The sequence below is a fragment of the Streptomyces sp. NPDC047108 genome, assembly GCF_040643575.1.
GTDB lineage: Bacteria > Actinomycetota > Actinomycetes > Streptomycetales > Streptomycetaceae > Streptomyces.
Genome location: NZ_JBEYUP010000003.1, coordinates 573420 through 629710 on the forward strand (window position 1 = coordinate 573420; position 56291 = coordinate 629710).

Below are 56291 nucleotides of genomic sequence, written 5' to 3' on the forward strand. Positions count from 1 at the left end.
GTGCGGATGAAGCGGTCGGCGTGCGCGGCCCGCGCCGCCTCCTCGATCTCCTCGCGGGTCACCTCGCGCGAGGCGCCGTACGCGATGTTCTCCGCGATCGTGCCGCCGAACAGCCAGGTGTCCTGGAGCACCATGCCGATCCCGGACCTCAGGTGCTCCCGCGGCAGCGTCGCCGTGTCCACCCCGTCGATGGTGATCCGGCCGCCGCTCACCTCGTAGAACCGCATCAGCAGATTGACGAGCGTGGTCTTGCCGGCGCCGGTCGGGCCCACGATCGCGACCGTCTGGCCCGGCTCGACCGCGAGCGACAGGTCGTCGATGAGCGGCTTGTCCACCTCGTAGCGGAAGGACACGCCCTCCAGCGCGACCCGGCCGCGGCGCACCGGGAGCGCGGGCGCGGAGACGGGGTCGGGCGACTGCTCCTCCGCGTCGAGCAGTTCGAAGATCCGCTCGGCGGAGGCGACACCGGACTGCACGAGGTTCGCCATCGAGGCGACCTGTGTCAGCGGCATCGAGAACTGCCGCGAGTACTGGACGAACGCCTGCACGTCACCGATCGACAGCGCGCCCGAGGCGACCCGCAGCCCGCCGACCACGGCCACCAGCACGTAGTTGATGTTGCTCACGAACATCATCAGCGGCTGCATGCTGCCGCTGATGAACTGCGCCTTGAAACCGGCCTTGAAGAGCGCCTGGTTCTGTTCGGCGAAGTCCGCGGCCGACTCCTTCTGCCGACCGAAGACCTTCACCAGCGCATGCCCGGTGTACATCTCCTCGATATGGGCGTTGAGCGTGCCCGTCGTCTTCCACTGCTGGACGAACTCCGGCTGCGCGCGCTTGCCGATCCGCCGTGCGACGGTCAACGACAGCGGAACGGTCACCAGCGCGACCAGGGCCAGCAGCGGCGAGATCCAGACCATCATCACCAGCACGCCGACGATGGTCAGCAGGGAGTTGACGAGCTGCCCCAGCGTCTGCTGCAGCGTCTGCGCGATGTTGTCGATGTCGTTGGTGGCCCGGCTGAGGACCTCGCCGCGCTTCTGCCGGTCGAAGTACGACAGCGGCAACCGCGACAGCTTCGCCTGCACCTGCTCGCGCATCCGGAACACGGTGCCGTTGACGGCCCGGTTGGAGAGCCGTGTGGCGACCAGCATCAGCACCCCGGCCGTGGCGAAGATCGCCAGCGCGAACAGCAGGACGCCGCCCACCGCGCCGAAGTCGATGCCCTGGCCCGGGTGGAAGTCCGTGCCCGAGAGCATGTCGGCGACGCCGTCGTCGCCCCGGTCCCTCAGGCCCTCGATCGCCTGGTCCTTGCTGAGCCCGTCCGGCATCTGCCGTCCGACGATCCCCGCGAAGACCAGGTTGGTGGCGTCACCGAGGATCTTCGGCCCCGCCACCGAGAACCCGACGCTGCACACCAGCGCCGACACCATCGCGATCAGCGTGGTCCGTTCGGGACGGAACTGCCGCAGCAGCCGTTTGCCCGAACCCTTGAAGTCCATCGAGCGCTGGACGGGACCCCCGCCCATCATGCGCGCCATCGGTCCCCCGCCGCTCATGCCGCCTCGGCCTCCGTGAGCTGGGAGAGCACGATCTCCCGGTAGGTCTCGTTGTCCTGCATCAGATCGTGGTGCCGGCCGGTTCCGACGATCTGGCCCTCGTCGAGCACCACGATCCGGTCGGCGTCGCGGATGGTCGACACCCGCTGGGCGACGATCACCACGGTCGCCCGGGCCGTCTCCTCGGCCAGCGCCAGGCGCAGCGCGGCGTCCGTCGCGTAGTCCAGGGCCGAGAAGGAGTCGTCGAAGAGGTAGATCTCCGGGCGCTGCACGAGGGTGCGGGCGATCGCGAGCCGCTGCCGCTGCCCGCCGGAGACGTTCGTACCGCCCTGCGCGACCGGCGCGTCGAGCCCGCCCTCCAGCCGCTCGACGAAGTCCTTCGCCTGCGCCACCTCCAGGGCGCGCCACAGCTCGTCGTCGGTCGCCCCGGGCCGCCCGTAGCGCAGGTTCGAGGCGACGGTGCCGGCGAAGAGGTACGGCCGCTGCGGCACCATCCCCACCGTCCGGGCCAGGAGCGCGGGCTCCAGGCGCCGTACGTCCTCTCCGTCGACGAGCACCGCACCGCCCGTCGCGTCGAACAGCCGCGGTACGAGCCCGAGCAGCGTCGACTTGCCGCTGCCCGTGGAGCCGATGACGGCCGTCGTCTCGCCGGGCCGGGCGACCAGCGAGATGCCGTGCAGCACGGGGGCCTCCGCGCCCGGGTAGCGGAAGTCGGCGTCGCGGATCTCCAGGTGGCCGTGGCGGGCCAGTTCGGTGACGGGCTCGGCCGGCGGCACCACGCTCGACCGGGTGTCCAGCACCTCCTGGATGCGCTCGGCGCACACCTCGGCCCGCGGCACCATCATGAACATGAAGGCGGCCATCATCACCGCCATCACGATCTGCATCAGATAGGCGAGGAACGCGGTCAGCGCGCCGATCTCCATCCCGCCGCTCGCGATCCGGTGCGCGCCGAACCAGACCACCGCGACGCTGGAGAGGTTCACCACCGTGGTCACGGTCGGGAACATCAGCGCCATCAGCCGTCCGGTCGCCAGCGACACGTCCGTCAGCTCGTGGTTGGCCGTGCCGAAGCGCTGCTGCTCGTAGGTGTCGCGGACGAAGGCCCGGATGACGCGGTTGCCGGTGATCTGCTCCCGCAGCACGCGGTTGACCGTGTCGATACGGGTCTGCATGGTCCGGAACAGCGGGCGCATCCTGCGGATGATCAGGCTCACCGCGATGCCCAGGACCGGCACCACCGCCAGCAGCACCCCGGACAGCGGCACGTCCTGACCGAGCGCCAGCACGATCCCGCCCACACACATGATGGGTGCGGTGACCATGAGCGTGAAGGCCATGACCACCAGCATCTGGACCTGCTGGACGTCGTTGGTGGTGCGCGTGATCAGCGAGGGTGCCCCGAACGTCGCGACCTCACGCGCCGAGAAGCTCTGCACCCGGTCGAAGACGGCGGCCCGTACGTCACGGCCCAGGGCGGCGGCGGTGCGTGCACCGAAGTAGACGGCCCCGATGTTGCCGACGACCTGGACCACGCTGATCGCGAGCATGAGCCCGCCGAAGCGCAGGATGTAGCCGGTGTCGCCCGCCACCACGCCCTGGTCGATGATGTCGGCGTTGAGCGTCGGCAGGTAGAGCGTGGCCGTCGTCTGGACGAGTTGCAGGAGCACCAGCACGGCGATGGTGCGTCGGTACGGACCCAGGTGGGCCCGCAGGAGTCGGATCAGCATGCATCCCTCTTCGGTTCGGCGCAGGCGCACTGCGCTGCCGGGACCACCCTGCCGCCTCAACTTCGGTTGAGGTCAAACGAGTTTTCCCACCTTCAGCCGCGCGTGAAAGCGCCCGGGTGGGTCTCCTCGCGCACCGCGGCGAACTGCTGCCGCACGGCGTGACCCACCGCCAGGTCCGCGCCCGGCTCGCCCGCCGTCTCTCCCGTACCCGGGTCGAACACCTGCGCCGACGGCCCCTGCCACAGCGGTGGCTGCTGCGGCGACAGCGTGCCCTGTGCCACGCCGAGCGCCCAGGCCGCCTGGCGGGCCGCCCCGATGGCCGCGTAGTCGGCGGCCTGCGGAACGATCACCTGGCCGCCGAGGATGGCCGGTGCCAGAGCCTGCACGGCCGGCAGTTCGGCCGCCCCGCCCAGGAGGAACACCCGTCCCGTGGCCTCCCCGCCCGCCTGGACGCCGCGCCCCCGCAGCACGTCGAGCGCGTCGGCCAGGCCGCACAGCATGCCTTCGAACGCCGCCCGCGCCAGATGCTCCGGCTTCATGCTCTCCCGCCGCAGTCCCGCCAGCGTCCCGGCGGTGTGCGGGAGGTACGGGGTCCGCTCGCCCTCCAGGTAGGGGAGCAGCACCAGCCCGTGCGAGCCGGGCGTGGACTTCAGCGCGAGCGCGGACAGCCCGTCGAGGTCGGTGCCGAGCAGCTCGGCGGTGCCCCGCAGGACGCGTACGGCGTTGAGCGTGTGCACGACCGGCAGATGCATGCCGGTCGCGTCGGCGAACGAGGTGATGGTGCCGGTGGAGTCCGCCAGTGGCTCGTGGTGCACGGCGAAGATCGAGCCCGAGGCACCGAGCGACACCACCACGTCGCCGAGGCCCACGCCGAGCGCGAAGGACGCGGCCATGGTCTCGCCCGTACCGGCGGAGATCAGCAGCCCCTCGGGTGTGGTCCCGGCGGGCTCGGAGGGGCCGAGGACGTCCGGCAGGGCCACCGGACGGCCCAGCGCCAGCTCCACGAGGTCCGGGCGGTAGGCGCCGGTGGCCGCCGACCAGTAGCCGGTGCCCGAGGCCCCGCCGCGGTCGGTGGTCTGACGGGGCGGGCGGCCCAGCAGCTGCCAGACCAGCCAGTCGTGCGGCTGCAGCACGGCGGCCGTGCGCTGGGCCGCCTCGGGTTCGTTCCGCGCCATCCAGCGCAGTTTCGCGACGGGCTGCGCGGCCGTCGGCACGGACCCCACGGCCTCGGCCCACGCCGGCCGCCCGCCGAGCGCGTCGATGAGATCGGCGGCGGCGGACTGGGCGCGCTTGTCGTTGCCGAGCAGGGCGGGCCGTACGAGAGAACCCTCGGCGTCGAGCGGTACGAGTCCGTGCTGCTGGGCCGAGACGCCGATGGCCTGCACGCCTTCGAGGACCCCGCCGGCCGCCGCCTCGCCGAGCGACATCAGCCACATCTGCGGATCGATCTCGGTCCGCTTCGCGCCGCCGGCCTCGTCCTCGGCCTGTCCGGGTTCGGGGGGATGCGGGGCACAGCCCTGCCTGAGCACGGCACCCGTGTCGGTGTCGCAGACGACGATGCGTGTGTACCCGTAAGAGCTGTCCAGACCGGCGACTATCCCCATGCCGACAGATGATGCCGCATACACGGGGTGATGCGGCCGGGTCGGAACGAGGTCGCGGGAGCCGGGTGGCCGCCCGTGCGACCAGGGAGCACGCCCGGTGAGGGCGGCAGGATGCCGTCCGGCCTCGTGAGAGGGGGTGGCGGGGGCCCGCGTTGAGAGGATGCGGCGGCGTTCGGACGCCGCGCTCGGGAACCGCTGAGCGCGGGGACGGAGGGGCGGACGTGATCGTGATCACACGACGGAAGGGCGGAGGCGGGGGAGCCGTGGCCCGGCCCGGGCGCTCGGCCCGGGCCGGTGAGGTGCTCTAGGTGTTCGTGGTGCCCCAGTCGTCGGCCTCCTGGGACCGCTGGTCGCGCAGAGAGCGCACACGCTCCGTCACGGCGTCCGGCAGGCGGTCACCCACCTTGGAGCCGACCGACTCCATGGCCCGCGACGCGGCGCGCCGGCCGTTCGTCGCCGCGGCCTCCGCCGCGTTGCGGACCGCCGGGTTCTGGGAGACCTGCCGCGCGGACTTCATGAGCTGCTCGTACCGCTCCCGCCCGGCCCGCGCTCCCAGCACGTAACCGACGGCGAGACCGGAGATGAACGTGAGCCGGTACCGCATGGCTTCCACCCTTCACTCGATGCCTACTGAGCGCATGCCCAGCCTGGTGGGTGCCGATGCGGATACCGATTTCGGCGCACCCCCTGGCATGCGCTAATGTATTGCTCGCAGCGAGGGAACGCCCCCGGAGAGCAATCCGGGCGGGTCCGAGCGGAGCAGTCCCCTGTAGCTCAATTGGCAGAGCAGCCGGCTGTTAACCGGCAGGTTACTGGTTCGAGTCCAGTCGGGGGAGCACACGATGAAGGCCCCGGTCGCGGGGCCTTTTTTCATGACATCGCGAGGGCGGGAACCGCGGACACCGTGATCGATGTCATCCAAGCGAGGTGACTGCAGCCCACACGGGCGGCAGATCTTATGAGCAGCTATGCTGCGGCAGACGGCGCGCACAGGTGTGCGCGGCGCGCCGATACGGGGCGGTAGCTCAGCCGGTTAGAGCAGCGGACTCATAATCCGTCGGTCGTGGGTTCGAGTCCCACCCGCCCCACTGTGCAGGCTTCTGACCTAAGGAAACGTCTCAACGCGGGCGTGGATCCAGGACTTTGCCCCAACGGACCGAATCCGCTGCTCAAGAGTCCGGCGACGGCTCGCCCGCCGCAGCCGCAGCAGACGGCCAGGCAGCGGTGCTCCAGGCGTCCTTCCGGACGAGCGCGAGCAGCGGCGCGGCCCACCTCGCCGCTGCTCGCGATGAGGAGTCAGATCCGCTGGTGCCTATCCCCGGCAGGGAAAGGCTGTGAGGCGCGGGCCGACCCATGCTCGGAGTCATGAACGGGAAACACAGCTCGGGGACTTCCTATGGATTCGGCACTCCCGGCTGCGGCCCGACGAGGTCGGGGCTCCCACGTACGGGGAGCACGGCCGCGTGCCGGGCCTTCGCCCCGAGGAGCTCGCGCTGCTCGCCGGGGTGAGCGCCTCGTAGTACGCCTGGCTGGAACTGGGGCATTCGCTCAACGTCTCGTCAGGGGTGCTGGACGCATCGCCCGGGCCCTACGTCCGGACGAGGCCGAGCGTCAGCACCTGCACGACCTGGCCCGATCGGCCAAGCCCTGCAGCCGCCGGCGCCCCGCGCCGGAGCCGAACGCCCAACTGCCGGATGCGCTGGGGGACGTCCCCGCGATCGTGATCGGCCGGCGCAGTGCCTCGGCGGCCACGGCCGGGTACGCCGCCGCGACAGACACCGGCACCCAGCAACGGCGCCCAGCGCCCGCGTCGGTGGCGAAGGCCCGTGATCGCCTCCGGCGGAAGCGGGAGGAGCGGTCGGAGAGGACCGTGGCGCAGGCGCCGTCCCGACGAGCAGCCACAGTAGGGACGACAGCACTCAGTTGCCTACGGGCGGGAGCGGAACAGGTTCTCCGTCGTCCACGATCATGGCGGTGATGCCGCGTGCCTCCGCGGCCCGGCGGAAGCGCCGCTCGATGTCGGGCTGCTCGGTGTAGGCGGGCGGGTTGTGGAAGAGCCCGTAGTGCATCGCGCAGACCGCGGAGGCGCCGAGGACTTTGGCGGCCTCGACTGCCTGCTCGGGTGTCATGGTGACGGGTACGTCGGCTTCGTAGCCCTCGAAGCGGCATATGACGCCGTTGACGGGCACGAACGCGATATCGAAGGGGCCGTGGTCGCGGGCGATCTGCCACCAGTTGCCGTGCCACATGGTGTCACCGCAGTGGATGATCCGCCGGCCTCCGCCCGCCACGATCCAGGCGACCTGGTCGCAGTCGCCGCCCCTCCAGTCCAGGGAGGTGACCGGCGTCACGGTCAAGGAGCCGACACGGCGCGGCTGTTCGAGCTCCTGCGGGATCACGTCGATGCCGGCCTCCCTGAGCTCCGGCGCGATCGGGGTGTGACAGCCGACGGTGCCGGAGAGAGCGAGCCGGGCGATCAGTTCCCGGTCGTAGTGGTCAGGGTGCAGGTGGGTGACCAGGGCGTGTGTCCCGGAGGGGCTGTCGACGGCAGGCACGGGCCGCCGCGGTGACCCCATGACGGGAGCGAGCGGCTCGACGTGTTCGAGTGGGTCGATGAGAACGCTGGTGTCGCCGAGACTGATCTCGACGCCGGCCCAGGCCAGGCGACGCACGCGGAACGTTTCTGTGGGGATCTGGCTGGTCATGGTGAGCCTCCTGATGTGGCTGGTCGCCACTGTTCGGACACGGGTCTGCGGATGTGCGACGGTCGTCGCCGTCACCGCGGAAGGTGATGGGCGGGCTTGGGCGGTTCGTGCAGGGCGGGGGCGCCTGCGCCGGATCGGCGGCGGCGGTGCGCGGCCGGGGGACGTGCGAGTACGGCGAGGGTGACGGCCGCCGCGGCGGTGAGTGCGGCCATGACCGCGGCCATGGGTGTCACATCGCCGGGCCCGTGCACGCCTGCCAGGGGCGCGGCCAGGCCACCGAACAGGAACTGGCCGCAGCCGAGCAGCGCCGCTGCGGCGCCGGCGTGAGCGCCGTGGTTCTCCAGGGCCAGCGCGGGCGTGTTGGGCAGCACGAGCCCCACGCTCGTGATCACGACGAAGAGGGCGGCGAGCACCGGCCACAGCCCCGCGCCGGTGAGCGCGAGGACGAGGAGGGCGACACTGCCGGAGGCCGAGCCGATCACACCGCAGCCCAGCAGCGGCCGGGCGCCGACGCGGCGGACGGCCCGTCCGTTCGCCTGGGCAGCGGCGACGAGTCCCAAGGCGTTCATGGCGAAAACGACGCTGTACTGCTGCGGCGACAGACCGTAGATCTGCTGGAGCACGAAGGGGGAACCCGAGATGTAGACGAACATGGCCGCGAACACCAGCGCGTTGGCGAGCGCGTACCCCATCAGAATCCGGTCCCTCAGCAGCCGGCCGTACACCGATCCGGCCGCTCGCAGACCGCCGGGCCGACGGCGGTGCGCGGGGTGGCTCTCCGGCAGCGCAATGAGGCATACGACGAAGACCACGACACTCAGCGCGGCGAGCGCGACGAAGATCTCGCGCCAGCCCGACTGTCTCAGGATCTGGGCGCCCGCGAGCGGGGCGACTATCGGCGCGAGGCCCGTCACCAGCAGCAGCAGCGAGAAGTACCGTGCCGCCGCCCGCCCGGTGTGGAGGTCACGCACGTACGCATAGGCGATGACGAGAGCGAAGGCACCGCTTGCCCCCTGCAGGCCCCGGAGGAGGACGAGGATCTCCGCGTTCGGGGCGAGGGCGCACGAGAAGCCTGCCGCCGCGTACCCGGCGAGTCCGAACAGCAGCGGTCTTCGCCTGCCGAGCGCATCGCTCATCGGGCCGGCCACGAGCTGGCCGACGGCCAGACCGACGAGGCAGGCCGTCACCGTCAGCTGGACCCTCGACGCGGAGCTGTCCAGATCCTCTGCGAGCCGGGGCAGGCCCGGTACATACGCGTCGGTGGACAGCGGTCCGAGCGCGACGAGAAGGGCAAGGATCACCAGGACCGAAGCACTCCGCGCGGGGTCCTCCACCGCAGGATCGGCACCGTTTCTCTTCTTGTTCTTGGCCAATTCCGAATTCCTCTGTTCAAGCAGGGAGGGGTAACGGGGCGATCGGACAGCGCGTGGCGTCCGGAGCCGGAGCCGATGCCGCCGGCCCGGCTCCGGACCTCACCGCCTCCGCCGAGCCGCCGTCGCCCCGCCCGTCCCGCGGTCAGGACGTCAGTGCCGCTCGGACGACATCGGCCAGAGCCATCGGTTGACGTCCAGTCAGGTCGGCGACCGCCGAGCTGACGTTTGCCAGATAGCCCTCGCGCGCCGCCGCGCCGAAAGAGGTCACGAGGTCCGCGGTCTCCTCCGGGAGTCCGGCGGCCCGCAGCCCGTCCGTGGACGTGTTGTCGTCGATGCTCACGAGTTCGACGTCACGGCCGCCGATCTCGCGTGCGAGGGCGGCGAGGGCGGCGCCGCTCAGCGCCTCGGGCCCGGTGACGTCGTATGCCAGATTCTCGTGCCCGCCCCCGGTCAGGACCGCGGCCGCCGCCGCGGCGCAGTCTTCCCGGGTCACATACGCGGTGGCCCCGGCGCCGCTGTTGGTCACGAGTCGGCCCGAGGCGACTGCTCGTTCGATGACCGGCACCTGCAGGTGCGCGTAGAGGTTGTTGCGCAGCACCGTCCACCGCAGGCCGCTGTCGCGCAGCGCCTGCTCCGTGCCGGCATGGTCGGCGACCACCCGCGCGGGGTTCCCCGGCACCGGTTCCGGCACGGAGGTGTACACGATGTGCCGGACGCCCGCGTCAGCCGCGGCCCGCACAGCCGCGCGCTGCTGTTCGAGACGCGCACCGACCGCATCGGTCGATATGAGCAGGAGCCGGTCCACGCCCTTGAACGCGGTGGCGAGGGTGAGCGGATCACCGAAGTCGACCCGCCGGACGTCGGCGCCGCGGTCGGCAAGGTCGGCAAGCGTCTCCGGACGCCGAGTCGCGAGCACGATCTCCCGCGGATCGACGGCCTGCAGTGCGAAGCGAGTGGCGGCGCGTCCCAGGGGCCCGGAGGCTCCGGTGATGGCGATCGTCATCGTCGATCCAATCTGTAGCTATCGTGATTACGAATTTGACTGTAGCCATGACGGTTACGAAATGGCAAGATGGAGCCATGGCCCGGTCGACCAACACCCAGTTCGCCGTCGCCGTGCACGTGCTGACCTATCTCGCGGGCGCCGCAGGCCGCCCCGTGAGCTCGGGAGAACTTTCCGAAAGCACCAAGGTCAACGCGGTCCATGTGCGCCGGGTGCTCGGCCCGCTGCGCAACGCCGGACTCGTACGGTCACGCCCCGGCGTCCACGGAGGCTGGGAACTTGCCACCGACGCACGGGACATCACGCTCGCCGAGATATGGCGCCTCCTCCAGGGCGCCGACCCCGTACTGGGACTGCACGGACCCGACCCCGCGTGTGCCACCGGCCGCACCGTCCAGAACGCGCTCACCGCACTCGATCGAACAATCGCCGACGCCATCACCGCCCAACTCGAAGACGTGACCGTCCGCGACGTCCTCACCGGACGCGCCGACGCCACGCCCCAACCGCCCCGGACCGGCTGATACCGAGAGCGCATGTTTGGCGGGAGCAGTGGTGAATGAGCCACGCCGGACGGGGACTGGGCGCGCGGGTGCGTTCGTGGCCGGACCGTGCGTGATGCGGGGGGAGTTGGGGCCGGGCGGCGTCGCGGAGCGGCTGAAAGGGCCTCCGGTGCTGTCCAAAAGCGTCATGTCGGAGATGTGTTTGAGCAACACGTACTCAGGTTCACTACCTCATACCGCCGGTAACTTACTCCCGTTCTTGTTCACGGTCCCTCCACCGCAGGGCACTTCACGCTGGTCGCGTCGAGCAGCCGCGCTGGGTGCCGTGACACCCCCATCGTTCTTCTAGGAGTGAAACAGCCATGGGCCTCGACGAATTCGGTGGCGGCCAGCCCTCGAGCGACGTCCTCGTCGTCACGACCAACGACCTTCCGGGCCACCGCGTCGACGCCGTGGTGGGCGAGGTGTTCGGCCTGACGGTGCGTTCGCGGCATGCCGGTGCCCAGCTCGGTGCCAGTCTGAAGTCGTTCGTCGGCGGTGAGTTGCGCGGTCTGACCAAGACACTGGTGCAGTCCCGCAACGAGGCGATGGACCGCCTCATCGAGCAGGCACGTGCTCGCGGCGCCAATGCCGTGCTCGGTTTCCGCTTCGACGTCGAGGAAGCCCTCGGCGTCGGCACCGAGGTGTGCGCCTACGGGACCGCCGCCGTCGTGTCGCGGATCTGAGCCCCCGGTCCCGCGGAGTCCGGGCGGCCACGCCGATGGGCGGCCCGGACTCCGCGACGTGCCGCCCCGCGCCCGGACGGTCATGATGGAAGGGTCCGGGACGCAGGAGGGACGGGCAGGAAGGGGAACGCCATGGAGCTGTTCCCGGAGATCCCGTACGACCAGTGGCGGGACACCAAGGAGACGCTGCACCGCTACGCGCAGGTCATCGGCAAGATCCGCCTCGCCGCGAGCGTGCGGCGCAACCACTGGTGGAACGTTCCGTTCCATCTGACCGGACGGGGCATCACCACCCGCCCGATGGGCCAGGCCGACGGCAATCCGCTCTTCACGATCGACTTCGACTTCGTCGACCACCAGCTGATCGTCAGCACCCTGGACGGCAGGGCCGTCTCCTTCCCGCTGTACGGCCGGTCCGTGGCCTCCTTCCACGAGAGCACCCTGGCCGCGCTGTCCGATCTGGACGTGCGGGTGACCCTTGAGCACCCGCGGCCCTTCGATCTGCCCGACACCGGGCGGCCGTTCGCCGAGGACACCGAGCACGCGGCGTACGACCCCGCCTGGGCCATCCGCTACTGGCAGGTGCTCAGTCAGGTGGCCGCGGTCCTGGAGGAGTTCGCGGCGCGCTTCTCGGGGAAGGTCAGCCCGGTCCACCACTTCTGGCACACCTTCGACCTCGCCCACACCCGCTTCTCCGACGCCCACGTCGATCAGCCGACGGACGCCGACCCGGTGACGCGCGAGGCGTACTCACGGGAAGTGATCAGCTTCGGCTTCTGGTTCGGGGAGGACACCTTTCCCGAGCCCGCCTTCTACTCCTACACCGCCCCCGAGCCCCCGGGCCTGGCCGAGGAGCCGCTCACGCCCCCGGCCGCGCAGTGGGCGGCCCGCAAGGACAGCCATCTGGCGGTACTGCGGTACGACGCGGCCCGCGCGGAGAGCGATCCCCGCGCCGCCGTGCTCGGCTTCTACGAGAGCGCCTACCAGGCCGGGGCCGGGCGCGCGGGCTGGGACGTCGCCCGGTTCGCCTGCCCCGGCGGGGTCACGGACCAGCACCTCTCGGATTCGCGCCTCTGATCGTCTCCGGGGCGGGCCCCGCCCGCTGCCCGCCTCGGGCGTTCAGTCGGTGCGGGCGTAGATGCCTTCGAGCATGCCCGTCGCCTGGCCCACCTCGATCAGGTAGCCGTCCGGGTCGCGCATGTAGCAGCGCAGCTCGGCACGGCGGTCGAGGGGCGGGGTCAGGAACTCGGCGCCCTTCGCGCGCGCGGCGTCGTAGAAGCCCTGGATGTCCGCCACCCGCACGTTGAGGAAGCTGGAGACGGTGGCGGGGTCCTCCGGGGGGCGCAGTACGACGTCGGGCTTGTCGTCGGTGGGCCCGCCGCCGGGGTTCATGATGATCCAGCCGTTGGCGACCTTGACGATGCAGGGGTTCTCCTCCAGAACCACCGTGCCGCCCAGCACCTCGGCGTAGAAGGCCCGTGAGCGCGGCACGTCGCGGACGGTGATGAAGTGCGTGAGCACCAGGCCCTCGGCCGGCGCAGGAAGATCTGCGTGGTTCATACGCTGCTCCCGCTCGTGGTGTGGCCGGACATGCACCGAGCGTAGGCCGGGGACAGGCGGGCGGCATGTCGGCTCCCGCGGCCCGCAGCAGGCGCACGGCCGCGCCTGGGCGCCGGCGGTACCCGAGAGCGGCCGCGCCTGAGCGCCGGATGGGCAGCGCGTCAGCCCTCGTCGAGTTCGCCCGCGAGCAGATCCATCAGCAGGCCGTCGTGCCAGGTCCCGTCCGGCCCTCGCTCGTACCGGCGCATCACGCCGACCGGACGGAAGCCCGCCTTGCCGTAGCTGCGGATCGCGGCGGTGTTGTCGGCCGCCGGGTCGATGACGATGCGGTGGTGGCCGCGGTCGGCGAACAGGTGGCGGGCGAGCGTACGGACCGCGTCCGTGCCCAGACCGCGTCCGTGCACGGCCGGGTCGAGGTAGAGGTCGATGCTCGCGTGGCGGTAGTCCGGGTCGGTCTCCTCGCCCCACTGGATGGCGCCGATCACGCGGCCCGCGGACAGGACCGCGTACGTCGTGGTGTCCGGGTCGCGCAGGTCCTCGGCGACGGCGGCCTCCAGATCCTCCCCGCCGCCCCAGCGCCGGTGGACCTCGGGTGTGCTGCGGATGCGGGCGAGGACGGAGACGTCGGCGCGGCTCGCCGGCCGCAAGGTCACCCGTGCTCCCCGGAGCGTCTCCTGCATGCCCTGAACGCTACGGCAGCCGGGGCCGGGCGCGATGGCGTACGGCGGTTTCAGGAAGCCCCGCCCGTAGCCTCCGCGTCCGCCCGCTCACGTCAGGGTGATCGCGTAGATCCCGATCCGGGGGTCGTCGGGCAGGGCGACCGAGCGGACCGTCCTGGAACGGTCCAGTGCGGCGGTGTCCGCGAACAGCCGGACCGCCTTTGCGTCGGTGCCCTGGCCGGCCTTGATCCGGTGCGGCATCTCCAGCGCGACGGAACTGCCGTCGGGTGCCTTGCCCGCCCAGTCGCCGACGGTGACCGGCACCTCGGCGCGGCCGCCGTCCTCGTAGCGCACCGTCAGACGGGTCGTCACCGGGCCGTTGTGCGCGGCGGCGACGAGGCGGAGCGAGCCGGGGCGGCGTGCGGGCAGCAGCAACGTCTGGCCTCGTGCCTCGACGAAGTCCGGTGCGCTGCCGGTGGATTCGGGGGCGTCGTACAGACTTCCGTCCCAGACGACCGGTCCGGCCTCCGGCAGCAGCTCTCCGTCGTAGGCGAAGCCCCGGCCGTCGAAGTCGCCCTCGTCCGGGCGCCCCGAGGTCGCCGAGCCGTCGTGGTTGCGGTCGGGGCCGAGGGCGACCGCGCAACTCGCGCCCGCGGTCCCCGCGCAGGCCGCGGGCGGACGCACGTCGACCGCGGCGTTCCGGGTCACGGTGCCGGCGCCTTCCGCCGTCACGTCGATGCGGACGGGGTACGAGCCGACGGGGGTGGAGGCCGGGACGGTGACCGCCAGCTCCACCGTCTTCTGCACCGGCTCGTGCCCGGACCGGATCTCCATCGGCGAGGACGGAGCGGCCGTCACCTTCCAGCCCGGCGGCGCCTTCGGCGACACCGAGACGCGCAGCCGGTCCGGCGCCTGGGCCGCAACGTCCAGCGTCAGACGGGCCGTTCGGGCCGTGTTCCCCTGCGGGACGGCGTCGGCGGACGTGCGCAGCGAGGCGTCCACATGGCGGCGGGGGTCGGCCGGGGCCCGGCCCACGGACGGGGGTTCGGCGCCCGGTGCGGTGCCCCACGAGGACGGCTTCTCGCCGAGCGTGTGGTCCAGGGAGCCGCCGTGCGCGAGTGAACGCCAGCCCAGCCAGGAGGTGGTGACGTTCCTTCCGTCCAGCGTCGCCTTCCGGATGTACCGCTGGGAGTCGCTCGCCCCGGGTGCCTTGATCCTCAGAGTCCCGCCCTGGTCGTCGCCGTAGCGCCCGATGCGCACCGTCGCCGACGGGAACTGCGGGCTGGACAGGGCGAGGAAGTCACCGCCGTTCATCGTCGGATAGAGGCCGAGTGAGGAGAAGACGTACCAGGCCGACATGGTGCCCAGGTCGTCGTTGCCGGTCATGCCGTCCGGGCCGTCGGTGAACAGCGTCATCGCCGCCCGCACCACGTCCGCCGTCTTCGCCGGCGCACCGGCCCAGTGGTAGACGTACGGGGCGAGCAGATCCGGCTCGTTGTTCGGGTTGTACGTCGGCTTGCTGTAGTAGTCGTACGGCTTGGAGATCCACTCCTCGCGCGCCGTGCCCGCCGGGTCCTCGAGCAGCTTGTCGTGGGCGAAGAACGCGTCGAGCCGCTTCTCGGCCGCCTTCCTGCCGCCCATCAGCGACACGAGCCCGGCCGGGTCCTGCGGCACGAGCCACTGGTACTGGTACGCGCCGCCCTCGTGGAACTGGTGCCCCGCGGCGACCGGGTCGTACGGCGTCACCCAGGTCCCGTCGGCGGTGCGCGGTCGGAAGTGGCCGGTCGAGGAGTCCCACAGGTTCCGGTACCACTGGCCGCGGCCCGCGAACATCCGCGCGTCCGCCTCGTGCCCGAGTCCGCGCGCCATGAGGGCGAGCGAGGCGTCGGCGGCCGCGTACTCCAGGGTGGCCGATGCCGGGTGGTCGCAGTCGTTGTCGCCGCCCTTGTCGGCGCACTCCTTGCCGATCTCCAGACCGGAGGGGAGGTAGCCGCGCTGCTCGTAATGGTCCACGCCCGAGCGGCCGTTGAAGGGCGAGTCCGCGGGCGGCGTACTGGTCGCGTTCTTCCGCAGCATCGCGTACGCCTCGTCCTCGTGACCCTTCAGGAGCCCCTTCGACCACGCCTCGACGAGGAAGGGGGTCACCGGGTCGCCGGTCATGATGTTGGTCTCGCTGTTGGCGAGCGCCCAGCGCGGCAGCCAGCCGCCGTCCCGGCCGATGGCGAGGACGGACAGCGCGACGTCGCGGGCGACCTTGGGCGTGAGGAGTTGCAGGAGCTGGTTCTGCGGGCGATAGGTGTCCCACAGGGAGAGGTTCTGGTACGGCGTGAAGCCGGACGCGGTGTGGACGTCGTCGTCGAAGCCGCGGTAGCGGCCGTCCACGTCACCGGCGAGGTTCGGGTGCAACTGGGCGTGGTAGAGCGCGGTGTAGAACGCCTTCCGCCGCTCCTGCGGACCCCCGCCGATCCGCACCGAGTCGAGCTGCTTCGCCCAGGTGTCGCGGAGCGCCTCGCGCGTGGCGTCGAAGTCGTAGGAGTCCTTCGTCTCGGCCCGGAGGTTCTTCCGGGCGCCCTCGATGCCGGTGTACGACAGGCCGGTCTTCACCACGACGTCCCGGTCGGATATCGCGTCGAACGACACCCAGGCGCCGTTGCTCCCCTCGCCCTCCGCGTGCCGGCTCCCGGGCTCGGGCTTGGTGCCGCGCCAGGTGCCGTGGGCCTTGAAGGGACGGTCGAAGGTGGCCGTGAAGTACACGGTGTGCCGGTCGTCGCCGGAGCAGAACTTGCCCGCGCGGACGCGGCCTTCGACGGTGCGGTCGCCGACGACGCGCACCTCGGAGTCGAACACGTCCTGGTTGGCCTTGCCGGTGTTGAACATGACGTTGGCCGACCCGACGGCCGGGAACGCGTAGCGCTGCCAGCCGGTGCGCGGGGTGGCGGTCAGCTCGGCGTCGATGCCGTAGGTCTTGAGCCCCACGCGGTAGTAGCCGGGCTCGGCCTCCTCGTCGGCGTGGGAGTACGCCGAGCGGTAGTCGTCGGGATCCACGCTGCGGACGGGGCCGGTGGTGGGCATGATCGGCAGCTCGCCCGAGACACCGCAGCCGACCCCCGACAGATGGGTCTGGCTGAAGCCGTGGATCTTGTCCTGCTGGTAGTCGTAGCCGCCCTGGCCGCCGGTGTCCGGACTGACCTGGACCATGCCGAAGGGCGCGCTCGCGCCCGGGAAGGTGTTGCCGAAGTTCTGGGTGCCGACGAAGGGGTTCACCAGGTCGACGGGGCTGTCGGCGTGGGCGGCCGCGTTCCGCATCGGGCCGATGACGTCACCGATGAGGAGCCCGGTGACGAGCAGGACGGCCGCCACCGCTGCCGACACCGCGCGGATCCAGACTGACCGGAGTCGCATCGGTCCACCCCTTGTGCTCGCGTGCTGCCGCGGCAGCTGACAACGTTGTCCGGCCGAGTTCGCGAAACGGTTTCACGCACCCCTGGAGCTGTCAATGGGCCTGAGGGGAACGGCCGGTGGCGATACGGGGGCATGTGTGACGAGTCGGTGTAATTAGGGTGGAGTCGGGGCAACTGGTGCGTCTGGTGCTGCCGGTCGTTTCGTGTGCTCAGGGCCGCGCCACGGGCCGTCGCCGTGCTACCGGACGTCGCCGTGCTACCGGACGTCGCCGTGCTACCGGTCGTCGTCCGTCAGCTCGCTGCGCGCGTCGTGCAGCCCGGCGAGCGCCTCGGCGAGGAAGCCCTCCGCGGCGTCGAGGCTGTGCCGCACCTCGCGGTCGTCGCCCATGCTGAGGTAGGCGCTGATCAGATTCGCTGCGGCCACGACGGCGTTGCCGGCCGCCTCCATCGCGGACGGCTCCGGCTCGTCCGCGCTCTCCGCCTGCAGGGTGTCCAGGGCGGAGCGCTGCAGACGGTTGGCGAGCACGGCCAGGCCCAGCCCGTCGTCGCCCACCATCGCGTTCCATCCGGCGATCAGTTCGGGCAGGCCGGTGGGTGGGTCCTCGGCCGGGTGGATCCGCGCCGCGATCTCCGTCTCGACCGTGGCCAGGAGCGCGCCCAGCAGCTCGGGCAGGTCCTCGGGCCTCGGGCCCGCGGGGCGCAGCTCGGGGTCGACGACGGGCTCGGCGCCGAGACCCACCAGAGCCTGCAGCACCTGGTCGGCGGACAGCGGGTGATCACTCTCGGAACTGGTCACCCCGGGTCAACGAGCCTCCGCGCCGACAGGTCATGGCGGACGCACCCGGTTGCGCGATCGCGTGCGCCGACAGGTCATGGCGGACGCACCCGGTTGCGCGATCGCGCTCCGTCGTTCCGTCCGGTCCCGCCCGGGCGTCGGGGGTCGGACCCGGTCGTCCCGCGCTCCTGTGCGTGTCACCCGCGGGCCTCCCCGGCCTCGCGGGCCTCCTGCGCCATAAGCGGCCTGTGTCCCGTCGCGGCCGCCCCGCCCGAGCCCTCTCACACGACGTCCGCCTCAGGGGTCGAGGCGCTGGAGCAGTCCCCACGTGAACTCGGCGACGTGGCGCACCCGTTCCTCCGATCCTTCCTCCTCGGGAGCCGTGAAGACGAGCTGCCAGCGCGTGGGCGCCGTGCCCTCCTTCGGCGTCGCCGGGGCGAAGGCGCGTGCCACCTCGTCGATCGTGCAGCACCAGGGCCGCAGGTCCGCCGCCGAGCGCAGCTCCGGGCCCGGGGCGCCCGGAGCGCGTACGAGCCACTCGTTCCACACCTGGCCCCCGGGCCCGGTGACCACCTCGAAACGCAGATCCGGCCACAGCGGCAGCCGCCAGCGGAGCGCCTCGCAGACGAGGTCACCGATCCGCCGGGGCAGGACCTCCTCGGGCCGGCCGAGCGCCGAGCGGTAGCGGCTGACGGCGGTGCGCGCTCCGCGGCCGTGCGCACGGGCCTGCCAGACGCGGTTCGCCTCGCGCATCTCGGCCCTGCCGACGCCGAGTTCGCGCACGGCGTCCCCGGCGAGCCCCGGCTGGTGGTCGGCCATGCGCCGCAACAGGACGAGGGTGAACTCCAGCGGGCCGAAGGGGCCGGAACCGGGACGGGATGCGGAGGTCATGCCTCCAGTCTCCACCGTCACCACGGCGCCGGGAGGACACGGCGGCACCGCGCCAGGTGCGGTGCCGCGCGGGGACGGTGCCCGGACGGGAGGAACAGTACGGAGTTGACGTAACGGCGGTGCGGGGCGAGCGTGCGGCGCAGCAGTCCGTGCTCGGCGACATGGCCCCGCCGGTACTGGTGGCCGGTCAGGTCGAAGGAGGACAGCGGCACCCATGTCCTCCGCGGCAGTACCCAGCCCGTGTAGCCGTGGTCGTTCAGCAGGGACAGGACGGGGCCGAGCGGCTGGATGCGTGCCTCCAGCTCGACGAACAGCGCGGGCCGGTCGCGCCGCAGGACGCGCTCGGCGCCACGGAGCACGGCCAGTTCGCCGCCGTCCACATCGACCTTGATCAAGCCGACGTCCGTCACCCGCAGCTCTTCCAGGAGGTCGTCCAGGGCCGCGCACCGCACCTCCAGAGCAGTGCCGTGGACCTCACGGCGTACGAGTGAGGACACCCCGCGGTCGCCGCGCCCGCCGGGCGGCAGCCACAGCGTCGCCTCGCCCGTACGGTCCGCGGCTGCGGCCTGGACGACCGTGACGTTCCCGGGTGCCGCGGCGGCGAGTTGGCGGGCCAGGTGCGGTACGGGTTCGACGGTCACGACGCGGTCGGAGCGGCGCGCCAACCGCCGGGACCACGGCCCGTACCAGCCGCCGACGTCCACCGCCGTGCCGCCTCGGGGGCAGAAGTCGGCGAGCCGGCGCAACTCCGGTTCGAACCAGGGGTAGAGCAGCGCGGCGCCCGCACCCACCAGTCGTGGCGGCAGGCGGGGTGCGAGGCGCGCCGCGAGGGTCACGGGCCGCTCCGCCCGGAGTCGGCGGGCGGGTCGCCGAGCAGACGCGTGTGTTCGGTGTCCGTGACCGTCTCGCCCGAGGAGGGGAGCAGCTGGGGGATGCCGTCGACGATCGGATAGCGGCGTCGCAGGCGGGGGTTGTAGAGCGCGTCGCCCGGCGCCGGCAGGATCAGCGGGCCCTTGTCGAGGGGGCAGGCGAGGATCTTCAGCAGCGGGTCGTCGGGCGTCATGGGCGCGCTCCTCGGGGGACGGCGGGGCCGGTCGCGGGGGCCTGTGCGTTCGTCGGCTCGGTCGCGGTGTCGCTCCTGTGCCCGGTGGCCCGCCCGGTCGGGGACGACGAGGCGGCGGCGCTGCCGGGCGGCTCCGCCTCGTGGCGCGGCAGCATCAGCAGCACGGTCACGGCCAGGGCCGTGCCGCCCAGCCGCAGGGCCAGCCGCACCGGGTCGTGCGGCAGCGGCTCGCCGAACGCGAAACTGCCGCTCGTTGCCGTGAACACACAGGTGACGGTCGTGCACACCGGCACGATCAGCGAGGCCCTGCAGCGCTGCAGCGCGGTCTGCGACAGCACGAGCCCGGTGGCCCCGGTGACGAGCAGGAGGTACGGGTACGGGGAGGTGATCAGGGCGCGTGCCGCCCCGCCGATGTCCTGGCGGTCCAGCAGCCCGGACACACCTTTGACGGCCAGTGAACTCACCCCGTACAGCAGGCCGACGGCCACCCCGTACTCCACGCCCGTCGTCGGCAGCCGGTGCCGGCGGCGGGTGCGGCGCTCGGCCGATCCGTAGAGCCACAGCCCCGCGGCGAGAGACGGCACGCAGAGCGCGAGCAGGGTGCCGGTGGGCGCGCTGCGGCTCACCGCCTCGGCGCTGCCGTGGAGCGAGGCGACGACCATGGCGAGCGCGACGGTGATGACGGCGACGCCCCGGCGCTCGCGTCCGGTGGGCCGTTCGCCGAGGACGAGCGAGGACAGCAGGAGCAGCAGCACCAGCCCGGAGACGAACAGGCCCTGGGCGGCGACGATCGGCAGCGTGCGGTAGACGGCCAGTTGGGCGGCGAAGCCCAGGGCGAGGGCGAGGGAGCCGCCGATCCACAGCGGGCTGCCGATCAGCAGCCGGACGGCCCGGGCCGGCCGCCCGGCGCTCAGCGGCGGCAGCCCGGCGAGCGCCCGTTTCTCCAGGACGAAGCCGGTGGAGTAGAGGACGTTGGCCATCAGCGCCGCGGCCACCCCCCACCACATCACGGCGCCGCACCCGCAGTCCGCCGCGCGTGGAGCAGCAGGATCGACGCGACCGACGGCCAGCGGCAGGCCGCCCGGTCCAGCGGGCGCAGCGGCCGCGGCACCCCGTGGAACGGGGCACCGGCGAGCGCCACGACCTCGAAGCCGGACGCGGCGACCAGTTCCCGCAGCGCGCGGGCCGTGTACAGCCGCAGATGGCCGACCACCTGGCTCCCGGGGCGCCCGTGGATCCGGCGCAGGCTCACCTCGGAGAAGACGGGCTGCACCCCGGCGAGCAGGAGTCCGCGGTTGTACCAAGCGGCGAGGTTGGGCGTGGAGAGCAACAGATGGCCGCCCGGACGCAGGACACGGCGCAGCTCGTCGAGCGCCGCGTCCGGGTCGACGAGGTGCTCGATCACCTCGCTGAAGAGGACGGCGTCCGCCGACGCCGTGGCGAACGGCAGCCCGCCGTCGGTCAGTTCGCCGCGCACCACGAACGGAATGCGGGACGCGGCCCGGCGCAGCGCGTCCTGCGACCAGTCGACGCCCACGACCCGGTGCCCGGACAGTACGCGGGCGGCCGTGCCCGCGGCCGATCCGTCGCCGCAGCCGACGTCGAGCACGGTCGCGGGCGGCGGTCCGCCTTGCCGTACGGGTCCGAGCGCGCGGGCGAGGATCCGGGCCTGGCGCAGGCTCCGCTCCGTGCCCGAGGCGACGGGGACGGCGGGGTCCTCGTAGAAGTCCCGCAGTCCGGGGGCGGCTTGCGAGGGCCGGGCTGCGGAGTGCGGGGGCGTCATCCGGGACTCCCCGGGGGCCAGGTGTCCGTTGCTGCCGCCGTCGCCGTGAGCGCCTGCTCGAAGAGGTCCGCCAGCGTTGCCGCCGCCGCGTCGTCCAGGAGGCGCCGCGTCCAGCGCAGCCCGACGTGGAGTCGGCCCGCGGTTCCGGCGGTCGTCAGCGTCAGACCGCGGGGCAGCCGCGCGGGCGCCGCGAACCAGACGGCCTGGGCCCGCCCCGCGTCCCCGAAGTCCAGGGGATAGGGGATGCGGCCGAGGTTGCTCAGCAGCGTCGTCGACGTCCAGGGCGCGGCTGCCCGCCGCAGCGCCCGCGTCACCGACGCCCGTACGCCCACCGGCAGGACGGGCGCGGTGAGCAGCGCCCCGCCCCGGCCGAGCGGCGGCCGTGCGGCGGACTTCAGGGCGCGCGTGGTGCGGGCCGTCCTGCGCAGCAGATGGGCGACGGCCTCCGGGTCGGGCCGCTCGTCGCCCAGCAGGTCCAGCTCGGCCCGGTCGCCCGTGGTGACGGGGACCTCGACGAGCCGCGTGCCGTTGCCGATCGGCATCTCGGCGCCGCGCGGACGGTCGTCCACCGGCATGGTGATGCGGACGGGACCGCCGGGACGGTCGTGCAGTCGGTTCCAGCGGGTCACCATCAGCGCGGTGGCGACGAGGAGTTGGTCGTTGACGGTGTACGGCGCCGGGCCCTCCGCACGCGGAGGGCGGCGCGGCACGGGGAGGTCGGCGAGGAGGACGCCGTTCCCGACGGCTCGTGCGGGGGCGTCGCGGGCGATCCGCGCGGGCCGGGCCCATGCGCCCCGCCCCGCGCCGTCCGGAGCCCTGACCCGGCCGGGCTCGGCACCCGGCCGCCGTACGGGCGGGGGCGCGGGCGTGGGGCCTCCGCCCCCGTAGATCTCGGCGGCCGTCGCCAGGACGCTCAGGAAGGCCGGTCCGTCGAGGGCGGTGTGGTTGACGGTGACGATCAGAACGCTGCCGTGCCCGTCGCTCTCCGGCCCGGGGGTGATCACCTCCAGCCTCAAGGGCGGTGAACTCGTCAGCGGCGGGCAGACGGAGAGGGCCCGGGCGCGCGCCTGGGCGAGGGCGCCGGGCCCCGGGGTCGGGAACGACACGGGGTCGCCGTCCGGCGTCCCGGTCAGCTCCCACTCGTAGCGCCGCCGGTACCAGCGGCCGGGGGCCTCCCGCATCAGGATCCGCGGATGCCGCAGCAGCGCTTCGGTGAACGCGGCGCGCAGCCGCCCGGGTTCGGGCTGTCCGGAGAGGTGGACCTCGAGGTAGACGGTCTCGGGCTCCTCGTCCTCGGCGCAGTGGCGCGAGATCTCGTCGACCGTGCCGAACGGAATCCGCGGCCCGGTCCGCGTACCGGGCCGGTCGCGCTTGGAGGACCGGGGGACGGTGGTCATGCGGCGTCCTCCCGCTGCCCGGCCGGGCCCTTCGCCTGGCTCCGACGGAGGGGCGGGACAACGGGGTCGGCGGTACCGGTCCCGGCCCGGGTCACGGTCATGCGGGCCCTCCTCCGTCGTTCCCGCGGTCCTCGCCGTCCTGGCGGTGGTCCCCGGATCCCGGCGCGCCCGGGGCCGAGGCGCCCGGCCGACGCCGCGGCAGGGGGGCGTGATCCGGGCGGCTGCCCGGCGGAAGGGCGCGCTCCGGCGCAGGCGGTGCCTCATCGGGCGGGCGGAGCCGGAACCTGAGTCCGCTCGCCCCCGGTTCCCTGCCGGACCCCGGCCCGTCCGGGGAGCTGCCCGGCCCGCGCGCCAGGAGAACCGGCCCCGCCGGATGCTTCGGCGGTGCCGACCGGCTCCGCGAACGCCCGGACCGGACCGGCGAGTCGGCCCCGTCCCCGTCCGTTCGCGGCAGCCGCTTCGTGGGCGGCCCGTCGTCCCCCGGCCCCTCGTTCCCCGGCCCGTCGTCCGTGCCCTCGCCGGGCCCGTCGTCCCCAGGCCCGTCACCGGACCCGCCACGTGCCCGTGCCAAGCTCGGGCGGTCCGCCGTCACCAGCGCCGCGGCGAGCGCCACGACCGCCAGCACCTGCGCGGGGGCGCCGAACGCGCCCTCACCCGCAGCGACCGGTTCGCCCGCTCCCGTCGCCGCCGCGACACCCGCGCCCGCCATCGCCACCAGCGCCGTCGGCACCAGCAGACCGGGCCGCAGCCGGGCAACCACCGCAAGGGCGGGGACGACCAGTGCCAACGGGCCCGCGACGACCGCGACGACGGCGGTCAGGACGACCGTGCCGAGGAACAGGCCCGGTCCCGGCGGCGACAGAGCGGAAGCGCTCCCGCGCTGCGCCCCGACACCGGGCGCGGTCCTCGTCGCGCTGTCCACCGCCCCGTCCCCAGCGCGCCGACCGCGGACGAACGCCAGCCCCGCCAGCAGCACGACGCCCGCCGCCCCGCCGACGAGCCCCGCCCGGTACAGCTCCGCGGGCTCGTACTGCAGGCGCACCGTGCCGCCCTTGCCTTCCGGGATCAGCCACGCCTGCTGCCAGCCGTCGAGCCGCAGCGGCGTCAGTTCCTTCCCGTCGAGGGTGGCCTTCCAGCCGGCGTTGGCGTTCTCGTACGTCTGGAGGTACGAGGCCGCGCCCGCGCCGACCGTCACCGTGCGCCGGTCGCCGCCCCAGTCCCGTACGGTCACCGACCGAGCCGTCCCGGACGCGGCCGGGATCTCGCCCGTCGACAGTGTGACGTCCGTGAGGGCGAGGGGGCCGGCGTCACCGGCCTCCACCACATGGCGTCCCGCGCGCAGACGGAGTCCGCCGTCCTTCGCGGGACCCGCGCACAACTCGACCTCGACCGGACGGCGTTCCGTCAGATCCCGTACGGAACCCGACGCCCTGGTCGCGTGCAGCGTGCCGTCCACGGCCAGCGGCGGGCCGTCCCCGCAGGGCAGGGAGAAGGTCTCGTCCGGATCGGGGGCGGGCACGCGCAGGTCGTCGAGCGCCGGGACGTACACCTCGCTCAGTCCCACGGGAAGCTGCAACTGGCCGTCGGCGAGCGGGTTGTGGAGGGTCAGCGGCGCGGTGCGGCTGATGGTGATGTCCAGGCGGTCGGTCCTGATGGGGTCGAAACGGGCCCGGCCGTATCTGTCGACGCCCGCCATGGCGGCGCCGTGGGGCGAGCTGATCAGCACCTCCTGCGGCTGCGCGGACACACCGCCCGCCGCGGCGAACACGATCTCGGAGATCTTCTTCTTGCCCGGCCACCGCAGATGGACGACCGGACGGTCCCCGGCGATCCACGCCGTCGTCAGATCGCGGTCCACCAGGTTCCGCGGGCTCAGCGACAGCCCGGCCCGGCTCGTCGAGTCCGCTGTGGCGGTGAGCCGGTCGCGGGAGCCGGGCGCGACACGGTCCAGCAGCCGGTCCAGCGCGTCACCCGGGACGGGCAGCGCCCGCGCGTGGATCCGGTACTCCCCGCCGGAGCCCGTACGGAACTGGCGGTGCAGACCCGCTTCGGCCGACGCCGGGGACAGCCCGCCGGGATCGCCGCCCCGGTGCAGCGAGTACACCGTCGCCCCCGCCGCTCCGCCGCCCCCGCCCGCGCCCTCCGCGTCGCGCGGCAGCGCCAGCAGCCGGGTCACCTGGACCCGCGGGACCGACACCTCGGAGAAGCCCGCCCCGGACAGACCGGGCCTGGCCTCCTGCGCCTCCAGGATCCGGATCCTCAGCCATGTCGCCTTCCCCGCAGGCGCCTTGACGCTCTGCCGTGCGCCGCTGGGCTGCAGCGGGCTGTCCGCACGGCCCCGGTCGGTCTCCACGCGGACGAGCGTGGGCGCGGCCCGCAGGCCGTTCCCCGGCAGCGGTGTCACCTCGATGGAGGCGGGGACCTCCACGGGGGAGGAGAAACCGATACGGAGCCACTGGCCCACAGGTTCGCCCGGACTGCCCTCCGCCCACGCCGTGCCGGGGTCGCCGTCGAACGCGTTCACCGGGTCGTACTGCGGGAGATGGAACAGCCAGTTGCCGCTGCTGGACGCGGTCACCGACGCGGCACCGCGCAGCACGGCCGTCGTCTGGTGCACGGTGCCGCGCGTGGGCAGGATCTGCCGCGGCTCACGGCCCGGGTCCTGCAGGCTGCCGGAATGGTTCCGCTCGGACTCCGTATAGGTGTAGGAGGTGCCCGAGTTCACCAGCCCGAACCGGGTGTCCGCGCGGCGCAGCCCGTCACCCACGGCTCGCAGGGGCGGGGTGCCGAGGCCCGGGTGGCTGTCACCGGCCAGCACGGCCGGCCGGCCCCGCATCGCCGGATCCGCGGAGAGCCGCAGCAGCGCTTCGGGGCCGCCACTGACGACGGCCGTCGTGGCGGCCGGTGCCAGCGAGACCCGTCCCGGCCGGTCCGCACCCCGCTCGGGGCGGTAGATCTCGACGGCCCGGAGCCGCGGGAAGAGCCCCTGGACCTGCACCGGGGTGTCGTCGGGGATCCGGCCCGCAGTGATCAGCGGACCGAACCCCGCGACCTTGCGGTAGCCGGACGACTCCAGGGTCCGCCTCACCGTCTGCGGCGGCACGTAGCCGATCTGGTCCGGGTCGAGGTCGTTGCGCACCACCACTTCATGGAGCCCGGCGCGGCCCAGGAAGGCGCTCAGGCCCGGGACTTCACCACCGCTCGTCAGCGCCTGCTCGACCGCGTCCAGGGCGCGCCGCGAACCCGCCGTACCGAAGGGGACGTAGTCGCGCTGCGCCCACCGGGACCGGGCGAGCACGTCGAGCGGCTGGTCGATCGGCGAGCCCCATGTGTAGATGCCGTGCGCGGTCGCGGGGACCACCAGCGCCCGGCTCCCGGATGCATGCGTCTTCAGCCAGCCGGCGGCGCTGCTCCAGTACGAGGGCAGCCCGGCGAAGGGGCCGGGCTGGAGGATGCTGCCGTTCGCGTACGGCCAGGCCAGGCCCGGCAGGACGAGCAGCGTGGCGATCACCGGGACGAGACGGCGGCCGCGCACCGGACGGGCGCCGCGCCGCACGGCCGCGACCCCGCTCAGGTGCGCGAGTCCGAGGGCGAGCGCGAGGGCGAGCCCCGGCTGGAACTTGTAGATGTTGCGGAACGGCCTGAGCGGTCCGTTCAGCCAGTCCCGGACGGTCTCGTGCAAGGGCGCGCCGAGCGAACCCCCGTACCCGGCAAGCGCGATGAGGACCACGGCCAGCACGGTCAGCACCAGCCAGCGCCGCTCCGGCAGGTCGCGTCGGGCCAGTCCGGCCAGCCCGAGCGCGGCCGCGCAGGCCGAGCCGATGACGACGACGAGCGAGGTGGCCACGGACCACCCGGCGGGCAGCCACGCCTCCCCGAAGTGGAGGTACGCGACCCAGTTGCCCGCACCGCGCAGCAGTTCGGTCGCGGACATCGTCGCGGTGGTGGTGTCCGCCTGCTCGATGTACGGCATGAAGTCCTCGCCGTACGCGCCGAGCAGCAGCAGCGGCACCACCCACCAGAGTGTCGCGAGCACCGTGCCGGGAACCCACCAGGCCAGCAGTGCCCGCCGGCGCGGCCCGCGCGGACGGGAGAGCAGATAGAGGCCGACGGGCAGCAGGGAGGCGAGCGTCGAGGCCGCGTTGACCCCGCCCATGAACGGGATCAGCAGGGCGGAGCGGGCCGCCGCGATCCGCGGCGCGAGATCCGCCCGGGTCAGCGGCAGCAGCACCCACGGCAGCATCGCGCCGGGCAGGGCGGCGGCGGAGGTCGAGCCGACGACGATCGTGAACGTGGGCCACAGCGCGTAGGCGGCGGCCCCGAGCAGGCGTGTGCCGGGCGCTCCGACGCGGAGCCGCTCGGCCAGGCGCAGGGCGCCCCAGAAGGCGGCGGTCACGACGAGGGACAGCCACAGCCGTTCGGCGATCCACACCGGGACGCGGGCGAGGTCCGTCAGCGCGTAGTACGGCAGGGACGGGAAGGCGTAGCCGATGTACTGGTCGGCGATCACGCCGAAGCCCGCCCGGTCGTGCCAGAGCGTCCCGAGGTCGCCGAGGAACCTCAGCGGGTCCAGGGCGACGCCGAGCTTGGTCTCGAAGGTCATCCTCCCCGGGGAGACCGAGCCGAAGGCGACCAGGACCAGCACCCAGAACCCGGCCAACCAGCCGCGGCCACAGGGGCGTGCGGGCGCGGGAGGCGGTGCGGGGGAGGGCGCGGGCGCCTGCGGAGGAGCCTGCACGGTGCTGCTCACGGAGACCTCCGGAGGATGAGGAGGAGATTCCAGGTGGCGACCTCGCGCAGCCCCGGGATCCGGGGGACGAGGCCCGTCAGGAACGGCCAGTAGCGTGAGCGCGCCGCCAGCACGCTCACGTCCTCACGGCCGCGCACATGCCGCAGGACCGGGCCGATGTGGACCGGGAAGAGGTTCTCGCCGACGGTGTGCTTGGCGGGGCGGCCGGTACGCCGGCGGTAGCGCTCGCGGGCGCGCTCGGCGCCCAGGTAGTGCCACGGGGCGGTCTCGTGACCGCCCCAGGGGGAGAGCCAGTTGGTGAAGGAGACGTAGACGATCCCGCCCGGGCGGGTCACCCGCACCATCTCGCTGAGGAAGGTCTGCGGGTCCGCCACGTGCTCCAGGACGTTGGACGAGAAGCAGACGTCCGCCGTCCCGTCGGCCAGCGGCAGCAGATAGCCGTCCGCGACCACCGCACCCTCCGGGAGCCGCCCGCGCGCGGCGAGTTCGGCCGGCGACGGCTCGAACAGGTAGCAGTGGGCGCCCTGCCGGCGGAACTCCTCGGTGAAGTAGCCGCTGCCGCCGCCGACATCGGCGACGACGCTGCCGTCCAGGGGCGCGTACCGGGCGACCTGGGCCACGGCGTCGCGCGCCAGCAGCCCGTAACACCGCTCGGGATCCTCCTGTTCGGAGAGGAAGGCCCGGAAGAGGGCCAGGGATCTGCGCAGGGAAGGGTCCTTGAAGGCGGGCTCGGCACACATCGGCTCACGCTCCGGCGGGTGCGGCTCCAGCGCCTGCCGACGCGTACGCCTCGGCGGCGACGTCGCGGAAGAGGCGGACCGTACGGCTCCAGCGGTACCGTGCCGCTCGCTCCGCCGCGGCCCGCCCCAGTGCCTCGCGCCGCCCGGCGCTGAGAGCGAGCGCGCACCAGGCGGCGGCGAACGAGCTCTCGCCGCGCGCCAGGAGACCCGTCACGCCGTCCTCCACCGAATCCCTCAGGCCAGGGATGTCGAAGCCGAGGGAGGGGGTGGCGCGGGCGGCGGCCTCGGTGACCACCAGACCCCACCCCTCGACCAGCGACGGGTGCAGCAGCAGCCACGCCTCGCACAGCAGCCGGTGCTTGGCCGCCTCGGAGACGTGGCCCGTGAAGACGACATCCGGTCCGGCCATCGCTTCCAGCCGCTGCCGCTCGGGACCCTCTCCGACGACGACGAGCCGCCCTCCGGTGACCGGGCGGACCCGCTCCCAGAGCCGTAGCAGCAGGTCGATGCGCTTGTACTCGACGAGCCGTCCCATGGCCAGGAACAGCGGCCCGGGTGCCTTGGGCAGCAGCGGGCCCGGCTCCTCGACGCCGTTGTGGACGACTCTGATCCGTTCGCTCGGGACGCCGATGGCGCGCAGGGCGGCGGCGGTCGAGCCGGACACGGCGACCATGAGGTTGCCGCGGTGCGCACCGGCCAGCGCCCAGTGCTCCAGCCTGCGGCCGATACGGGCCGCCGGTCGCGGGTAGCGCATCGGCCACAGGTCGGTGTGGACGTGGTTGACGAGGCACAGCGTGGGTCCGCGGTGCCACAGCGGAGCGAGGTACGGCATCCCGTTGCACACCTCGACGAGCAGGTCGCAGGGGCCGACCTGGCGGGCCAACGCCCGTCTGGCGCGCAGGAAGTGGCCCGCGTCGCCACCCGCTGACACCACGCGGTAGTCGCGGTACGCGGCCGGTCCGCCGCACACCAGCGTGACCTGGTGTCCGTCCGCGGTGAGGCCGTCGGCGATGCGGTCGACGAGGAGTTCGGAGCCGCCCGCCGCGGGGTTGCCCAGGTCGCGGCGGGCGAGGAAGACGATCCGGCGGGGGAACGCGGGCGGGCCGTGCCGTACGGGGACGGTCGCGGCAGGGACGGTGGTGGACGGGACGATGATGGGGGCGGTGACGGGAAGCCGGGGAACCGCGGGCGGCGGGGGAGCGGCCGGGACGGGGACGGGTCCGGCCAGGGGCGGAACGTGCTGGGGCATGAGCGCTCCAACTCGTCTCAGGGTGCGGACGCTGCGTGGGGAGTTGGCACCGGGGTGGGTGGTCGGCCGCCCGTGAGCTGGGGCATTCCGGGGGACCACGGGAGGCGGATTGCGCGTGGGATGGACAGTTTTCGCCGGTGTGTTCGGATCGGCTACTCACCCGGATGACAAGTTGCGGACCCTTCCGGGCTGACGAGTCATCACATTGCTCAGCATCGGGGGAAAGCGGATCGGCGCGTGATGGGCCAGGACCCGGCCCCCCGGCCCCGGGGCGGTGCCACGGGGCCGGGGGAGCGGTGCGTCGGGCGGCGAGGAGCCGCGGGTCAGCCGGACACGGACGTGGGCACGGAGGGCGGTGGAGCGGGCAGACGCGTGGTGCGCCGCGAGCGTCCGCGGGCCACCAGCACCCCACCGAAGACGGCCAGTACGGCGCCGGCCGCGGCACAGGCGGGCGGCAGCGTGTCGTCGACGAGTCGCAGCAGCCCGCTGTCCTCGGAGGCGAGGTCCACCTGCTCGCGCTGCGTCGCCGGCGTGAACTCCAGCCGGTCGCTCTGCAGCAGGGTGACCGCGTCCCGTTCGGCGCCGGGGGCGCGCAACGTCTTCTTGGGGGCGATGACGGCGTTGATGATCCGGCCCGTACGGCGGTCCACGACCATCTCGATCCCGTCGTTGGAGTACCACTCCTCGGCCAGGACCTGGCTCTGTCCCGGCCGGTCCACCACCCGGCCCGGCACCTGCCTGGTCCCGGTCTTCGCGGGTTCCACGGTCCCGGTGTAGCGGTAGCCCTCGTGGCCCCCGACCCTCGCCGTACCCGCGAAGCGGAGGGGCACCGTGGCGCCCAACGTGTTGTCCCACCAGCGATATCCACGTTTCCCGACATCGAAGGGGAACTTCAGGTACGCGTCGCCCTGGAAGGCGGGCGTCTCCTCGCAGCAGTGCACGGGACGGTTGGTGCGGCGGTCGGTGACCCAGCGTTCGGTGGTCCACTGCAGCGACTTGCGCGGGTCCTTCAGCGGCAGCGTCCGCGGGGTGTCGATGGTCTGGGACACGTCCCACACGGCGACACCGCCGCGCTCGCTGTCGGAGACGTCGCCGAGCACCCGGCGGGTGACGGTGAGGCGCTGGTCGTGGCGGACCTTCAGGGCTTCGGCGTCGAAGTAACTCCCCTGACCGGTCAGGACGGTGGTCACGTTCACGTCGACGGGCGTGCGTTTGGCGCGCGGTGCGACGTAGGAGTCGAGCAGCGGGGTGAGGACGAGCAGAAAGACGCCGACCCCCAGAAGGGCCAGGGGAAGCGGAGCCGGGCGGCCGGAGGGGACGCGGCCCGAGGAGGCCGGGCCGGGGGAGGTGAGGTCGGCGAGGGTGTCGTCGGCGGAGGGGTGGGCTGACGAGGTGCGGGCTGAACGGCGGCGCATACCGGGCACTCCGTTCGCTACCGGTGGACGGGGGGCTATGGGCCGGGAACCGTAAGGCGCGCTTGACGGAGTGTCAATGGGCTCCCACACTGGGCGACTACCGGACCGGGCCGGTGCGCGCTGCTGGGTGCAACCCTCAACTCCTCATCGGACAGAGAGGCTTCGCGAACCCATGCACAGACTGCTCGCTGCCGCCCTGACCTGCGTGGTCTCCGCCGCGCTCGCCGTCGCCACGGCCTTCGGGATCGTCGCCGCACTCCATGCCACGCCCGAGCAGCCCAACGTGCCGCTGGTCTCCTTCCCGGACGGACCGCCTCCGCCGTCGGAAGCCCCGTCGCAGTCCTCGGACCCCTCCTCGCCGCAGCTGTCACGGCAGCCGGGGCAGTGAGAGGTGGCCGGGCGCTCCGTCTGGCAGGACGTCCCGCGCGTACAGGTGCGGCAGTTCGCCGTCCTCGCCACCGCCGAACTCCCCGGCCTGGCCCAGGACATCCTGCACGAGATCCGCCGCGAGTTCCCCGGCCTGCCGGTGGTCCTCGACGAGTCGGGCGAACCGATCGCGCTGATCGGCATCCGCCGCGCGCTCCAGCACTTCGTCGAGCATCTGACCAGCGGGACCGGGGGCCCGAGCGTCCACCCGGAGGTCTTCCAGGACTTCGGACGCGGCGAGGTCCTCCAGGGCCGCAGCCTCGACTCGCTCCAGGCGATCTACCGGCTCGGCGTACGGCTCGCCTGGCGCAGACTCGCAGAGATCGGGCAGAAGGTCGGCATCCCGACACCTGCGATGTACGAGCTGGTGGAGGTCGGATTCGACTACCTGGACGGGCTGGTGGCCCAGTCCGTACGCGGGTACGCCGAGGCCGTCGCCCGGCGGGCCGGGGAGCGGCTGCGGCTTCAGCGCAAGCTCATGGAGGTGCTGCTCACCGAGCACCGTGCCGATCCGGCCGACGCACTCGCGGTACACGCCGCCGGGATCGGCTGGCAGCTGCCCTCGCAGGTCGCGGTGGCCGTGCTGCTGCGCCCCGCGCGCGAGGCGGTCGCCCCGGCCGTCGGCCATGACGTCCTCCTGGACATGGAGTCGGAGCAGCCGCGGATGGTGGTGCCCGAACCGGACGCGGCCGGGCGGCCCGAACTCCTGCGGCGTGCCATGGCGGGATGGTCGGGCGCGATCGGACCGCCGGTTCCGCTCACCGAGGCGGTCAAGTCGCTGCACTGGGCGGAGACGGCGGTACGGCTGATGGAACGCGGGCTGCTGCCCTCCGGTCAGGTCATGCACTGCACCGAGCACACCGAAGCACTCGTGCTGCTGCCGCCGGAAGAACTGGTCGAGGACCTGGCGCGCCGCCGGCTCGCGCCGCTCGCCGCGTGCGGGCCCGCCCACGCGCGACGGCTGGCCGAGACACTGCTGGCCTGGCTGGAGACGCGCGGTGGCGCCCCGGAGGTCGCGGCACGTCTGGGCGTGCACCCCCAGACGGTGCGCTACCGGCTCCGGCAGATCCGCGAACTGTGGGGGCCGGACGTGGACGACCCGGACCGTCGCTTCGAGCTGGAACTCGTCCTGCGGGCCCAGCGGTTGCGGGGCGAGTTGCAGGAGCTGTGAGGCGGGTTCGGGCGGGCGTCGGTTGGCCGGCGGCTGACGGCGGGCTCCCGGCCCCCGTCCGGTACGTGAAGGACGGGTGACGGATGACGGGCGCGGGGCCGGGAGGTGACGGGTGCGCGGGCCGGGAGCACCGGCCTGGCGCAGCGTGTGCGGGGCCCGGACGTCACCGGGGTCATCCGTCCCGTCCCGGGACCGCGCCGGGACTGCTGCCTGGTGTTCGGTGGTCGGCGTGAACGGCGGGAGGACGAGCCGGAGCCGGGGAATTGGCCCGTTCTGCCAGCATCCGTCTGCCCGCCACGCTGTCCGACACGGAATCCTCACAAGACGCGGATGTCATCGTTATCGAGGAAGCCATACTCTGCGGTCGCCATGGACTACTGCACTTTCTGCCGACGACACCTCAACGGGGCGCTGTCCTGCCCGGGGTGCGGCAGGCTCGTGGAGGGGATGGCTCCTCCGCCTGCCCGGTCCGCGGCGAAAGAGGAGTCCATACCCGAGACCCGTTCCCCGGCTCCCGCCGGGCGACGGGCCCACCGCCGCAACGCCCACGCCCGCAACACCCATGCGCGCAAGCCCCTGCCGCGCGGGCGCCGCGCGCGCCGTGCCCGCCGCGGGCCCCGCTTGGTCGTGGTGAGCAGTGCCGTTCTCGGCTTCACGCTCATATCCCTGGCGGTCGCCGAAGTCGCCACGGAGGGAGCCCTCTCCACCTCCCTCACGGATGACGAGTCCTCGGCAGCGGTGTCCGAGGACGGGAGCGGGGTCGGCGCCGACGCTACCGGCAGCGCGAGCCCGTCCGAGAGCGACAAGGCCGACGCGTCCCCGTCGAGCAGCGAGAGCGCTGACGAGAACGACGCGGCGAACAAGAAGAAGTCCAAGAAGTCGCCCAGCCCCAGCGACGCGTCGGACGGCCCCACGGCCACGGCAACGGGCGAGGCCTCCGTGCCGCCCCCGCAGCCGGAGCCCACACAGCCCCGGAACCCGGCCCCGCGGCCGACGACTTCGAGCGCGCCGCCCCCGCCGGACCCCCAGCCGACGTGCACCCGGTTCCTCTGGTTCTGCACCTGAGCCCCGCTCCGGCCCGTACCTGCACCCCTGCACCCGCCCGCACCTGAGACGCGGGCCCGTACTTGAGGTGCGGGCCCGCACCTGAGCCCACTCCTGCCGGTACGCGACCCTCCCGTACGCGACGCCGCACCGGATGTACGGGGCGGTGCCGCCAGGGGGAGGGGTGGGCGAACCGGAGTGGGCGGGAGCGCCCCGCCTCAGCCTCCGGCCGGAGCCGGACCGGCCTCGTCGCCGAGCATTCTGCGCAGCAGGTCCCGCAGCATCGTCCGCTCGACCGTCGTCAGCTCGGCGAGCGGCTCGCGTGCGAAGTCCAGGGCGTCGCCCAGCCGTGAGGCGGTGTCGCGGCCCTCGGTCGTCGGAGCCGCGAGCTTGACGCGACGGTCGGCAGGATCGGGGCGGCGCTCGACGAGACCGCGCGCCTCGAGCCGGTCGATGATGCCCGTCACATTCGACGGCTCGCACTTCAGGCGCTGCGCTATCCGGCGCATCGGCATCGGCTCGTGGGAGAGGAGTCCCAGCACTCGCGCCTGCGCTCCGGTGAGGGAGTGCTGGGCGGCGGCGTCCTCGTACTCCTCGTAGTAGCGAGCCACGACGGTGCCGATGAGCTCGACGACTTCGATGGTCAGGGGATCGGGGCGTGTGGCCATGACGACCAGAGTACCGGGTTACTTGACAACATGAAACATCCAGGCGCATGGTTGTTTCAGTTGATGAAACATTGCCGCGGTGAAACTGCGGCTGGAGGAGGCACCGCACCATGTCCGAACTGCCGAAGACCGGCCGGGAATGGCACCTCACGGCTCGCCCGCACGGCTGGCCGAAGCCCGAGGACTTCGCCCTGCGCGAGGCCGAGATCCCCACCCCCGGTCCCGGCCAGATCCTGGTCCGCAACACCCACATGTCCGTGGACCCGTACATGCGCGGCCGGATGAACGACGTGAAGTCCTACGTACCGCCGTTCCAGCTCGACCAGCCCATGGAGGGCGGCGCGGTCGGCCAGGTCCTGGCCTCGAACTCCGACACCGTCGCCGTCGGTGACCACGTCCTCCACGGCCTCGGCTGGCGTGAGTACGCGGTGCTGGACGCCAAGCACTCGGCCAAGGTGGACCCCGCTCTCGCCCCGCTCCCCGCCTACCTCGGTGTCCTGGGCATGCCCGGTCTCACCGCCTACGCGGGCCTGCTGGAGGTCGCCTCCTTCAAGGAGGGCGACGCCGTCTTCGTCTCCGGTGCGGCCGGTGCGGTGGGCAGCCAGGTCGGCCAGATCGCCAAGCTCAAGGGCGCCTCGCGGGTCATCGGCAGCGCGGGCTCCGACGAGAAGGTCCGGCTGCTCGTCGAGGAGTACGGCTTCGACGCCGCCTTCAACTACAAGAACGGCCCGGTTGAGGAGCAGCTCAAGGCCGCCGCTCCCGACGGCATCGACGTCTACTTCGACAATGTCGGCGGAGATCACCTCGAAGCCGCTCTCGCGACGCTCAACGTCCACGGCCGCGCCGCCCTCTGCGGCATGATCGCGCAGTACAACGCGACCGAGCCGACCCCGGCGCCGCGCAATCTCGCCCAGGTCATCGGCAAGCGGCTGCGACTGCAGGGTGTGCTCGTCCGGGACCACGCCGGGCTCCAGGAGCAGTTCGTGGGCGAGGTGTCCGGCTGGATCCGCTCCGGCGAGCTGAAGTACGGGGAGACGGTGGTCGAGGGCATCGACCACGCGGTGGATGCGTTCCTCGGCATGCTCCGCGGTGAGAACGTGGGCAAGATGATCGTCGCCTTCGGCGACTGACCGTCCGCTCAACGGGCCCCGCAGGGAGGGGCGTTGCGTTGAGGCCCGGCGACGGTCCCCGCGGACCGTCGCCGCCCGCGGGAAGGCACGTTGCACCCCCGCTCTACGGCCACGGCTTCCCGCGCCCGGGTGCGCGGGAAGCCGCGGTCGGTGCACCGCCGCCGACCGGTCCCGTAGAGCCGCTTCGCCCTCCGCCCCTCCGTGCGGTGACGGCCCGCGACAGACGGGCCATCGGCACCAGCGCGGCCAGCGCGACGGTGCCCGCCGACTCGACGGCGAGCGTCGTGGTCACCCACGGGGCGTCGACCGACTCGGTGAAGCCGAAGAGCCCGGTGGTCAGACTGAGGACCAGCGCGGCCAGCGTCCCCGCCGTGAACAGCGCACCGACCCCGGCGACCCATGTCAGGAGGCGGACGCCGGTCACGAGCAGGGCCACGGCCAGGAGGCCGCCCACGATCGCGTTGACCAGGAACAGCTCACCGATCGTCTCCAGATTCCCGTACCCCTCGCCCCACAGATACGCGTGGATCCCCGCCATGGCGGCGGTCAGCCCCGCTCCCGTGAGCCGCAGAGCGAGGAGCGCGCCGACGACGCTACGCATCACAACCTCACCCTCAGTAGCCCGAACCGTCGCCCGGCGTACTCGAACCGCTGGTCCCGCCCACCGTGATCTGGGTCCTCATGCCCAGGTCGTCGTGCGAGTCGACCGGGCAGTAGACCTTGTACGTGCCCTTCTGCAGCGTCATGGTCAGATCTCCCATCTGCCCGGGCATCAGCGTCTTCGTCTTCTGCTCGCCTCCGGGACCCTCGACCTCCAGTGCGTGCTCGTGCGTTCCGTTGTTCGTGGCCACGAACGTGTAATCCCCGGCCGTGAACGTCTTCTCCGACAACGCCAGCGTGAAGTCCTTCATGTCCACCGTCACGCGCGTCGCCGTCTTGTCGCCGCTGCCGGACGTCGGAGACGTGCTCCCCGAGTCCCCGCCACCGCCGTAGCCGCCGCCCCCGCAGGCGACGAGGACGCCCGCCAGCACACCTCCCGCGATCCCCAGCGCGGCACTTCTCCCGCCCCTCACCGTGATGGCCATGGTTCCGCCTTCCGCGAGTGCGCTCCCCGCCCCCGCAGCCGGCCGCGCCACTCCGCGCTTGTCGGCTCTGCGGCTGTCCTGCCCGTGATTACGCACGAGCGGCGCCCCGGGATTGGACGCCGCACGGTACGAGGAGACCGGCCCGTCCGCGAACGAGCCCGTCCGCGGGGATCAGCTCTCCTGGATCAGCTGCCGTGCGCGGAGCGCGGGAGCGGGGCGCGAGCGAGAATGGAAGGAGCGCCACCCCTGCGGGGCGAGCGGATGCGCAATCCGTTCTCCCTGCCTGGCCGTATCGAGTGATATGAGGATGGGCCTTCCTCTGGGCCGAGCCGCGGACGAAACGCTGCTGGCCGGACTCACGACCGGCGACCCCGAGATCGCCGTCGCCTTCGTGCGCCGCTTCCAGCGTCCGGTCTACGGGGTCGCCATCGCCGTCGTCGGTGACCCCCAGCTCGCCGAGGACATCGCCCAGCAGACCTTCGAACGGGCATGGCGGCACGCGCAGATGTACGACTCACGACGCGGCTCGGTGAAGACCTGGCTGACGGCGATCGCGCACAATCTGGCGATCGACGCCGTCCGCGCCCGCCGGTCCACCCCCGTCGCACCCGAGGACCTCGACGCCCTTCTCGACATCGTGGGGACCGAGACCCCCGAGCAGCGTGTCGTCGCCGCCGAATCGGCCCGCCGTGTCCGTACGGCCCTCGCCGCGCTCCCGCGTGAGCAGGCGCGTGCGCTGGCGATGGCCGGTATCTACGGGATGACCGCTCAGCAGGTCGCCGACACCGAGGACATCCCGCTCGGCACGGCCAAGACGCGGATCAGGGCCGCCATGGCGAAACTGCGCACCGCCCTCGCAACGGCGGAGACGAAGCGAGCGGAGACGAAGCGAGCCGGCCATGAATGACCGCGCCCGCCCCTACGACGACGACCGCGACCGCGGCCAGGGCATCACGTGCGAGGAACTGCGGAACGGCCTCGGCACCGAGCTGGCCCTCGGCATCCTCCCCGCCCAGGAGCGGGCCGCCGCCATCGCCCACCTGGACCACTGCCCCGGCTGCCGCGAGCACATCGAGCAGCTCACGCTCACCGCCGACGGCCTGCTGGGGCTGCTGCCCGGCAGCGAGCCGCCCGTCGGATTCGAGAAACGTGTCCTCAACCGCCTCGAAGTCCCCGGGAAACGGCAGCTTCAGCAGCGCCGCCGCAACCGGCTCCGGCTCGCCGCCGCGGCCGCCGCCATCGCCGCCGCGTTCGGCTTCGGCGGCTGGGCGATCGGTGACGCCACCGCCGGTCCCCCCGCCCCCACCGCCTCCGCCCCTGCAACCCAACACGGCCTCCTCCAGGCTGACTTGACCAGCGGGGGGGACCGTGTCGGCGAGATCTTCGCCCACCCCGGTTCGCCCGGCTGGATCTACATGTCCGTCGCCCTCGACAGCGGCGGCACCTCGGGCTACGGCCCGGCGTCGCCCCCCAGCGGCAAGGTGACCTGCCAGCTCGAACGCACCGACGGCACCACGACGGACGTCGGTTCGTACCCGCTCAAGGACGGACGCGGCTACTGGGGCGGCCCGGCGCCCGTCGACGCCGACACCGTCTCCGGCGCCCGTCTCGTCTCCGAGGACGGTGCGGTCCTCGCCACAGCCCACTTCGACGGAGCGGGCCGCTGACAATTAGGCTGCCCCCCATGGGCGACCTCGGGCTCGGTATCCGCTATTTCATCGACGGGCAGCGCTGGGTGGCCCGACACGGCCGCTGGTGGGGATTCGGGCTGCTGCCCGGGCTCATCACCCTCGTGCTGTACGTCGGCGTCCTCATCGGCCTGGGATTCTGGGCGGACGACCTGACCGCCTGGGCCACGCCGTTCGCCGATGACTGGGGCTCGCCCTGGCAGGGCCTCTTCCGCGGTTTTCTCACCGCCCTCCTCTTCGCATTCGGCCTCCTTCTCGCCGTCGTGTCCTTCACCGCGGTGACGCTCCTGATCGGCCAGCCCTTCTACGAGTCGCTGTCCGAACAGGTCGACATCTCCCAGGACGGCTTCGCCCCCGAGTCCGGACTGCCGCTCTGGCGTGAGCTGTTGATCTCGGCAGTCGACAGCATCGCGGTGCTGCTGCGAGTCGCTCTCTACGCCGTGCTGCTCTTCGCCCTCGGATTCCTCCCCCTCATCGGCCAGACCGTCGTCCCGGCCCTCGGAATCTGTGTCTCCGGCTTCTTCCTCGCGGAAGAGCTCACCGCCGTCGCCCTCCAGCGCCGCGGCTTCCGGCTGAAGCCGCGGCTGGTCATGCTCCGTCGGCGCCGCATGCTCACGCTCGGCTTCGGCGTTCCGCTGGCACTGCTCTTCCTCGTGCCCGTCGTCGCGGTCTTCCTGATGCCGGGCGCAGTGGCGGGAGCCACGCTTCTCGCCCGTGACCTCGTGGGCACGGACGACCGGCCTGCCCGGCTCGACGAGCACGACAGCGCCCAGGACGCCCTGGCCGCCGAGCCGTCCCCACCGGTCCAGGGCTGACCGCCCCCCCCGGCTCCGGCCCGCGCCACGGTGCTGCCGAGCGCCAACCCTCCGACGCCGCCCCGACCATCCCAGCGGCCAACGGCCATCCCGGTGGCGCCCGTCCGGTCGACGGGCCCCGTCCTCGCGGCGGCCCGGGCCACCACGTCGGTGCCGGTCACCAGGCTCCTCATGTGGTTCACCGGTGTCGCCCCGCTGTCGTGGCGCAACCCGCACGAGTTGTGGACCCGCCCCTATGCAGCCGGGTGGCGGTCCCCGGTCACCCGGGGCCTTCGGCCGGCCGGAGTGCTCAACCCCTGCTGGCCGAAGTCCGGCCGGAGTGCTCAACCCCTGCCGGCCGAAGTCCGGCCGGAGTGCTCAACCCCTGCCGGCCGAAGTCCGGCCGAAGGCCCCGACCTCGGAGGGTCAGCCCCGCGACAGAGTGCCCGCCCCCGTGCGTATCACCGACCGCACCTGCTCGGTGATCGCCAGCCGGTTGCGTATGAACTCGGGGTCGGTGATCTGCCCGGTGGCCGGGTCCGTGTTGCCCGCTCCGAACTGCAGGACCGGCGTGTGGAGATGTCCGCCCGGCACGGTCAGCCCGAGGGCGTCGCGCAGCAGCGTCGCGCGGTAGGCGATCTCGTTCGACAGGTAGTTGCCGCCACCGCCCGCACGGGCCGTCGAGCCCTCGGTCGGCCCGTCGGGCCGGTCCACCGGTCCGGTTCCACCGGCCGGTATCTCCGTGACGGCAGTGTTGTCGTTCACGGGGAAGTCACCGGTGTCGGCGTCCACGATCTCCCTGTACGGCAGGCTCGTCGCCGTCCACTGGGGCTGCGGCTCCAGCGTCGGGATGCCCTCCGGCACCGGCACGGTCTCCGTACGCGACACGTTCACATTGTCCGGATAGCCGCCGCGCCAGGCTCCGTTGAAGCGCTCGACGTCGAAGCGCCCGACGCGCCCCTGGCTGATCGTGGTGAACATGTCCACCTGCCGCGCCCCGCTCCTGAAGTGCGGCAACAGAGTCCGCTCCACCGTCCCATCCGCGAAATCCCCCCAACGCACCGGGAAGACCGCGGTCTCGATCCGCGCGGGCCCCGAATCCGTACGGATCGTGGTTCCGTCGAGCGCGAGCGCCGCCGCCCCGGACGGGTTGCTGCGGCGGATGTCCGCGTCCAGCTGGAACGGGTCGAACCCCGTGACCACGATCCGCTTCACCTGCCGTCCCGCCGGCAGATGAATCGAGTCCTGCCCGCGCGAAGTGCGTTCGAGACGCGCGATCAGTTCCGCCCGCCGTGCCTCTGACAGCTCGAAGGACGGCGACCACTCGCGCAGCGCCTTGGTCATGCCCAACCGTGCCCAGTACAGCGGCCGGTCGTCGTCCCGGCTCAGGTCACCGCCCGCCGGGCCACGGCCTTGCACGCGGTCGACCGCCCGCTCCCACAGCCCCGCTCCGGACCGGCCGGTGATCCGCGCGGCCTCGCCGTACGAGCCTGCACCTTCCAGCGACCGCGCGAACTCCGGTACCAGGGCATCGAATCCGCTGCGCCGGAGGATTTCCTGCGGCCCCTCCTTCGCCAGTCGCTGTTCCTCGACCGTGAGCGTGGTCGACCCAGCCGATCCGGCCGGCGCCGATCCGGTCGGCGGGGCAGCGGGGGCGGCCGAAGCCATGGGTGCGCAGAGTGCCAGTACGGCACCGGCACCGAGCAGAACCTTGCGGGCGTCCGTCCATCTCATGGCTGGGGTCTCCTCCAACTCCGCAGTGGGACGGGGACGACTTCACCACACCGTCGCGACCCCCGTCACCACCTGTGGATAACCGAAGATGACCCCCGAGCCACGACCCCCGAGCCACGACCCACGACCCCCGAGCCGCGACCCCCGAGCCGCCGCGACCCGCGTGCACCGCGGACAACCTCCCCCCGCCCGCAACGCCACGCATCGCGCCGCGGACAACTGCCCCCGCCCCAGCGTCCCCTCAGTCGTCAGCGCCCTGCCGGAACAACGAGACCAGAGCGCGGAACGCCTCGGCCATGTCCACCCGCTCGGTGTCCAGCAGCCACTGGAACTGCATCCCGTCCATCACCGCCACCATCAGCGGCGCCGCCTCCTCCGGCGTCAGCCCTCCCGGCAGCCGCTCGCCGAACTCCCCGCGCAGCGTGGCGGCCATGCCTTCGCGCACCGATGCGTAGCGGCGCCGGAAGAAGTCCTGCGCCGGGTGGACCTCGGTCACGCTCTCGCCGAGCAGGGCGGAGAAGGTCTGCACGATGCCCGGCCGCGTGGCGTTGTACTCGACCAGCGAGGTGTAGAGGTCCAGTGGCCACGGCTCACCGCCCGGCGCCGAGGCGTGCTGCGTGTCCCAGTCGTCCCGCGCTTCGAGCACCGCGATGAGCAGTGCCTCCTTGGTCGGGAAGTAGTGCAGCAGACCTTGCTGGGTGAGGCCGACCCGGTCGGCGACCGCGCTGAGCGACGCGCCGCGGTAGCCGCGCTCGGCGATGACGGCCATGGTGGCTCGCAGGATCGACTCGCGCCGTTCCTCACCGCGTGCCTCGCGCCCGCTCCCGCGCCGTCCCGCCTGCCACTGCTCCGCCACGCGCCCGAGCCTAGCCTTCACGCGAAGATAACGAAATGATGTCGACGCCTACCGCTCGCATGGTCTGCGAGGTCAGGATGGCGTGCGCCCGCCTCGGAACGAACCGCGACCCCAGCGGAGGCCGAGCCGGCGGACGCCGAGCCCGCGGACGAAAACCCCGATCGGCCCCCCGACAGGCCCCCGCACAGCGCCACCCGACGCACGTCCACCCCTGACGAACGCACCATTCCCCGAGGAGGTCGACGATGGCCCCGCAGGACGCGGCAGACACTCCGGCACCGGACCCGCAGAGCGCACGGCACGGACAGAGCGCGGGGAGCGCACAGAGCGACGCGGCCCGCGAAGCCGCCGTCGAGCACGCCCTCGGCAAGCTCGACCTGGACGCCAAGACCCGTCTGCTCGCCGGCCAGGACACCTGGTCCCTGCCCGCGCTCCCCGAGATCGGCCTGCGCTCGCTCGTCATGTCCGACGGCCCCATCGGCGTACGCGGTGTGCGCTGGACCGCCGCCGACCCCTCCGTCGCCCTTCCCAGCCCGACCGCCCTCGCCGCGACCTGGGACCCGGCGCTCGCCCGCCGCGCCGGACAGCTCCTCGCGCAGGAGGCCCGCCGCAAAGGCGTGCACGTCCTCCTGGCACCCACCGTCAACCTGCACCGTTCGCCGCTCGGCGGGCGCCACTTCGAGTGCTATTCCGAAGACCCGCACCTCACCGGTGAGATCGGCACCGGCTACGTGCGGGGCGTGCAGGACGGCGGCGTCGGTACCACGCTCAAGCACTTCGTCGGCAACGACGCCGAGACCGAGCGCTTCACCGTGAACAACGTGATCCCGCCGCGTGCCCTGCGCGAGCTCTACCTCGCCCCGTTCGAGGCCATCGTCAGCAACGCCCGCCCCTGGGGCATCATGTCGGCCTACAACGGCGTCAACGGGTCCACCATGACTCAGCACGCCGCCCTCCAACTCGGCGTCCTGCGCGGCGAGTGGGGTTACGACGGCGCGATCGTCTCCGACTGGATGGCTGCCCGCGACACCACGGGCGCGCTGCACGGCGGCCTGGACGTGGCCATGCCCGGCCCCCGTACCGTCTACGGCGCGGCCCTCGCCGCCGCCGTCCGGGACGGCCACGCCGAGGAGTCCGCCGTCGACGCCGCCGTCCGGAACGTCCTCCGGCTCGCCGCCCGCACCGGCGCCCTCGACGCAGCGCCGCCCGCCGTCGCCCCCGAAGACCTCCCCGCCGCCATCGACGGCGACGCGCTGGCGCGCGAGATCGCCCGCCGCTCCTTCGTCCTGGTCCGCAACGAGCGCGAGACGCTGCCGATCGACCCCGCCCGGACCGGCAGCGTCGCCGTCATCGGCGCGGCCGCCCGCGACGCCCGGATCCTGGGAGGCGGCTCCGCCGAGGTCTTCCCCGCCCATGTCGTCTCCCCGCTCGACGGGCTCCGGACCGCGCTCCCGGAGAGCGTCGCGGTCCAGTACGCGGTGGGCGCCGACCCCAGCGACGAACTGGGCGTCGCGGGCCAGGGGTTCGAGCTGCGCGCCGTCTGCCGGGATGCGTCGGGCCACGAACTCGGCGGCGAGCCGCTGCCCAGCGGCCTGGTGCATTGGCTGGGCGACTTCCCCGACGGCGTGCGCTTCGAGGACCTTCACACCCTCGAGATCACCGGCACCTTCACCGCGCGCGAGAGCGGATCCCATGCCTTCGGCACCCGCGGTCTCGGCGGCTTCGCGCTCACCGTCCGCGGCCGGCTGCTCTTCGAAGGCGCCGAGGAACCCACCGACGAGGGCGACCCCTTCGAAGCCTTCCAGGGCACCCCCGTCCCGCGCGGACACGTGGAGCTGGCCGCAGGCGAGTCGGTGGACGTCTCCCTGGTCTGCACGGTCGCCAAACTGCCCGAGGCTCCCATGTCCGCCGTCGCCGTCGCCCTGGTCCACGGCGAGCCGGTACGGGACCCGGACGCGCTCATGGAGGAGGCCGTCGCCGCCGCCTCCGGCGCCGACACCGCCGTCGTGGTCGTCGCCACCACCGAACGGGTGGAGAGCGAGGGCTTCGACCGCACGAGCCTTGCGCTCCCCGGCCGCCAGGACGAACTCGTACGCCGCGTCGCCGCCGTCGCCCCGCGCACGGTCGTCGTCGTCAACTCCGGCTCCCCGGTGGAGCTTCCGTGGCGCGAGGAGGTCGACGCCGTCCTGCTCGGCTGGTTCCCGGGGCAGGAGGCGGGCGCCGCCCTCGCCGACGTGCTGCTCGGTGACGAGGAACCCGGCGGCCGGCTCCCCACCACCTGGCCCGTCGCCCTGGCCGACGCCCCCGTGACACGGGTCCAGCCCGACGACGGCGAACTCCTCTACGAGGAAGGCGTGTTCATCGGATACCGCGCCTGGGAGAAAGCGGGCATCACCCCCGCCTACCCCTTCGGCCACGGCCTCGGCTACACCACCTGGGACTACGAGAGCCTCGAACTCTCCTCGACCGACGCCACCGCAACTGTCCGCCTGCGCAACACCGGAACCCGCCCCGGACGCGAGGTCGTCCAGATCTATCTGGCGCCCGGCAGCGGCGGCCCCGGTCTGCCGGAACGGCCCGTCCGCCGCCTCGCGGGCTTCGCCACCGTCGATGCGGCTCCGGGCGAGACCGTCCGTGTCGACATCCCGCTGCCGCGCCGCGCGTTCGAGATCTGGGACGAGAAGGCCGACGGCTGGCGCCTCATCTCCGGTACGTACACGGTGGAGGCGGCGCACTCGATCGACGACCGGCGGCTGCGGGCCCGCATCCACATGGAGCGGTGACGCCCGGCGAGCGGCGGAGGGGCCGGGTCACGCCACGGGCTCCTTCGCCGTGATCCGGCGGTAGGCGATCTCGGCCAGCCGCTCCTGACCGTTCTTGCTCGGGTGGAACAAGTCCCAGGGGCTGAGCTGCTTCTCGCTGAAGCGGTACCGGAAGACCTCCCCGCCGTCGTACCGGCACCGCGGGTCCTTGCCGCACACCTCCTTCAGCGCGGTGTTGTACGCCACCACCCGGTCGTACACCTGCTGACGGCGGGTCACCGACGCCTTGTCCAGCGAGTCCGGTTCGCTCAGCATCGAGGCGCAGATGCCCAGCTTCCACACCTGCTTGCCGAACGGGTTCTGACGCCCCTCGCTCCACAGCCGCTTGAGGTCCGGGACGCTCGCCACATACACCTGCGTCTTCGGCACCGCGCGACGCAGCGTGCGCAGGGCCTTCTCGAAGTCGGAACGGAAGGCGGCGGCCGAGGTCATGAGATCGGTGCTGTCGCGGCACGCGTCGTTCGCCCCGACCATCACTGTCACCAGGTCCGGCCGGTCGGACACGGCGGCCGAGACCTGGCGCGGCAGGTCGTCCATGCGCGCCCCGGACTTCGCGTGGTTCCAGCTGCTGCGTCCCGGGTCCTTCAGCAGCCGCTGCGCCAGGCTGCCGACGCCGCGTTCCGTGCCCGTCGCCCAGGACACCTCAGGACAGTCCGTGAGCACGCCGCAGGCGTCGAAGCCGCGCGTGATGGAGTCACCCAGAGCAGCGATGGAGCGTGGGCTCGTGTCCCACTGAGGGGTGGGCTTGGGACTGGGGCTGCGGGACGCCTCCGCGGACCCTCCGCCCGGCCCGTCACCGCGCTCGTCGACGGCGAACCAGACGATTCCCGCGGCCCCCGTCAGCACCGCACCCGCCACAAGCCCCGCGACGACGCGGCCCCGGCGCTCGCGCCGGGGTGCGCGCGGTTGTGCGCGCTCGTGGGTTCCCCGCATCTGTGTTGCTCCCCTCCGGCGGTGGCAAGGGTTCCGCTCCGTATACCCACCTGGGGGACGTATCGGCCCGCTCGGACGTTCCCCGATCGGGGGCCCAGGGCGTCCCAGCGAGTGAAAGGTTCGCCGATATCCGCCCGGGACCGGCGGTACGTCACACCTGGCCCTCCGCAGCACGGTAGCTTTTCCCCGTGGCGTCGGGACGCTGCGCTTCGGGGAACAGCGACCTGATGGCCCGTCGACCCAGAGGAGCGTGCGCTTCCCGGCAACCCGGAAAATTACATCGCGTCACATGTTGTCCCTTTTGGCAAGAATTGCTCTCCGTAGTGTTTACTGCATGTGACCTCGGGAGCTGGTTCGGAAGGGACCCGTGGGGCAGGATGTCACGTGCTGTCCCGGACACGACCGGTACGGGCACGAGGCCGCTGGGGAAGGCGAACCTCGTCCCACACTGGAGGTCCCGGTGACGACACGTGGAGTTCTCTACGTTCACTCCGCACCGCGTGCGCTGTGCCCGCACGTCGAATGGGCCGTCGCGGGCGTACTCGGCGTGCGCGTCAGCCTCGACTGGATCAGGCAGCCCGCCTCGCCCGGGACGTGGCGGGCCGAGTTCTCCTGGCAGGGCGAGCCCGGCACGGCGTCCAAGCTGGCGTCCGCGCTGCGCGGCTGGCACCTGCTCCGCTTCGAGGTGACGGCCGAACCCTGCGCCACCGCCGAGGGCGAGCGCTACAGCTCCACACCCGATCTCGGCATCTTCCACGCCGTCACCGGCATCCACGGCGACATCCTGATCCCGGAGGACCGGCTGCGTGCCGCGCTCGTCCGCGCCGGGCAGGGCGAGACCGATCTGGAGTCCGAGATCGCCAGGCTGCTCGGCAAGCCGTGGGACGACGAGCTGGAGCCGTTCCGGTACGCAGGGGAGGGCGCACCGGTCCGCTGGCTCCACCAGGTGGTCTGAGCACCCGGGTGGAGCGACGGCCGCGCGATGCGCGGTTCCCTGCCCCGGGGCGAGGACGCGTCGTAGCGTGCCGTCATGCCTGACACCACCTCAGTGGCCGTTCTGGGAACCGGCATCATGGGGGCCGCGATGGCCCGCAACCTGTGCCGCGCCGGACTGGACGTCCGCGTCTGGAACCGCACCCGCGCCAAAGCCGAACCGCTGGCCGCCGACGGGGCCCGTATCGCCGACGACCCCGCCGCTGCCGTCGAGGGCGCCGATGTCGTCCTCACGATGCTGTACGACGGCTCCGCCGCGCTCGAGGCGATGCGCGCGGCCGCCTCCGCCCTGGGCCCCGGAACCGTATGGGCCCAGTCCACCACCGCCGGTCTCGACGCCCTCGAATCCCTCGCCGCCTTCGCGGCCGAACACGACCTGCTGTTCGTCGACGCGCCCGTCCTCGGCACCCGGCAGCCCGCCGAACAGGGACAGCTCACCGTTCTCGCCGCGGGGCCCGGGGAAGCCCGTACGGTCCTGGCACCCGTCCTCGACGCGGTCGGGAGCCGTGTCGTCTGGATCGCCGATGACGGGGCCGGCGGTGCCGCGAGCCGGCTCAAACTCGTCTGCAACAGCTGGGTCCTGGCCGTCAACAACGCCACCGCCGAAGCCCTCGCCCTCGCCGAAGGCCTCGACGTCGCGCCTCAGGGCTTCCTCGACGCCATCGAGGGCGGGGCGCTGGACTGCCGCTACCTCCGTACCAAGGCGGCGGCCATCATGTCCGGCGACTACGCGCCCAACTTCACGGTGACGACCGCCGCCAAGGACGCCCGCCTGATCGTGGAGGCGGGGGAGCGGGCCGGGGTGCGGCTGGACGTGGCCGAGGCCGGCGCCGCACGGCTGCGCCGCGCCGAGCAACTGGGCCACGGCGACGAGGACATGGCGGCGAGCTGGTTCGCGAGCTTTCCCGACTGAACGCGCTCCCGGACGACGACGCAAACGGCCCCTGCCCGGCGCAGCGCACCGGGCAGGGGCCGTGAAGCGTCGGATCAGACGGTCCTGAAGGCCAGCACGACGTTGTGTCCGCCGAAGCCGAACGAGTCGTTGAGCGCCGCGATGGTGCCCTCGGGAAGGGCACGGGCCTCGCCGCGCACGACGTCCGCGTCTGCCTCGGGGTCGAGCTTCCGGATGTTGATCGACGGCGGGGCGAGCCGGTGGTGCAGCGCGAGAACGGTGGCGACCGTCTCGATACCGCCCGCGCCACCGAGGAGGTGACCGGTCATCGACTTGGTGGCCGACAGGGCCATGTGGTCCACGTCGTCGTCGAAGACCTTCCGCAGCGCCTTGATCTCGGCCACGTCGCCCTGCGGGGTGGACGTGGCGTGCGCGTTGATGTGCGCGATCTCGGACGGCTTGAGGTCGGTGCCGTCGAGGAGGTTCTGCAGCGCGTGCGCGATGCCGTTGCCCGACGGCTCGGGCTGCGTGATGTGGTGCGCGTCCGCCGAGATGCCCTGGCCGAGCGCCTCGGCGTAGACCCGCGCGCCGCGCTTGGCGGCGTGCTCGGCCGACTCCAGCACGACCACGCCCGCGCCTTCGCCGAGGACGAAGCCGTCACGGCCCTCGTCGTACGGCCGCGAGGCGCCCTCGGGGTCGTCGTTGTTCTTCGACATCGCCATCATGTTGCCGAACGCGGCGATCGGCAGCGGGTGGACGGCGGCCTCGGTTCCGCCCGCGACGACGACGTCGGCGCGGCCGGTGCGGATCATCTCGATCGCGTAGCCGATGGCCTCGGCGCCCGACGCGCAGGCGCTGACCGGGGTGTGCACGCCCGCGCGGGCGCCCACCTCCAGGCCGACGTTGGCGGCGGGGCTGTTCGGCATGAGCATCGGAACGGTGTGCGGGGAGACCCGGCGTACGCCCTTCTCCCGCAGCACGTCGTACTGGTCGAGGAGCGTGGTGACCCCGCCGATGCCGGAGGCGATGACCGCGCCCAGCCGGTCGGGATCCATGGCCGCGTCCTCGCCGGCCTTGGCGGTGAAGCCCGCGTCGGCCCAGGCCTCGCGGGCGGCGATCAGCGCGAACTGCGCCGAGCGGTCCAGCTTGCGCGCCTGCGGCCGGGCGATGACCTCGCCCGGCTCGACGGCGATCTGTGCGGCGATGCGGACCGGAAGGTCGACGGCCCAGTCCTGCTTGAGGGCGCTGACGCCCGAGCGTCCGGCCAGCAGACCTTCCCAGGTCGATGCGCTGTCGCCGCCCAGCGGTGTGGTTGCGCCGATACCGGTGACGACCACAGTGCGATTGGTCGCGTTCACAGGAATTCTTTCTCCACGTGTCGAGGGGTCCGAATCGACGGCGCCACCGCGGGGTGGCGACAGGCGCTCGGCTGGATCAGTCCTGGTGCTTGAGGATGTAGTCGACAGCGTCGCCGACGGTCTTGAGGTTCTTGACGTCGTCGTCCGGGATCTTCACGTCGAAGCGCTCCTCGGCGGCGACGACGACCTCGACCATGGACAGCGAGTCGACGTCCAGGTCGTCGGTGAACGACTTCTCACGCTGGACATCCTCGGTGGGGATACCGGCGATCTCGTTCACGATCTCCGCGAGACCTTCGAGGATCTCTTCCTGGGTGGCGGCCATGGAGGCGCTCCTTCTGTGTCTTTCGCTTTCGCTGGTTGATGATCTTGGCTAGGGGAGGGTAACGACCGTGGCGGCGTAGACGAGGCCCGCCCCGAAGCCGATGACAAGCGCGGTGTCGCCGCTCTTGGCCTGCCCGGTCGCCAGCATCCGCTCCATCGCGAGCGGAATGGAGGCGGCCGAGGTGTTGCCGGTGGTCTCCACGTCGCGGGCGACCGTGACGTGCTCCGGCAGTTTGAGGGTCTTCACCATCGAGTCGATGATCCGCATGTTGGCCTGGTGCGGAATGAAGACGTCCAGGTCGTCCGGGGTGATCCCGGCCGCGTCCAGCGCCTGCTGGGCGACCTTCGCCATCTCGAACACCGCCCAGCGGAAGACCGTTTGGCCCTCCTGGCGGATCGCGGGAAACCTCAGCTCCCCGTCCTCGTCGACCGGAAGCTGCGAGACGTCGCCGACGCGGAAGTCGTCCCAGGGGACGGTCTGCGAGATGACGTCCGCCTTGTCGCCCTCCGAACCCCAGATGCTGGGGCCGATGGCGGGCTCCTCGGACGGGCCGACGACGACCGCGCCCGCACCGTCGCCGAAGAGGAAAGCGGTGGAACGGTCGGTCACATCGGTGAGGTCGGAGAGACGCTCGACGCCGACCACGAGCACGTAATCGGCGCTGCCCTCGACGATGAGGCCCTTGGCGATCGTCAGGCCGTAGCCGAAGCCGGCGCAGGCGGCGGAGATGTCGAACGCGGCGGCCTTGCCCGAGCCGAGCCGGTGCGCGATCTCCGTCGCGATGGACGGGGTCTGCTTGAAGTGCGAGACCGTCGAGATGATGACGGCGCCGACCTGTTCGGCGGTGATGCCCGCGGCGGCGACAGCCTTGCCGGCGGCCTCCACCGACATCTCGGCGACCGTCTCGTCCGGACCGGCCCAGTGGCGCGTGGCGATGCCCGAGCGCGAGCGGATCCACTCGTCCGAGGAGTCGATGTGCTTGAGGATCTCCTCGTTCGGCACCACGCGCGTGGGGCGGTAGCCGCCGACGCCGAGGACCCGCGCGTACGGGGACCCCTTGCTCGGCCTGATCTTCGCGGACATGCTGCGCGGCTCCTATTCGGCGTTCTGGTCGGCGGACGACACGCCCACCGCGTCAGCGGATGACGGGGCCGACGTGACGTCGGCGATGAGCTCGCGAGCCGCCTCGAGGTCGGCCGGAGTCTTCAGGGCGACGGTCCTCACACCCGGCAGGGCGCGCTTGGCCAGGCCGGAGAGTGTGCCGCCCGGGCACAGTTCGATCATCCCGGTGACACCGAGCCGCTGGAACGTCTCCATGCACCGGTCCCAGCGGACCGGGTTGGAGACCTGGTCGACCAGGCGCTGCACGATCTCCCCACCGCCTGCGACGACTTGGCCGTCCTTGTTGGAGACGTACGCGGTGCTCGGGTCGTTGACGTCCAGGTCCGGCACGAGAGCCGCCAGCGTGTCGACCGCAGGAGCCATGTGGTGCGTGTGGAAAGCACCGGCCACCTTGAGCGGGATGACACGGGCCTTCTCGGGCTTGTTCTCGGCGAGGGCGGCCAACTGCTCGGCGGTGCCCGCGGCGACGATCTGCCCGGCGCCGTTCATGTTCGCCGGAGTCAGACCCAGCTTCTCCAGGTGCGCGACCACCGCGTCGGGGTCGCCGCCCAGGACCGCGGACATGCCGGTCTCGGTCACGGCCGCGGCCTTCGCCATGGCCGCGCCCCGCTGCCGTACGAGCGACATGGCGGCCTCCGGGGCCAGCACACCGGTCGCGGCGGCCACCGTGATCTCACCGACGCTGTGTCCCGCCGCGGCACCGGCCAGCCGGCCGACGTCACCGGGCGCCGCGAAGAGCTGCTGGGCCGCGACCAGTCCGGCGGCGACGAGCAGCGGCTGGGCCACGGCGGTGTCACGGATCGCGTCCGCGTCCGCCTGGGTGCCGTAGTGCACGAGGTCCAGTTCGGTGACGGTCGACCACTCCTCGAGGCGCTCGGTGACGCCGGGGAGGTCGAGCCAGGGGGTCAGGAAGCCGGGCGCCTGAGCGCCCTGGCCGGGAGCGACGAGTACGAGCACTCTCACACTCTCTCTTGTGGACGGTCGGTATCGCCGGTGGGGACAGGGACCAAGAACCGTCAGGGGAATTGTGGGTGTCCAACAAAAGGCTAAAGCTTGGTTTCCCCGTCGGCCAGGCGCCCCAGAATGAGGGCGATACGGAGGGTGAACGCCGACCGTACATCGGAGGGCGACCATCCGGTGACGTCGGTCACACGTCGAAGCCGGTAGCGCACGGTGTTGGGGTGCACGAAGAGCATCCGGGCCGCGCCCTCGAGACTGCTGGCCTGTTCCAGATAGACGCTCAGGGTCTCCAGGAGAGCCGACCCCGCCTCTTCCAGCGGTCTGTAGATCTCCTCCACCAACTGCTCGCGCGCGCCTGCGTCCCCGGCCATCGCGCGCTCGGGCAGCAGATCGTCCGCGAGCACCGGACGCGGTGCGTCCGGCCAGGCGCTGCAGGCGCGCAGACTGGCGGCCGCGGCCTGCGCGGACCGGGTCGCCGACAGCAGGTCGCCCACGACGGGACCCGCCACGACGGGCCCGGCGGCGAACGGGCCGATGAGCGCCTTCGCCGTACGGATCGGGTCGTTGCTGCCGCCCGCGATCACGACGAGCCGGTCGCCCAGAACTCCGGTGAGGACCTGGAGTTTGGCGTGCCGGGCGGCGCGGCGGATCGCCTCGACCGTCAACTCGCTGTCCCCGTCGGGGGCGGTGCCGAGGACGACGATGACGTGCTCGGGGGAGTTCCAGCCGAGGGCGGCCGCGCGCGAGAGTGCGCCCTCGTCCGCCTCGCCGGAGAGCACCGCGTTGACGACGAGCGATTCGAGGCGGGCGTCCCAGGCGCCGCGGGCCTCGGCGGCCTGGGCATACACCTGCGCCGTGGCGAAGGCGATCTCGCGTGCGTACACGAGCAGGGCCTCGCGCAGGGCCGACTCGTCACCGGGCGCCGCCACCTCGTCGATGGCGGACTCCATCACCTCGATCGTGGTGCGCACCATCTCGACGGTCTGGCGGAGCGTGATGGCCCGGGTCAGCTCGCGGGGCGCGGTGCCGAAGACGTCGGTGCTGATGGCCTGCGGGGTCTCCGGGTGCCGGAACCACTCGGTGAACGCCGCGATGCCCGCCTGCGCGACCAGGCCGATCCAGGACCGGTTCTCGGGGGGCATGGCGCGGTACCACGGCAGCGTCTCGTCCATGCGGGCGATCGCGTTCGCGGCGAGGCGGCCGGAGGACTTCTCCAGCCGCCGCAGGGTGGCGGCGTGAGGATGAGCGTCTGCGGATCCGGTATCAGGCACGGGACAAGACTGCCTCATCGGGACGAGCGGCCGGGGCGGAGGGGGCGCCGAGCGGTACGCGATGTGACGCGAGAGACGTGCGGGACGTACGGGGCGGGAGTGCTCCGGTCCTGCACGCGGACGGTGAGGGGACGGTGCGGCAGCGTCACCGCGCGCGGTTACGGTGGAGTGATGGGCGAGGTATGGCGGGGCCGGGAGCGCTACCGGGGCAAAGACGCGGCGGCGGGGATCGAGACGCTGCACGCCTTCTCCTTCGGACACCACTTCGACCCGGACAATCTGCGCTTCGGGGCGCTCATGGCCTGCAACGAGGAACGGCTCGCGCCTGGCGCGGGCTTCGACGAGCACCCGCACCGGGATGTGGAGATCGTCACCTGGGTCGTCGAGGGCGAACTCACCCACCGCGACTCGCAAGGCCACGCGAGCGTCGTCCGCGCTGGTGACGTACAGCGCCTCAGTGCCGGCAGCGGCGTCCGGCATGTGGAGCGCAACGACGGCGCCGAGCCCCTCACGTTCGTGCAGATGTGGCTCGAACCGTCATGCCGGCCGGGCGGCGAGCCGGAGTGCGAGGTGTCCGGCGGGCCGGAGTACGAGGTGGTCCGCGGCATCGCCGACGGCACGCCCTATGCGCTGGAGCGGGCGGGAGCGGTGCTCCACCTCCGCCGCCTCGCCCCCGGCGAGCGCAGCGCCCTGCCGGACGCCCCGCGGGTGTACGCGCATGTGGTGCGCGGCACCGTTCGCCTGGACGAGGAGATGCTCGGTCCGGGTGACGCCGTGAGGATCACCGGAAGCGAGGACCGCGAGATGACGGCGGTTGACGCCACGGAACTCCTGATCTGGGAACTCCGTTAGGGGAGAGCACATACGGTCCGTGGGCCGCTCGCGCGTCGTCGCCGGGGTGAACGGGCCGTCCGGTGACGCCGCTCCGGTCCGTGTGCGGCAGGCGCGAGGTCAGGCGGACAGGTCGGCCAGCACCGCGTCCGTGAAGGGCGGCCATGCCTCGACCGCCCACGGCCCGAAGGGCCGGTCCGTCAGCGCCACGCATGCCGCGCCCGCGTCCGGATCCACCCACAGGAACGTGCCCGACTGGCCGAAGTGCCCGAACGTGCGCGGCGAGGACGAAGAACCCGTCCAGTGGGGCGACTTGGAGTCCCGGATCTCGAACCCGAGGCCCCAGTCGTTCGGCTTCTGGTGCCCGTAACCGGGGAGGACGCCGGAGAGGCCCGGGTGCACCACGGACATGGCCTCGGCGACCGTCCGGGGGTGCAGCAGCTGCGGTGCCTGGAGTTCGGCGGCGAAGCGGGAGAGGTCGGCGACGGTCGAGACGCCGTCCTTGGCGGGGGAGCCGGGCAGGTCGGTGGAGGCCATGCCGAGCGGCTGGAGCACCGCCTGCCGCAGGTACTCGGCGAAGGGGATGTCCGTGGCCTTCGCGATGTGGTCGCCGAGCACCTCGAAGCCCGCGTTGGAGTACAGGCGGCGGGTGCCGGGCTCCGCGGTGATGCGGTGCTCGTCGAAGGCGAGACCCGAGGTGTGCGCGAGGAGATGGCGCACGGTCGAGCCTTCCGGACCGGCGGGCTCGTCGAGTTCGACCGCACCCTCCTCGTACGCCACGAGCACGGCATAGGCGGCCAGGGGCTTGGTGACCGAGGCGAGCCGGAAGCGGTGGTCCGCGGGGCCGTGTGAACCGGCGATCGTGCCGTCCGCCCGTATGACGGCGGCGGCCGCGGTCGGGACCGGCCAGTTCTCGATCATGCGCACGCTCTGCATGGGGCCGAGCCTAACGCGGGCCTCCGACGCGCCTTCCGGCGGCCGGAATCCCTTGCCGGTCCCCGGGCTCTTCCGCTTGCCTGGAGTGCACTCGAAGTCTCTAGCGTTGACGTGGTCGCGAGGGTTTCCAGGGCTTTCGGCCCGCGAAGGATGGTGTGACGCATGACGGTGGCGGAGAACGTGTCCGAGCAGGCGGTGCAGCTGTGCGCGGCGGTGCCCGCCTCGCCGCGCCCCGAGGGCCGGGACCGCTACACGATCAGCGAGGTCGCGGCCTGTTCCGGGCTGACGGCGCACACCCTGCGCTGGTACGAGCGGATCGGCCTGATGCCGCACGTCGACCGGTCGCACACGGGCCAGCGCCGCTACACCGACAAGGACCTCGACTGGCTGGCCTTCGTCGGCAAGCTGCGGCTGACCGGGATGCCGGTCGCGGACATGGTCCGTTACGCCGAGCTGGTGCGGGAGGGCGACCACACCGTCACGGAACGCCACCGGCTGCTGCACACGCACCGCGACGACGTGCGGCGGCGGATCGCCGAGCTGCAGGACACCCTCGCGGTCCTGGACTACAAGATCGGCATGTATGCGGACGCCCAGGAGGCGTCGGAGAGGTCCTGACCGATGAGCACAAGCGGCACCGCCGGTTCCACCGGCGCGGACGGCAACGACACGATCGACACGGTGACGCTGGGCGCCTCGGGCCCCAGGGTCGGCGTGCAGGGGCTCGGCTGCATGGGCATGAGCTTCGCCTACGGCCCGACGGACGAGACGGAGGCGCGGGCCACTCTGGAGCGGGCGCTGGAACTGGGCGTCACGCTCTACGACACCGCCGACATGTACGGGCTCGGGGAGAACGAGAAGTTCATCGCCCCCTTCGTCCGGGCCCACCGCGAACACGTCCTGGTGGCCACGAAGTTCGGCATCGTCCTGGACCCGGACAACCCGGCGTACCGGGGCTTCAGGAACGACCGCGCGTACGTCCGGGAATCCGCCGAGGGCAGTCTGCGGCGGCTCGGGGTGGACACGATCGACCTGTACTACATGCACCGGCGGGACGTGAACGTCCCCATCGAGGAGACGGTCGGCGCGATGGCCGAACTGGTGCGGGAGGGCAAGGTCGAGCACCTGGGCCTGAGCGAGGTGACGGGCGACGAGCTGCGGGCGGCGCACGCGGTGCACCCGATCGCTGCGGTGCAGTCGGAGTGGTCGATCTTCAGCCGTGACGTGGAGGAGACGGCCGTCCCCGCGGCAGCCGACCTCGGGGTGGCGTTCGTCCCCTACTCACCGCTCGGACGCGGCTTCCTCACCGGCTCGTTCGTGCACGCCGACAGCGAGCTGGGGTCGGACGACTTCCGCCGGACGATGCCCCGGTTCACCGGCGACAACGCGGCCGCGAACGCGGCGCTGCTGGAGCCGCTGCGCACGGTCGCCGAGGCACGCGGCGCGACGCTCGGACAGGTCGCCCTGGCGTGGGTGCAGCAGCGCGCCGCGCTGCACGGCCTGCCGGTCGTACCGATTCCGGGGACGCGCAGGCGGAGCCGGGTGGAGGAGAACGCGGCGGCGACCCGGCTCGTGCTGACCGAGCAGGAGCTGGCGCTGCTGGAACCGGTCGCGGACCGGGTCGCGGGCGGGCGGTACCCGGACATGAGCTTCACCTCGGCCGGACGCGAATAGCGAAGCTCCCGGCGGGAACCCGCCGAGGACGTGGGTGGTTCACGAGAGGGCCGGGCCGCCGCGGTGCCACGCCCCGCACGTAGGGCGCTACAGCTCCGCGAGCAGCTCGGCCTTCTTGGAGCTGAACTCGTCGTCCGTCAGCAGCCCCGCGTCGTGCAACGCTCCCAAGTGCCGGATGCGGTCCGCGATGTCGGCGGGGTCGGGACGGACCTTCGCGGTGACGGGCATGGTCGTGACGGCCCGCCGCTGCCCGGTCGGCATCGTGTCCTCGTCCGGCTCGGCGGCCCGTACGGCTTCCAGCACGGCCGCCGCGAACGGCAACGACTCGTGGACCAGGCCGTATCCGAGGCCGAACACGACCGCCGCCGGATCCTGGTCGGCCTCGCCGGGCTGCTCGGGGCGGGAGGGGCACGCCCCGCCGTCCGCCCCCTCGCGCCGCACCAGCCGCAGATGGCCGTTGAAGACCTCCGGCGAACGCCACTCGATGCCGGACAGCTCATCCACGGAGAAGTTCTGGTCCCCGGCCTTCCACTTGGCCGACGACGCGCCGGTCCAGAACCAGCGGAAGGCGACCGCCTTGCCGTCGAAGGACGCCTTGCCGTCGTACGCCTTGAAGTTGAGCGGCGGCGGGGGAGCGCTGACCAGGTAGTCGTCGGCGGGGGCGGAGGCGGAATCGCCCAACGCGGCCCGCAT

Annotated in this window: 50 protein-coding genes and 2 tRNA genes (2 of these 52 cut by a window edge); 18 read left to right on the plus strand and 34 right to left on the minus strand. The window is 72.6% G+C overall.

Annotated features, from left to right (window positions below):
• The 4 genes from ABZ822_RS10670 to ABZ822_RS10685 all read right to left on the minus strand — a co-directional run.
• A protein-coding gene (locus tag ABZ822_RS10670; protein ID WP_360850108.1) for an ABC transporter ATP-binding protein crosses the window boundary here: on the minus strand, positions 1-1559 show its 5' portion. Its footprint begins 373 nt before the window's first position; only the first 1559 of its 1932 coding nucleotides appear in the window; its start codon is at positions 1557-1559; its stop codon lies off the left edge, out of view.
• Complete coding sequence (locus ABZ822_RS10675) at positions 1556-3289, minus strand: ABC transporter ATP-binding protein (protein ID WP_360850111.1); 1734 nt, start codon at positions 3287-3289, stop codon at positions 1556-1558. Before ABZ822_RS10675 ends, ABZ822_RS10670 begins: the two co-directional genes overlap by 4 nt.
• 92 nt (positions 3290-3381) lie before the next feature.
• Positions 3382-4893, minus strand: coding sequence for an FGGY family carbohydrate kinase (locus ABZ822_RS10680; protein ID WP_360850114.1), 1512 nt, complete (start codon positions 4891-4893; stop codon positions 3382-3384).
• A 304-nt stretch (positions 4894-5197) separates the two neighbouring features.
• On the minus strand, positions 5198-5497 hold the full coding sequence (locus tag ABZ822_RS10685; protein ID WP_360850117.1) for a YtxH domain-containing protein: 300 nt from the start codon (positions 5495-5497) through the stop codon (positions 5198-5200).
• Between the two features lie 159 nt (positions 5498-5656).
• On the opposite strand from ABZ822_RS10685, the gene ABZ822_RS10690 reads away from it, so the two are divergent.
• Positions 5657-5729, plus strand: a tRNA-Asn gene (locus ABZ822_RS10690).
• Between the two features lie 178 nt (positions 5730-5907).
• Positions 5908-5981: transfer RNA gene (locus ABZ822_RS10695), tRNA-Ile, on the plus strand.
• Positions 5982-6812: 831 nt separating this feature from the next.
• On the opposite strand, the gene ABZ822_RS10700 is transcribed toward ABZ822_RS10695, so the two are convergent.
• The 3 genes from ABZ822_RS10700 to ABZ822_RS10710 form a co-directional block, all read right to left on the minus strand.
• Entirely contained in the window at positions 6813-7598 is a 786-nt protein-coding gene (locus tag ABZ822_RS10700) for an MBL fold metallo-hydrolase (RefSeq protein ID WP_360850120.1), read from the minus strand.
• A gap of 71 nt (positions 7599-7669) precedes the next feature.
• Positions 7670-8971, minus strand: a complete 1302-nt coding sequence (locus tag ABZ822_RS10705; RefSeq protein WP_360850123.1) for a multidrug effflux MFS transporter — start codon at positions 8969-8971, stop codon at positions 7670-7672.
• 142 nt (positions 8972-9113) lie between these two features.
• On the minus strand, positions 9114-9974 hold the full coding sequence (locus ABZ822_RS10710; RefSeq protein ID WP_360850126.1) for an NAD(P)H-binding protein: 861 nt from the start codon (positions 9972-9974) through the stop codon (positions 9114-9116).
• 77 nt (positions 9975-10051) lie between these two features.
• Here ABZ822_RS10710 and ABZ822_RS10715 point away from each other — a divergent pair, with 77 nt between their 5' ends.
• The 3 genes from ABZ822_RS10715 (at position 10052) to ABZ822_RS10725 (ending at position 12279) form a co-directional block, all read left to right on the plus strand.
• Positions 10052-10498, plus strand: a complete 447-nt coding sequence (locus tag ABZ822_RS10715; RefSeq protein ID WP_360850129.1) for an Rrf2 family transcriptional regulator — start codon at positions 10052-10054, stop codon at positions 10496-10498.
• Positions 10499-10839: 341 nt separating this feature from the next.
• Entirely contained in the window at positions 10840-11202 is a 363-nt protein-coding gene (locus ABZ822_RS10720) for a YbjQ family protein (protein WP_360850132.1), read from the plus strand.
• A gap of 132 nt (positions 11203-11334) precedes the next feature.
• A complete protein-coding gene (locus ABZ822_RS10725; protein ID WP_360850135.1) occupies positions 11335-12279 on the plus strand; it encodes a DUF5996 family protein in 945 nt (314 codons plus the stop codon).
• A 42-nt stretch (positions 12280-12321) separates the two neighbouring features.
• Here ABZ822_RS10725 and ABZ822_RS10730 read toward each other — a convergent pair whose 3' ends face one another.
• The 14 genes from ABZ822_RS10730 to ABZ822_RS10795 all read right to left on the minus strand — a co-directional run bounded on the left by ABZ822_RS10730 (position 12322) and on the right by ABZ822_RS10795 (position 30885).
• Positions 12322-12762 carry a VOC family protein gene (locus ABZ822_RS10730; protein ID WP_360850137.1) on the minus strand — a complete coding sequence of 147 codons (441 nt, stop codon included), beginning with the start codon at positions 12760-12762 and terminating at the stop codon, positions 12322-12324.
• A 161-nt stretch (positions 12763-12923) separates the two neighbouring features.
• The gene (locus ABZ822_RS10735) at positions 12924-13442 is read right to left on the minus strand and encodes a GNAT family protein (RefSeq protein ID WP_360850140.1); all 519 of its coding nucleotides are present in this window, start codon (positions 13440-13442) and stop codon (positions 12924-12926) included.
• 87 nt (positions 13443-13529) lie between these two features.
• Positions 13530-16823: a GH92 family glycosyl hydrolase gene (locus ABZ822_RS10740; protein WP_360850143.1), complete on the minus strand. Its 3294-nt coding sequence runs from the start codon at positions 16821-16823 to the stop codon at positions 13530-13532.
• A gap of 273 nt (positions 16824-17096) precedes the next feature.
• A complete protein-coding gene (locus ABZ822_RS10745; protein ID WP_360850146.1) occupies positions 17097-17618 on the minus strand; it encodes a hypothetical protein in 522 nt (173 codons plus the stop codon).
• 276 nt (positions 17619-17894) lie between these two features.
• Positions 17895-18488 (minus strand): hypothetical protein, encoded by a 594-nt coding sequence (locus ABZ822_RS10750; protein ID WP_360850149.1) that lies wholly within the window; start codon positions 18486-18488, stop codon positions 17895-17897.
• Between the two features lie 17 nt (positions 18489-18505).
• Entirely contained in the window at positions 18506-19324 is an 819-nt protein-coding gene (locus tag ABZ822_RS10755) for an FkbM family methyltransferase (RefSeq protein ID WP_360850152.1), read from the minus strand.
• Positions 19321-19551, minus strand: a complete 231-nt coding sequence (locus ABZ822_RS10760; RefSeq protein WP_360850155.1) for a Trm112 family protein — start codon at positions 19549-19551, stop codon at positions 19321-19323. Before ABZ822_RS10760 ends, ABZ822_RS10755 begins: the two co-directional genes overlap by 4 nt.
• Positions 19548-20558 (minus strand): DMT family transporter, encoded by a 1011-nt coding sequence (locus ABZ822_RS10765; RefSeq protein WP_360850501.1) that lies wholly within the window; start codon positions 20556-20558, stop codon positions 19548-19550. Before ABZ822_RS10765 ends, ABZ822_RS10760 begins: the two co-directional genes overlap by 4 nt.
• A complete protein-coding gene (locus tag ABZ822_RS10770; RefSeq protein ID WP_360850158.1) occupies positions 20558-21334 on the minus strand; it encodes a methyltransferase domain-containing protein in 777 nt (258 codons plus the stop codon). The genes ABZ822_RS10765 and ABZ822_RS10770 overlap by 1 nt, the downstream gene beginning before the upstream one ends.
• Positions 21331-22731, minus strand: coding sequence for a condensation protein (locus ABZ822_RS10775; RefSeq protein ID WP_360850161.1), 1401 nt, complete (start codon positions 22729-22731; stop codon positions 21331-21333). Before ABZ822_RS10775 ends, ABZ822_RS10770 begins: the two co-directional genes overlap by 4 nt.
• A 97-nt stretch (positions 22732-22828) precedes the next feature.
• Positions 22829-27481 (minus strand): alpha-(1->3)-arabinofuranosyltransferase family protein, encoded by a 4653-nt coding sequence (locus ABZ822_RS10780; protein ID WP_360850164.1) that lies wholly within the window; start codon positions 27479-27481, stop codon positions 22829-22831.
• The gene (locus tag ABZ822_RS10785; protein ID WP_360850167.1) at positions 27478-28221 is read right to left on the minus strand and encodes a class I SAM-dependent methyltransferase; all 744 of its coding nucleotides are present in this window, start codon (positions 28219-28221) and stop codon (positions 27478-27480) included. The genes ABZ822_RS10780 and ABZ822_RS10785 overlap by 4 nt, the downstream gene beginning before the upstream one ends.
• A gap of 4 nt (positions 28222-28225) precedes the next feature.
• Positions 28226-29470 (minus strand): glycosyltransferase family 4 protein, encoded by a 1245-nt coding sequence (locus tag ABZ822_RS10790; protein WP_360850170.1) that lies wholly within the window; start codon positions 29468-29470, stop codon positions 28226-28228.
• A 323-nt stretch (positions 29471-29793) separates the two neighbouring features.
• Positions 29794-30885, minus strand: coding sequence for a DUF3068 domain-containing protein (locus ABZ822_RS10795; RefSeq protein ID WP_360850173.1), 1092 nt, complete (start codon positions 30883-30885; stop codon positions 29794-29796).
• Between the two features lie 172 nt (positions 30886-31057).
• Between ABZ822_RS10795 and ABZ822_RS10800 the strand changes: the two genes are divergently transcribed.
• The 3 genes from ABZ822_RS10800 to ABZ822_RS10810 all read left to right on the plus strand — a co-directional run bounded on the left by ABZ822_RS10800 (position 31058) and on the right by ABZ822_RS10810 (position 33547).
• Positions 31058-31273, plus strand: coding sequence for a hypothetical protein (locus ABZ822_RS10800; protein ID WP_360850176.1), 216 nt, complete (start codon positions 31058-31060; stop codon positions 31271-31273).
• A 3-nt stretch (positions 31274-31276) separates the two neighbouring features.
• Positions 31277-32482, plus strand: coding sequence for a helix-turn-helix domain-containing protein (locus ABZ822_RS10805; protein ID WP_360850179.1), 1206 nt, complete (start codon positions 31277-31279; stop codon positions 32480-32482).
• A gap of 447 nt (positions 32483-32929) precedes the next feature.
• Positions 32930-33547 carry a hypothetical protein gene (locus tag ABZ822_RS10810; protein ID WP_360850182.1) on the plus strand — a complete coding sequence of 206 codons (618 nt, stop codon included), beginning with the start codon at positions 32930-32932 and terminating at the stop codon, positions 33545-33547.
• 197 nt (positions 33548-33744) lie between these two features.
• Here ABZ822_RS10810 and ABZ822_RS10815 read toward each other — a convergent pair whose 3' ends face one another.
• A complete protein-coding gene (locus tag ABZ822_RS10815; protein WP_360850185.1) occupies positions 33745-34194 on the minus strand; it encodes a MarR family transcriptional regulator in 450 nt (149 codons plus the stop codon).
• A gap of 110 nt (positions 34195-34304) precedes the next feature.
• Here ABZ822_RS10815 and ABZ822_RS10820 point away from each other — a divergent pair, with 110 nt between their 5' ends.
• Positions 34305-35324: an NADP-dependent oxidoreductase gene (locus tag ABZ822_RS10820; protein ID WP_360850187.1), complete on the plus strand. Its 1020-nt coding sequence runs from the start codon at positions 34305-34307 to the stop codon at positions 35322-35324.
• A gap of 103 nt (positions 35325-35427) precedes the next feature.
• Here the strand turns inward: ABZ822_RS10820 and ABZ822_RS10825 are convergent, their stop codons facing one another.
• Both ABZ822_RS10825 and ABZ822_RS10830 read right to left on the minus strand, forming a co-directional pair.
• Positions 35428-35925, minus strand: coding sequence for a hypothetical protein (locus ABZ822_RS10825; RefSeq protein WP_360850190.1), 498 nt, complete (start codon positions 35923-35925; stop codon positions 35428-35430).
• Between the two features lie 13 nt (positions 35926-35938).
• Positions 35939-36409, minus strand: a complete 471-nt coding sequence (locus tag ABZ822_RS10830; protein ID WP_360850193.1) for a copper-binding protein — start codon at positions 36407-36409, stop codon at positions 35939-35941.
• Positions 36410-36710: 301 nt separating this feature from the next.
• Here ABZ822_RS10830 and ABZ822_RS10835 point away from each other — a divergent pair, with 301 nt between their 5' ends.
• The 3 genes from ABZ822_RS10835 to ABZ822_RS10845 are packed head-to-tail and all read left to right on the plus strand — an operon-like array spanning position 36711 to position 38912.
• Positions 36711-37316, plus strand: coding sequence for a sigma-70 family RNA polymerase sigma factor (locus ABZ822_RS10835; RefSeq protein WP_360850196.1), 606 nt, complete (start codon positions 36711-36713; stop codon positions 37314-37316).
• A complete protein-coding gene (locus ABZ822_RS10840) occupies positions 37309-38076 on the plus strand; it encodes a hypothetical protein (protein ID WP_360850199.1) in 768 nt (255 codons plus the stop codon). The genes ABZ822_RS10835 and ABZ822_RS10840 overlap by 8 nt, the downstream gene beginning before the upstream one ends.
• A 17-nt stretch (positions 38077-38093) precedes the next feature.
• Positions 38094-38912: an EI24 domain-containing protein gene (locus ABZ822_RS10845; protein WP_360850201.1), complete on the plus strand. Its 819-nt coding sequence runs from the start codon at positions 38094-38096 to the stop codon at positions 38910-38912.
• Between the two features lie 405 nt (positions 38913-39317).
• Here ABZ822_RS10845 and ABZ822_RS10850 read toward each other — a convergent pair whose 3' ends face one another.
• Together ABZ822_RS10850 and ABZ822_RS10855 are read right to left on the minus strand one after the other, a co-directional pair.
• Positions 39318-40625 (minus strand): pyroglutamyl peptidase, encoded by a 1308-nt coding sequence (locus tag ABZ822_RS10850; protein WP_360850204.1) that lies wholly within the window; start codon positions 40623-40625, stop codon positions 39318-39320.
• 241 nt (positions 40626-40866) lie between these two features.
• Positions 40867-41481: a TetR/AcrR family transcriptional regulator gene (locus ABZ822_RS10855; RefSeq protein ID WP_360850207.1), complete on the minus strand. Its 615-nt coding sequence runs from the start codon at positions 41479-41481 to the stop codon at positions 40867-40869.
• A gap of 245 nt (positions 41482-41726) precedes the next feature.
• Here ABZ822_RS10855 and ABZ822_RS10860 point away from each other — a divergent pair, with 245 nt between their 5' ends.
• Positions 41727-44264 (plus strand): glycoside hydrolase family 3 C-terminal domain-containing protein, encoded by a 2538-nt coding sequence (locus ABZ822_RS10860; protein WP_360850210.1) that lies wholly within the window; start codon positions 41727-41729, stop codon positions 44262-44264.
• 27 nt (positions 44265-44291) lie between these two features.
• Here the strand turns inward: ABZ822_RS10860 and ABZ822_RS10865 are convergent, their stop codons facing one another.
• Positions 44292-45236, minus strand: coding sequence for an SGNH/GDSL hydrolase family protein (locus ABZ822_RS10865; RefSeq protein ID WP_360850213.1), 945 nt, complete (start codon positions 45234-45236; stop codon positions 44292-44294).
• Positions 45237-45696: 460 nt separating this feature from the next.
• Between ABZ822_RS10865 and ABZ822_RS10870 the strand changes: the two genes are divergently transcribed.
• Both ABZ822_RS10870 and ABZ822_RS10875 read left to right on the plus strand, forming a co-directional pair.
• Complete coding sequence (locus tag ABZ822_RS10870; RefSeq protein ID WP_360850216.1) at positions 45697-46191, plus strand: DUF3145 domain-containing protein; 495 nt, start codon at positions 45697-45699, stop codon at positions 46189-46191.
• 75 nt (positions 46192-46266) lie between these two features.
• Entirely contained in the window at positions 46267-47142 is an 876-nt protein-coding gene (locus ABZ822_RS10875) for an NAD(P)-dependent oxidoreductase (protein ID WP_360850219.1), read from the plus strand.
• Positions 47143-47216: 74 nt separating this feature from the next.
• On the opposite strand, the gene fabF is transcribed toward ABZ822_RS10875, so the two are convergent.
• The 5 genes from fabF to ABZ822_RS10900 all read right to left on the minus strand — a co-directional run bounded on the left by fabF (position 47217) and on the right by ABZ822_RS10900 (position 52157).
• Complete coding sequence (gene fabF / locus ABZ822_RS10880) at positions 47217-48479, minus strand: beta-ketoacyl-ACP synthase II (RefSeq protein WP_360850222.1); 1263 nt, start codon at positions 48477-48479, stop codon at positions 47217-47219.
• A gap of 76 nt (positions 48480-48555) precedes the next feature.
• Positions 48556-48804: an acyl carrier protein gene (locus tag ABZ822_RS10885; RefSeq protein ID WP_360850225.1), complete on the minus strand. Its 249-nt coding sequence runs from the start codon at positions 48802-48804 to the stop codon at positions 48556-48558.
• 48 nt (positions 48805-48852) lie between these two features.
• Positions 48853-49887 carry a ketoacyl-ACP synthase III gene (locus tag ABZ822_RS10890; protein WP_360850228.1) on the minus strand — a complete coding sequence of 345 codons (1035 nt, stop codon included), beginning with the start codon at positions 49885-49887 and terminating at the stop codon, positions 48853-48855.
• A 12-nt stretch (positions 49888-49899) separates the two neighbouring features.
• Positions 49900-50883: an ACP S-malonyltransferase gene (locus ABZ822_RS10895; RefSeq protein ID WP_360850231.1), complete on the minus strand. Its 984-nt coding sequence runs from the start codon at positions 50881-50883 to the stop codon at positions 49900-49902.
• 89 nt (positions 50884-50972) lie between these two features.
• Positions 50973-52157 (minus strand): helix-turn-helix domain-containing protein, encoded by a 1185-nt coding sequence (locus ABZ822_RS10900; RefSeq protein ID WP_360850234.1) that lies wholly within the window; start codon positions 52155-52157, stop codon positions 50973-50975.
• Positions 52158-52328: 171 nt separating this feature from the next.
• On the opposite strand from ABZ822_RS10900, the gene ABZ822_RS10905 reads away from it, so the two are divergent.
• On the plus strand, positions 52329-53009 hold the full coding sequence (locus ABZ822_RS10905; protein ID WP_360850237.1) for a pirin family protein: 681 nt from the start codon (positions 52329-52331) through the stop codon (positions 53007-53009).
• A 99-nt stretch (positions 53010-53108) separates the two neighbouring features.
• Here ABZ822_RS10905 and ABZ822_RS10910 read toward each other — a convergent pair whose 3' ends face one another.
• The gene (locus ABZ822_RS10910; RefSeq protein WP_360850240.1) at positions 53109-53924 is read right to left on the minus strand and encodes a serine hydrolase domain-containing protein; all 816 of its coding nucleotides are present in this window, start codon (positions 53922-53924) and stop codon (positions 53109-53111) included.
• Between the two features lie 162 nt (positions 53925-54086).
• Here ABZ822_RS10910 and ABZ822_RS10915 point away from each other — a divergent pair, with 162 nt between their 5' ends.
• Positions 54087-54542 carry a MerR family transcriptional regulator gene (locus ABZ822_RS10915; RefSeq protein ID WP_360850243.1) on the plus strand — a complete coding sequence of 152 codons (456 nt, stop codon included), beginning with the start codon at positions 54087-54089 and terminating at the stop codon, positions 54540-54542.
• A gap of 3 nt (positions 54543-54545) precedes the next feature.
• A complete protein-coding gene (locus ABZ822_RS10920) occupies positions 54546-55598 on the plus strand; it encodes an aldo/keto reductase (protein ID WP_360850246.1) in 1053 nt (350 codons plus the stop codon).
• Positions 55599-55685: 87 nt separating this feature from the next.
• Here ABZ822_RS10920 and ABZ822_RS10925 read toward each other — a convergent pair whose 3' ends face one another.
• Positions 55686-56291, minus strand: partial view of a DUF4429 domain-containing protein gene (locus ABZ822_RS10925; RefSeq protein WP_360850249.1) — the 3' portion only. The gene runs 315 nt beyond the window's last position; the window shows 606 of its 921 coding nt (coding positions 316-921); the start codon falls outside the window, past its right edge; it ends in the stop codon at positions 55686-55688.

Coding starts and splice junctions, on each gene's coding strand:
- ABZ822_RS10675 (WP_360850111.1), bottom strand. CDS start 3,289: ATGCTGATCCGACTCCTGCGGGCCCACCTGGGTCCGTACCGACGCACC.
- ABZ822_RS10680 (WP_360850114.1), bottom strand. CDS start 4,893: ATGGGGATAGTCGCCGGTCTGGACAGCTCTTACGGGTACACACGCATC.
- ABZ822_RS10685 (WP_360850117.1), bottom strand. CDS start 5,497: ATGCGGTACCGGCTCACGTTCATCTCCGGTCTCGCCGTCGGTTACGTG.
- ABZ822_RS10700 (WP_360850120.1), bottom strand. CDS start 7,598: ATGACCAGCCAGATCCCCACAGAAACGTTCCGCGTGCGTCGCCTGGCC.
- ABZ822_RS10710 (WP_360850126.1), bottom strand. CDS start 9,974: ATGACGATCGCCATCACCGGAGCCTCCGGGCCCCTGGGACGCGCCGCC.
- ABZ822_RS10715 (WP_360850129.1), top strand. CDS start 10,052: ATGGCCCGGTCGACCAACACCCAGTTCGCCGTCGCCGTGCACGTGCTG.
- ABZ822_RS10720 (WP_360850132.1), top strand. CDS start 10,840: ATGGGCCTCGACGAATTCGGTGGCGGCCAGCCCTCGAGCGACGTCCTC.
- ABZ822_RS10725 (WP_360850135.1), top strand. CDS start 11,335: ATGGAGCTGTTCCCGGAGATCCCGTACGACCAGTGGCGGGACACCAAG.
- ABZ822_RS10730 (WP_360850137.1), bottom strand. CDS start 12,762: ATGAACCACGCAGATCTTCCTGCGCCGGCCGAGGGCCTGGTGCTCACG.
- ABZ822_RS10735 (WP_360850140.1), bottom strand. CDS start 13,442: ATGCAGGAGACGCTCCGGGGAGCACGGGTGACCTTGCGGCCGGCGAGC.
- ABZ822_RS10740 (WP_360850143.1), bottom strand. CDS start 16,823: ATGCGACTCCGGTCAGTCTGGATCCGCGCGGTGTCGGCAGCGGTGGCG.
- ABZ822_RS10750 (WP_360850149.1), bottom strand. CDS start 18,488: ATGACCTCCGCATCCCGTCCCGGTTCCGGCCCCTTCGGCCCGCTGGAG.
- ABZ822_RS10760 (WP_360850155.1), bottom strand. CDS start 19,551: ATGACGCCCGACGACCCGCTGCTGAAGATCCTCGCCTGCCCCCTCGAC.
- ABZ822_RS10765 (WP_360850501.1), bottom strand. CDS start 20,558: ATGTGGTGGGGGGTGGCCGCGGCGCTGATGGCCAACGTCCTCTACTCC.
- ABZ822_RS10770 (WP_360850158.1), bottom strand. CDS start 21,334: ATGACGCCCCCGCACTCCGCAGCCCGGCCCTCGCAAGCCGCCCCCGGA.
- ABZ822_RS10775 (WP_360850161.1), bottom strand. CDS start 22,731: ATGACCACCGTCCCCCGGTCCTCCAAGCGCGACCGGCCCGGTACGCGG.
- ABZ822_RS10785 (WP_360850167.1), bottom strand. CDS start 28,221: ATGTGTGCCGAGCCCGCCTTCAAGGACCCTTCCCTGCGCAGATCCCTG.
- ABZ822_RS10790 (WP_360850170.1), bottom strand. CDS start 29,470: ATGCCCCAGCACGTTCCGCCCCTGGCCGGACCCGTCCCCGTCCCGGCC.
- ABZ822_RS10795 (WP_360850173.1), bottom strand. CDS start 30,885: ATGCGCCGCCGTTCAGCCCGCACCTCGTCAGCCCACCCCTCCGCCGAC.
- ABZ822_RS10800 (WP_360850176.1), top strand. CDS start 31,058: ATGCACAGACTGCTCGCTGCCGCCCTGACCTGCGTGGTCTCCGCCGCG.
- ABZ822_RS10810 (WP_360850182.1), top strand. CDS start 32,930: ATGGCTCCTCCGCCTGCCCGGTCCGCGGCGAAAGAGGAGTCCATACCC.
- ABZ822_RS10815 (WP_360850185.1), bottom strand. CDS start 34,194: ATGGCCACACGCCCCGATCCCCTGACCATCGAAGTCGTCGAGCTCATC.
- ABZ822_RS10820 (WP_360850187.1), top strand. CDS start 34,305: ATGTCCGAACTGCCGAAGACCGGCCGGGAATGGCACCTCACGGCTCGC.
- ABZ822_RS10825 (WP_360850190.1), bottom strand. CDS start 35,925: ATGCGTAGCGTCGTCGGCGCGCTCCTCGCTCTGCGGCTCACGGGAGCG.
- ABZ822_RS10830 (WP_360850193.1), bottom strand. CDS start 36,409: ATGGCCATCACGGTGAGGGGCGGGAGAAGTGCCGCGCTGGGGATCGCG.
- ABZ822_RS10835 (WP_360850196.1), top strand. CDS start 36,711: ATGAGGATGGGCCTTCCTCTGGGCCGAGCCGCGGACGAAACGCTGCTG.
- ABZ822_RS10840 (WP_360850199.1), top strand. CDS start 37,309: ATGAATGACCGCGCCCGCCCCTACGACGACGACCGCGACCGCGGCCAG.
- ABZ822_RS10845 (WP_360850201.1), top strand. CDS start 38,094: ATGGGCGACCTCGGGCTCGGTATCCGCTATTTCATCGACGGGCAGCGC.
- ABZ822_RS10850 (WP_360850204.1), bottom strand. CDS start 40,625: ATGAGATGGACGGACGCCCGCAAGGTTCTGCTCGGTGCCGGTGCCGTA.
- ABZ822_RS10860 (WP_360850210.1), top strand. CDS start 41,727: ATGGCCCCGCAGGACGCGGCAGACACTCCGGCACCGGACCCGCAGAGC.
- ABZ822_RS10865 (WP_360850213.1), bottom strand. CDS start 45,236: ATGCGGGGAACCCACGAGCGCGCACAACCGCGCGCACCCCGGCGCGAG.
- ABZ822_RS10875 (WP_360850219.1), top strand. CDS start 46,267: ATGCCTGACACCACCTCAGTGGCCGTTCTGGGAACCGGCATCATGGGG.
- ABZ822_RS10885 (WP_360850225.1), bottom strand. CDS start 48,804: ATGGCCGCCACCCAGGAAGAGATCCTCGAAGGTCTCGCGGAGATCGTG.
- ABZ822_RS10890 (WP_360850228.1), bottom strand. CDS start 49,887: ATGTCCGCGAAGATCAGGCCGAGCAAGGGGTCCCCGTACGCGCGGGTC.
- ABZ822_RS10905 (WP_360850237.1), top strand. CDS start 52,329: ATGGGCGAGGTATGGCGGGGCCGGGAGCGCTACCGGGGCAAAGACGCG.
- ABZ822_RS10910 (WP_360850240.1), bottom strand. CDS start 53,924: ATGCAGAGCGTGCGCATGATCGAGAACTGGCCGGTCCCGACCGCGGCC.
- ABZ822_RS10915 (WP_360850243.1), top strand. CDS start 54,087: ATGACGGTGGCGGAGAACGTGTCCGAGCAGGCGGTGCAGCTGTGCGCG.
- ABZ822_RS10920 (WP_360850246.1), top strand. CDS start 54,546: ATGAGCACAAGCGGCACCGCCGGTTCCACCGGCGCGGACGGCAACGAC.